The sequence below is a fragment of the Comamonas sp. A23 genome (assembly GCF_004522605.1).
GTDB classification, from domain to species: Bacteria; Pseudomonadota; Gammaproteobacteria; order Burkholderiales; family Burkholderiaceae_C; genus Comamonas; species Comamonas thiooxydans.
Genome location: NZ_RSDT01000008.1, coordinates 111,827 through 168,787, shown reverse-complemented (window position 1 = coordinate 168,787; position 56,961 = coordinate 111,827). Strand labels below are relative to the sequence as shown.

The following is a 56,961-nucleotide window of genomic DNA, read 5'->3' as shown; positions in this document are numbered from 1 at the left end:
AGTGTTGCTGAGACCAGCATGCGCCGTGATTGCAGGTGTCAACGGTTGCGAAATGGCTGCAAAACAGGTGTTTGGAGATTTCTTTTTGTGGAAAACGAAAATTAATTGATATTGATTCTCATTTGATGTTACTATCCATCCCAGCTTGCAGCACAGGACTCTGGTGGGGTATCCAGCGCTGCATGGCTCAGTTTCATCGTGGGGCGACTCGTCGGGCCTGTTCAGCCTGCAGTCGTTTTTGCCAGCCAGCGGTTTGCCGGTTAGCCAGGCGTTTTTTCGATGTAAACAGTGGATTATCAAAATTCATAGCTTTTAGCGCATGATGTGCAACGATTCTGCTATGAATTGACTATGTAAGCTTTACCAGAAAAGCGCAGCAAGCTCCTTATTCAGGAGCTTTATTTTTGGCAAATACTGGAGCGTGCAGTACTGCTCATTGCATCCGGGCATGAAAAAAGCAGCCACAGGGGCTGCTTTTGTGAGTGCTGTCTTCGGTGCTCAGACGCCGGCGGCATGGGCCTGCTGGTCGGCGTGGTAGCTCGAGCGCACCATGGCGCCCACGGCGGCGTGGGTGAAGCCCATCTTGTAGGCCTCCTGCTCGAACATCTTGAAGGTATCGGGGTGCACATAGCGGCGCACGGGCAGGTGGCTGTTGGTGGGCGCCAGATACTGGCCGATGGTCAGCATGTCGATGTTGTGGGCGCGCATATCGCGCATCACCTGCAGGATTTCCTCGTCCGTCTCGCCCAGGCCCACCATGATGCCGCTCTTGGTCGGCACATCGGGGTGCAGTTCCTTGAACTTCTTGAGCAGGTTGAGGCTGAACTGGTAGTCGGAGCCGGGGCGTGCTTCCTTGTACAGGCGCGGCGCGGTTTCCAGATTGTGGTTCATCACATCGGGCGGAGCCGACTTGAGGATTTCCAGCGCGCGGTCGTCACGGCCGCGGAAGTCGGGCACCAGGATCTCGATCTGCGTCTCGGGCGAGAGCTCGCGGATGTTCTTGATGCATTCCACAAAGTGGCCCGAGCCGCCGTCGCGCAGGTCGTCGCGGTCCACGCTGGTGATCACCACGTACTTCAGGCGCAGAGCGGCAATGGTGCGCGCCAGATTCAGCGGCTCGTTCACGTCCAGCGGATCGGGGCGGCCATGGCCCACGTCGCAGAAGGGGCAGCGGCGCGTGCACTTGTCGCCCATGATCATGAAGGTGGCCGTGCCCTTGCCAAAGCACTCGCCGATATTCGGGCAACTGGCTTCCTCGCAGACCGTGTGCAGATTGTTCTTGCGCAGAATGTCCTTGATCTCGTAGAAGCGCGTGCTGGGGCTGCCGGCCTTGACGCGTATCCATTCCGGCTTTTTGAGGACTTCGGCCTGCTCCACCTTCACGGGGATGCGTGCCAGCTTGGCGGCAGCCTTCTGCTTGGCCAGCGGGTTGTAGTTTTCGGCGGACTGCGCTTCGCGCACGACTTCATTGGTGCTCATGATCTTGCCTTCAGGGTGAGAGACGCGCCTTCAGCTGGCGGCCCAGCACGGATGCGGCCTCGTCCCAGGTTGTCTGTATGCCGATTGTAGAAAGGTCCACCGTGCTCAGCCCTGCGTATCCGCAAGGGTTGATTCGCAAATAAGGTTCCAAATCCATATCGACATTGAGGGCCACTCCGTGGTAGGTGCTGTGGCGGCTGACCTTGATGCCCAGGGCGGCAATCTTGCCCAGGCCCTCGAAATGCGGCTCGGGCGCCGGGCTGCCCGGTTCGCGATGTTGCGGACGCTGCTCCAGCATGGCATGGCTGCGCGGATCGTCCAGGCGCACATAGATGCCGGGGGCGCCTGCCACGCGGTGGCCGGTGACGCCGAAATGCTCCAGCGTGCGGATCACCGCATCTTCCAGCCGGTACACATACTCTTTGACGAAGTAGCCCATGCGCTGCAGATCCAGCAGCGGATAGGCCACCACCTGACCGGGGCCGTGATAGGTCACCTGGCCGCCGCGATTGGTGGCCACCACGGGAATATCGCCGGGGTTCAGGACATTTTCGGTTTTGCCGGCCAGCCCCTGGGTGAAGTGGGGTGAGTGCTCGCATACCCATACTTCGTCACGTGTGGCCGAGTTGCGTGTGCGCGTGAACTCCTGCATCGCGACCACCGTTGCTTCATAGCCGGTGCGCCCCAGAAAGCGCAGGTCCATGGCTTCGGGGGGCAGCAAGGCGGAAGCAATCGGGTTGTTGCTCACAGCACGACCTTCACCAGGGGGTGAGAGGTCAGTGCGCGGTAGGTATCGTCCAGCTGTTCGCGGCTGGTGGCCGTGATGGTGATGGTCACGCCCAGGTAGTTGCCGCCGGAGCTGGGGCGCAGCTCCACCGTGCTGGCGTCAAAGCTGGGGTCGAATTTTTCGGCGATCTTGGTGATTTCATGCACCAGATGCTCATTCTTGACGCCCATCACCTTGATGGGGAACTGGCTCGGATACTCGATCAGCGAATCCTTGCGCGGGTCTTCTTGCTGGCCGTTCTCGTTGGCGGCAGATGGGTTGGGCGTGTCGCTCATGAAGAGTCCTTGGCTGGAATGAAAAATTGCCGTTGGTGAAACACCCGGTCAATGAGTAAGAAAGATTGTGCGCCACGCCGGGCAGCCCTGCGCGCGTGGGCCTAATCCATGGCCCGGCGAGGCCGGCAAACCGGCAAAGCCCCTGGCAGGCGGCAGACAATTCAGGGTAATCAGGTATTTCAATTAGGGCACACTCGCGCCGCACCAAAGCTGAGGGTGGCAGATGTTGTCACTCAGCGACAACCCTCAGGTCTTGTCAAAGACGTTTTGCGCATGACAGTATCAACCCCTATCTAATGACGGGGGTTTTTACTTATAATCAGAGGCTTTGTAAAAAAGTCTTGCCTGGTCAGCGGTGTGAAAGAAAACATGACAAACATGCCCGCTGATTTTCAGGATGAGGACGAAGTCGAAGACTTCAAGCCCCTGACTGCACAAGAAGCCTCTGCATGGCGTTCGCGCTTTCCGCAGGTTTCTGTCTGGCGCATCGTCATCGTTCAGACGCTGGTCGGCGTTATCGTGGCTTTGCTGTCGTGGTTGATGACGGGGCGTGCAGCCGCAGGCTGGTCGGCGGCGTATGGAGCGCTGGCGGTCGTGTTGCCCGCAGCGCTGTTTGCAAGAGGTGTGGTTCGTCAACGGCCGGGAGGTGCCGGGGCGGCCATGGCGGGGATTTTCGGTTGGGAACTGGTGAAGCTGGTGCTGTGTATCGCCATGTTGGCGGCTGCGCCAAAGCTGGTTCCCGATCTCAGTTGGCTGGCGTTGCTGGCCGGTTTGATTGTTGTGATGAAAACGTATTGGGTTGCACTGCTGGTGCGATCCAGTGTCCGAAAAACTGAAGCTTAAGAAGAGAGTTGACGATGGCCGCTGATGCGCACGCCCCAACTGCAAGTGAATACATCGTTCACCACTTGCAACACCTGCAAAACATCAAGCAGAAGTCCGTCATTGATTTCTCAGTCATCAACTACGACTCGATCGTGGTGGCTGGCGTTCTGGGTCTGCTCGGCATCTTCGTGCTCTGGCTGGCTGCCCGCAAGGCGACTTCCGGCGTGCCCGGCCGCTTCCAGGCCGCCGTGGAAATCCTGGTCGAGATGGTGGACAACCAGGCCAAGGCCAATATCCACAACGCCCAATCGCGCAAATTCATCGCTCCTCTGGCACTGACCGTCTTCGTCTGGATCTTCCTGATGAACGCCATGGACATGCTGCCCGTGGATCTGCTGCCCTATCTGTGGCAAGGCGCTACCGCCGACGAACACGCCTATCTGCGTGTCGTGCCTACCGCCGACCTGTCCACCACGCTGGGCCTGTCCTTCGCCGTGCTGGTCCTGTGCCTGTTCTACAGCGTCAAGATCAAGGGCATGGGCGGCTGGGCGCATGAACTGGTGACTGCACCGTTCGGCACTTCCAAGAATCCCGTCTTCGCCCTGATCCTGGGCGTGGTGAACCTGCTGATGCAGGTGATTGAATACGTTGCCAAGACCGTGTCGCATGGCATGCGACTGTTCGGCAACATGTACGCTGGTGAGTTGGTGTTCATGCTGATTGCCCTGATGGGTGGTGCGGCGGCTATGTCGCTCTCTGGTGTGTTGCTCCCCGTGGGGCACATCATTGCAGGCTCTATCTGGGCAATCTTCCACATCCTGGTGATTACCCTGCAGGCCTTCATTTTCATGATGCTGACGCTGATTTACCTCGGCCAGGCACATGAAGCTCACTGACCTTTCCCTCTTCAACCTTTCTTTCCTTTAATCCCTAGGAGTCATCATGGAAAACGTTCTCGGTCTCGTCGCTCTGGCTTGTGGTCTGATTGTTGGTCTGGGCGCTATCGGCGCTTCGATCGGTATCGCCCTGATGGGTGGCAAGTTCCTGGAATCTTCGGCACGTCAGCCTGAGCTGATCAACGAACTGCAAACCAAGATGTTCATCTTGGCTGGTCTGATCGACGCCGCCTTCCTGATCGGTGTTGCTATCGCCCTGCTGTTCGCTTTCGCCAACCCCTTCCAACTGGTGGCCTAAGCTCCGATCAACGCCCTAAATAGAAAGGTGTTGCCGTGAGTATCAACGCGACCCTGTTCGTTCAGGCCATTGTTTTCCTGATCCTGGTGCTGTTCACGATGAAACTCGTGTGGCCCCCGATTGCGAAGGCACTGGATGAGCGAGCCCAGAAAATCGCCGATGGCCTCGCTGCTGCCGACAAGGCCAAGACCGAACTGACCGCTGTCAACAAGCGTGTCGAACAGGAATTGGCCCAGACGCGCAACGAAACAGCTTCGCGGCTTGCGGACGCCGAACGCCGCGCCCAGGCCATCATTGAAGAAGCCAAGGCCCGCGCGACAGAAGAAGGCAACAAGATTGTTGCTGCTGCCCGCGCTGAAGCTGACCAGCAAGCCATTGCTGCCCGTGAAGCCCTGCGTGAGCAAGTGGCAGCGCTGGCCGTCAAGGGTGCCGAGCAGATCCTGAAGAAGGAAGTCAATGCCGGTATCCACGCTGATCTGCTGAACCGCCTGAAGACAGAGCTGTAAGGAAAGCAAAAAATGGCAGAACTCGCCACCATTGCCCGCCCTTACGCCGAAGCATTGTTCAAAGCCTGCGCCGACAAGGCTGCAGACTTGAACAGCACTGTCGCTTGGGTGGAGGAATTGGCGGCGATTGCCGCCAATCCGCAATTGCGCCAACTGGCCGACAACCCGAACGTGAGCGACGCGCAAGTGTTCGATCTCATCACGGGTGTGGCCAAGTCGGCATTGCCCGAGTCCGCACGCAACTTCCTGCGTGTGGTCCTCGAAAACGGCCGTCTGGACGTGCTGCCTGAAGTGGCAGCCCAGTTCCGCAGCCTCGTGAACAGCAAGAGCGGCTCTTCGGATGCCGTGGTGTACAGCGCTTTCCCGATTGAGGATGCAGCGCTGGCCGAGCTTGGCGCCACGCTGGAAAAGCGCTTTGGCCGCAAGCTGAATCTCACCGTGAAGCTCGATGAATCGCTGATCGGTGGCGTTCGCGTCGTGGTGGGCGACGAGGTGCTGGACACCTCCGTCAAGGCCCGTCTGGAACAAATGAAAGCGGCCCTCACCGCGTAATGCGCTTGAGGTCTCGGCTAACACACAAGAAAGAAGGAAAGAGTCATGCAACTCAATCCCGCAGAAATTTCTGAACTGATCAAGAGCCGCATCGAAGGGCTGGCTGCTAGCACTGACGTCCGTAACCAAGGCACCGTGGTGTCGGTGACTGACGGTATCGTGCGCGTGCACGGCCTGTCGGACGTGATGGCTGGCGAAATGCTGGAATTCCCCGCAGGCGCCGACGGTCAACCCACTTACGGTCTGGCTCTGAACCTGGAGCGCGACTCCGTGGGCGCCGTGATTCTGGGTGCTTACGAGCACATCGCAGAAGGCAACACCGTCAAGTGCACCGGCCGTATCCTGGAAGTGCCCGTGGGCCCCGAGCTGGTCGGCCGCGTGGTGAACGCCCTGGGTCAGCCTATCGACGGCAAGGGCCCCATCAATGCCAAGATGACGGACGTGATCGAGAAGGTCGCTCCTGGCGTGATCGCACGTCAATCCGTGGATCAGCCCCTGCAAACCGGTATCAAGTCCATCGACTCCATGGTTCCCGTGGGCCGTGGTCAGCGTGAACTGATCATTGGTGACCGTCAGACTGGTAAGACGGCTGTCGCTATCGACGCCATCATCAACCAGAAGGGCCAGGGCGTTATCTGTATCTACGTGGCTATTGGTCAGAAGGCTTCTTCGATCAAGAACGTGGTGCGCTCTCTGGAACAAGCCGGCGCGATGGACTACACCATCGTCGTGGCTGCCACCGCCTCTGAATCCGCTGCCATGCAGTACGTGTCGGCCTACGCTGGCTGCACCATGGGCGAATACTTCCGCGACCGCGGCGAAGACGCTCTGATCGTTTATGACGATCTGTCCAAGCAAGCCGTGGCCTACCGTCAAGTTTCGCTGCTGCTGCGTCGTCCCCCCGGACGTGAAGCCTTCCCCGGCGACGTGTTCTATCTCCACAGCCGTCTGCTGGAGCGTGCCGCTCGCGTGAACGCCGACTACGTCGAAGCCTTCACCAAGGGTGAAGTCAAGGGCAAGACCGGTTCTCTGACCGCTCTGCCTATCATCGAAACACAAGCTGGCGACGTGTCCGCTTTCGTTCCCACGAACGTGATTTCGATTACCGACGGCCAGATCTTCCTGGAAACCAGCCTGTTCAACGCCGGTATCCGTCCCGCTATCAACGCCGGTATTTCGGTGTCCCGCGTGGGTGGTTCCGCTCAGACCAAGGTTGTGAAGGGCCTGTCCGGCGGTATCCGTACCGACCTGGCTCAGTACCGTGAACTGGCTGCCTTTGCGCAGTTCGCTTCCGACCTGGACGATGCAACCCGCAAGCAGCTGGACCGCGGTGCCCGCGTGACCGAACTGCTCAAGCAGGCTCAGTACTCTCCTCTGTCGACCGCTCTGATGGCTGCTTCGCTGTTCGCAGTGAACAAGGGCTTCATGGACGACATCGAAGTCAAGCAAGTGCTGCCCTTCGAATCTGGTCTGCACCAGTTCCTGAAGACCAGCCACGGCGCTCTGCTCGACCGTCTGAACGAAAAGCGTGCTTTCGACAAGGAAGGCAAGGACGAAGCTGAACTGACTGCAGCCATTACTGCATTCAAGAAGTCCTTCGCTTAATACCGGCGAGGAGTCATCATGGCAGCAGGTAAGGAAATACGCGGCAAGATCAAATCGGTGGAAAACACCAAGAAGATCACCAAAGCCATGGAAATGGTGGCTGCATCCAAAATGCGCAAGGCGCAGGACCGGATGCTGGCTGCCCGTCCATATAGCGAAAAAATCCGCAACATTGCAGCCCATCTTGGCGAAGCTAACCCTGAATATGTGCATCCGTTCATGCAAGTGAACGATGCCAAGAAGGTCGGCGTCATCGTGGTGACGACCGACAAGGGTTTGTGCGGCGGCATGAACACCAACGTGTTGCGTGTCGTCACCAACAAGTTGCGCGAACTGCAGGATGCGGGTGTTGCGACAGATGCAGTGGCCATTGGCGGCAAGGGACTGGGTTTCCTGAACCGTGTCGGTGCCAAGGTGGTCTCTCACGCTACAGGCTTGGGCGACACGCCTCACCTCGACAAGCTCATCGGGCCTGTCAAGGTGTTGCTGGACCAATATGCTGAAGGCAAGCTGAGCGCGGTGTACCTGGCGTACACCAAGTTCATCAACACCATGAAGCAGGAGTCGGTGGTGGAGCAACTGCTCCCCCTGTCGTCCGAAAAATTGCAAGCCGAGAAGACGGGTGCATCGTGGGAATACATCTACGAACCTGACGCTCAAAGCGTCATCGACGAACTGCTGGTTCGTTACGTGGAGTCCCTCGTGTACCAGGCCGTTGCGGAAAACATGGCGTCCGAGCAATCGGCGCGCATGGTGGCCATGAAGGCCGCTACCGACAACGCCGGCAACGTCATCAGCGAGTTGAAGCTGGTCTACAACAAGACGCGTCAAGCCGCGATTACGACCGAGTTGTCGGAAATCGTGGCAGGCGCAGCCGCTGTGTAAACGGCTTTAACGAACAAACAGATTGGAGCAAAAAATGGCTCAAGTACAAGGCAAGATTGTTCAATGTATCGGCGCCGTGGTGGACGTGGAGTTTGCCCACGGCCAGGTGCCCAAGGTGTATGACGCCTTGAAGCTGGAAGGCTCGGCCCTGACCCTGGAAGTTCAGCAGCAGCTGGGCGACGGCGTGGTGCGTACCATTGCCCTGGGTTCTTCGGACGGCCTGAAGCGTGGCCTGATGGTCACCAACACCGGCAACCCCATCACCGTTCCCGTGGGTAAGGCTACCCTGGGCCGCATCATGGACGTGCTGGGCAACCCCATCGACGAACGTGGTCCCGTGGACCAGACCCTGACCGCCGCCATCCACCGCAAGGCTCCTGCTTACGACGAACTGTCGCCTTCGCAGGAACTGCTGGAAACAGGTATCAAGGTGATCGACTTGGTCTGCCCCTTCGCCAAGGGCGGCAAGGTGGGCCTGTTCGGTGGTGCCGGTGTGGGCAAGACCGTGAACATGATGGAACTCATCAACAACATCGCCAAGGCCCACAGCGGTCTGTCGGTGTTCGCTGGTGTGGGTGAGCGTACCCGTGAAGGTAACGACTTCTATCACGAAATGTCCGACGCTGGCGTTGTGAACCAAGAGAACCTGGGCGAGTCCAAGGTTGCCATGGTTTACGGTCAGATGAACGAGCCCCCAGGAAACCGTCTGCGCGTGGCGCTGACCGGCCTGACCATGGCTGAGTCGTTCCGTGACGAAGGCAAGGACGTGCTGTTCTTCGTGGACAACATCTACCGCTACACACTGGCCGGTACCGAAGTGTCCGCTCTGCTGGGCCGTATGCCTTCCGCCGTGGGCTACCAGCCTACCCTGGCTGAAGAAATGGGTAAGCTGCAAGAGCGTATTACCTCCACCAAGGTTGGTTCGATCACTTCCATCCAGGCCGTTTACGTGCCAGCGGATGACTTGACCGACCCCTCGCCCGCCACCACTTTTGCTCACTTGGACTCCACCGTGGTGCTGTCCCGTGACATCGCTTCGCTGGGTATCTACCCCGCTGTGGATCCTCTGGACTCCACCAGCCGTCAGCTGGACCCCCAAGTGGTTGGCGAAGAGCACTACAAGGTGGCTCGCCAAGTGCAGGGTACGCTGCAGCGCTACAAGGAACTGCGCGACATCATCGCGATTCTGGGCATGGACGAACTGGCTCCCGAAGACAAGCTGACTGTGGCTCGTGCTCGTAAGATCCAGCGTTTCCTGTCTCAGCCTTTCCACGTGGCTGAAGTGTTCACTGGTGCTCCCGGCAAGTACGTTCCCCTGTCTGAAACCATCCGTGGCTTCAAGATGATCGTGAACGGCGAAGCCGACCACCTGCCCGAACAGGCTTTCTACATGGTTGGTACCATCGACGAAGCCTTCGAGAAGGCCAAGAAGCTGGCTGCCTAACTGGCTTGCACCCCCTGAGCGGCTTGCGCCGCTTCCCCCTCTCTTTCAGGAGGGGGACGACGCCCTCGCTGCGGGGCGGCCCTTGCTCGGCGTCTCTGGCTTGGGGTGTGCTTGTTTTAGGACCAGTTTTTACCTTTTCTAGGAGCAAAGATGAACACTATTCACGTTGATGTGGTCAGTGCCGAAGAGTCCATCTTCTCCGGTGAAGCGCGCTTTGTCGCCTTGCCCGGTGAAGCGGGCGAGTTGGGCATCTATCCCCGCCACACACCGCTGATCACCCGCATCAAGCCGGGTTCGGTGCGCATCGAAATGCCTGACGGCAGCGAAGAGTTCGTCTTCGTGGCCGGCGGCATTTTGGAAGTGCAACCCAACTGCGTGACCGTGCTGTCCGACACCGCCATCCGCGGCAAGGATCTGGACGATGAAAAGGCGCAAAAGGCCAAGGCTGCGGCCGAGGAAGCCCTGAAGAACGCCAAGGGCGAACTGGACATCGCTCGTGCACAGTCCGAGCTGGCCGTGATGGCGGCTCAGATTGCTGCTCTGCGCAAGTACCGCCAGAAGCGTTGATGTGCTGTGCCCTGAGCACATGCATCAGCAGCAAAAAGCCACCGCATGCGGTGGCTTTTTTTATGGACTGCTGCTGCGTAAATCGAAGCGCACTGCGCTTGTCCCAAAAGGGATTGATCCCGAAACCAGCAGGATTCTGAACCGCGGCAGCGCGCAAGTGGCTTAGCTGTTGCAGGCGGCCTGATAGCCGTAGACCACGGAGTTGTCCTTGGGGTCCACATGGCGCGATTTGCGCACCACGGCCTTGCTGGGGTCTTCGCAGAGGGCTCGGATCTGGGCTTCGCACTTCTTGGGGTCATCTTCCTTGAGCTTGCAGCTCAGTGCGTAGTCGTATTCAGCCGGTGCTTCGGCGCCTCTGGGGCTGATGGAGGAGCAGGCGCTCAGTGCCAGGACAGAGCTGATGACGGCCAGAGAGAACAGAGATTTCTGCATGCTTGAGTGCTTTCTTAAGAAAATACGGCTGCCCCAAAACTAACACAGCCATGCGGGTAAAAAGGTTTTTTCTGGATAGGGCCCGCCTGCTTTTTGCATCACCGGGCCTGTTCGCGGTGTCAAAAACAACAAAGGACATGGATGCGCTACAGCGGTACCTTGACGCAATGGAATGACGAGCGTGGCTTTGGCTGGATAGAGGCCGATGGCGGTGGCGAGCGCCTGTTTGTCCATATCAGTGCTTTTGAGCCGCGCCCGCCCGCAGAGCAGCGTCCTCGGCCCGGCCTGCGCCTGGAGTTTTCCGTCGGCATGGAGCAGGGCAGAAAACGCGCGCTTCAGGTTGCGTGGCGAGCTGGCGGCCCAGTGCCTCAGGCACGGTCTTCTTCGGTGCGGCACAACAGCCCTTCTGCAGGGCGTTTGCAGTCCTCGCGTGCGGTGCCTCAGGGCTGGCATGCCTCCAGTGGCTTCAGCTATGGCGTGTTGCTGGTCTGGCTGCTGATGATGCTGGCCACTGCCGTGATCTGGGGCATACCGCGCATCCTCTGGCTGATCTATGCAGGCCTGAGCATGCTGACCTTCATGGCCTACTGGCAGGACAAATGGGCCGCCCAGAAGGGGCAGTGGCGCACGCCGGAAAAAACGCTGCAGACCATGGCGCTGGCCGGAGGCTGGCCCGGCGCCCTGCTGGCCCAGCAGTGGCTGCGCCACAAAAGCAGCAAGACCAGCTTTCAGCTGCAGTTCTGGCTCATGGTCCTGATCAATGTGGCGGCCGTGCTCTGGCTGTGTTCGCCATACGGGCGACATGTGCTGGCCTGAGGCTTCTGCGGTCTGCAGCCGGCGCATGCGGCGGCAGAACCGGATCAGCGGCTACGGCTCGGCAGATGCCTTTGGACCACGGGCGTATCGGGCAGGTTTCGCTGTGTGTTGGCCGCGGATTTGCGCGGAAAATGCGCCTGCAGCTGCCGGTTGACACGCTCCAGTGCCGATACCAGACCCACGCTGAAATGCCCGCCCTGGAAGGCGGACTGCATATCGCTGATCAGCGTTTGCCATTGCTCGGCGTTCATGGTGCGGTCCAGGGCGCGGTCGGCCACGATTTCTATGGCGTGGTCGGCCAGCAGCAGGTAGATCAGGGCGCCGTTGTTGTGCTCCGTGTCCCAGACATGGAGCTTGGCGAACTGCGAGAGAGCGCGCTCGCGCGCCGTGGCATCGCGCCATATATAGCTCCAGGGCAGGCCGGCCTCTACGCAAATGCGGACCTGGCCGGTATGGCCCAGCTCGCTTTTGGCGATCAGCAATTCCAGCTCCTTGAGCGTGGCAGGCGGCAAGGCCTTGCGCAGATGCTGTTCGGCCCAGCGGTGTCGTACCAGGCGTGCCAGGCGTTGAAAGACATTGCTCATTTCACCAATCCCCCGAGGCGCCACCGCCACCAAAGCTGCCGCCGCCACCGGAGCTGAAGCCGCCCCCGGAACTGAAACCACCGCCGCCGCCGCTGCTCCAGCCGCCTCCGCCGGTGCTGATGTAGGGGCCGCCTCCGCCACGCGAGAGATTGGAGAGCAGGGTGAAGATCAGGCCAACAACGCCGGCCACGCCTGCAATCAACAGGCTGGTGGTGATCACATAAGCGGCCGCCCCGGCAATGCCGCCAATGAGCAGCGAACCCAGCACGCGGCCGAAGATGGCGCGGGCGATGGCAATCCCGATCGGAAAGCCGAAGAACAGCAGCGGCAGCAGAAAGTCCAGATGTTCGGACCAGGATGGGCCGGACTTGCGAGCCTGGGACTGCGGTGCGGGCAGTTTCTCGCCGTGAATCAGCAGGCTCATCTGCTCGATGGCGGCAGACAGTCCGCCCGCATAGTCGTCGGCGCGGAAGCGCGGCTTCATGGCGCCGTCGATGATGCGTGCGGCCTGGATGTCGGGAATCGCGCCTTCGAGCTTGCGCGCCACCTCGATGCGCATGCGCCTGTCGTTCTTGGCCACGACGATGAGAGAGCCGTCGCCTATGTCCTTGCGCCCCAGCTTCCAACTGCTGGCCACGCGCCAGGCATAGGCAGCAATGTCTTCCGGAGCCGTGGTGGCGACCATGAGCACGGCGACCTGGGCGCCGGTCTCGTCCTCCAGTTTCTTGAGCTGCTCGCTCAGTGCCTGCTGATCGCTCTGGCTCAGCGTGCCGGTCTGGTCGATGACGCGCGCCGTCAGCTCGGGCACAGCTTGCAGCTGAGCGCCTGCGCCACCCTGCGCCAGGGCCGGCAGCGCCGACAGTAGCACCATGCTAGCAAAAACAATAGCTGCAAGCGCTTTGTAAATAAGGGCTTGATGCGATTTTTGCATGGGTTCAAAGAGCGCTGCGCACAATTACTTGCTGCCAGCAGGCGCTGCGGGTGTGGAAAAGTCAACGGCTGGTGGTTGCGAGATCTGGGCTTCGTTTTGTACCGTGAAGGTCGGCTTGACCTTGTAGCTGAATACCTTGGCCGTGATATTGGTGGGGAAGCTGCGCGCCAGCACGTTGTAGGCTTGTACGGTGCCTATGTATTCGTTGCGCGCCACGGTGATGCGATTTTCCGTACCCTCCAGCGTTACGCGCAGATCGCGGAACGCCTGGTTGGCCTTGAGTTCGGGGTATTTTTCCGCCACCACCATCAGGCGCGAGAGCGCGCTGGAAATCTCGCCCTGAGCTTGCTGGAACTTGTTGAAGGCTTCAGGGTTGTTGATCAGCTCGGGCGTGGCCTGAATCGAGGTGGCCTTGGCGCGTGCTTCGATCACCCTGGTCAGGGTCTCCTGCTCGAAGTTGGCCTCGCCCTTGACCGTGGCGACAATGTTCGGGATCAGGTCCGAGCGGCGCTGGTACTGGTTCAGCACCTCGCTCCAGGCGGCCTTGGATTTCTCATCCAGACGCTGAAAGTCGTTATAGCCGCAGCCCGTGAGGGAGAGCATGGAGGCCGCGGTTGCGATTGCCAGAAGCCAGCGTTTCATGGGTGTTTCCATTCACGAGATTGAGACGGAAACCATAGCATAAGCGCTTGCTCGGTTCGTGTGCGTGCAAGGCCTGTCACCTTGTCCGCTGTCCAGCGGCGCTAGCATTGCAATCATGTCCACTGTTTCTCCACTCGATGCCCTGCGTGGCGCACAGCGTCCCGGCCCGAAAACTGCGACCTTGCCGCGCCTGTTGCTGGCCGGGGCCACGGGGCCGCTGGGCAACGAGGTGCTCAGTCGCGTGGTAGGCGCGCAGAACTATGCGCTGGTCCAGGTGCTGGCACGCGAGCCCTATGTCCAGGGCCTGCGTGGCATGGAGTTGCTGACGCAACTGCACGGCGATGTGCAGCAATGGCCTGTGCAGAGCGCCGATGTGGGCCTCATCATGTTTGAGCCTCCGCGTCCCTATTACCAGCGCGAGCGCGCCTTGTGGACGCCCCGGCCCGACCAGCTGCAAGCGGTGGCGCAGTGGATGCAGTGCTGTGGCGTGCATACGCTTGCCGTGGTGCTGCCCCACGATATGGGTAGCCTGCCCCAGGCTTTGAAGCAGGGGCTGGCCAATCTCAATGAGCAAGGCGTAGCTGCGCTGGGCTTCGAGCGCCTGATTTTTGTGCGCTCGGCCAGAGAAGCCCAGAAAATCAATGCAGGCCATTGGCTGCAGCGCACGGCAAAGACCATGCTGTCGGCGCTCAGCTATATGCTGCCGCAGACGGAGCGACCGGTGCGCGCCATGCATGTGGCCCGTCTGGTGGAGGCAGCCTTGCTCAAGGCACCGCCGGGAATTCATGTGGCTCCGCCTGAGCTGGTCTGGCGTGCGGCACAGAAAGACGCTCTGCAGTCAGAGCTGCGGAGCTGGCTGGGTTTCTCATGAATTTCGAACAATTTCGTGCACCTTGGTGGCAGCCCGGAGGTCATGTCCAGACCATTTGGGCTGCACTCTGTGCGAAGGGCGGAGAGTCTCCGGCGTGGCGGCGCGAGCGCTGGGATACGCCCGATGGCGATTTCATCGATATCGATTTTTCAAGCCATATGGCAAGTGCAAGCGCTCCCACACTGGTGCTGTTTCATGGCCTGGAAGGCTCTTCCTCCAGCCACTACGCCAAGGCCCTGGCACAGGTCTGCGCGCAGCGCGGCTGGCATCTGGCCGTGCCGCATTTTCGCGGCTGCAGCGGTGAGCCCAATCACTTGCTACGCGCCTACCACTCCGGCGATGCGGACGAGCTGGACTGGATTTTGCGTCGGCTGCGTCAAGGCGCGGGCGGAGAGTTGCTGGCAATGGGAGTGTCGCTGGGCGGCAATGCCCTGGCGCGCTGGGCCGGGCTGCAGCAGCAGGCGGCCGCAGAACTCGTCAAGGGCGCGGCAGTGATCTGTGCGCCGCTGGACCTGGTGGCCGGAGGCGTCAATCTGGGCCAGGGGCTCAATCGCTGGATCTACACCCCCATGTTCATGCGTACCCTGGTGCCCAAGGCCCTCGCCAAATGGCAGCAGTCGCCGGGGGTGTTCGATAGGGAGCGGCTGCAGCGCGCACGCACCCTGCATGACTTTGACGATGTGTTCACGGCCCCGGTTCATGGCTTCAGGGATGCCGATGATTACTGGCGCCGGGCCTCGGCCAAGCCCCTGCTCAAGCAAGTGGCCGTGCCCTTGTTGCTGCTCAATGCGCGCAACGATCCCTTTGTGCCGGCGCACAGCCTGCCCAGGCCCGATGAGGTCAGTGCCACCGTGCAGCTATGGCAGCCGCCGCACGGCGGACATGTGGGCTTTGCCAGCGGAGCCTGGCCCGCCCATGTGCAGGCCATGCCGCTGGCGGTGACCGAGTGGCTGGAGCAGTGGCTCTGAGCGTTCGCAGAATAATCAGGAGATGAGTGATGGATGACATCGTGAAACAGGCCATGCTCAAGTGGCCCAATGTCCCGGCCTGCAGTGGCTGGCTGGGTCTGGATGCGCGTGGCCAGTGGTGGCTCAGGGACGAGCAGGCCCAGGTCTGCGGTGCGTTTGCCAGCGGCAAACCCGGCTCCAGGGGCAATCTGCTGCGCCACGAAAAGTTGGCCGAATTCATCGGACGCAACTATCTGGTCGAGGCAGATGGTCGCTGGTATTTTCAGAACGGCCCGCAGCGCGTGTATGTGGAACTGGAGAGCGCGCCATGGATATGGCGTCTGCGATACGCGGAGCATGGCTTGCAGTTGCACAGTCATACGGGTCAGGAGCTGGCTGCCGAACAGGTGCAGCAGGTGCTGCTGGACGAGCTGGGGCGGCTGTTTCTGGCCCTGCCGCAAGGCCTGGGCATGGTGCACAGCCTGGACATGCTGGATGCCGCCAATGCGCTGGAGAGTGGTGCGCTGCCCGAGGCGCAGGAGATCGAGAGCGCCTTGCTGCCGTTGCAGTTCGGTTTTGTGCCCAGTCCTGAGGGCTATCAAGTTTGATAGCGGCTTTCGTTTGTGTGCAAAGGGTTTGAGGCCAAAAATAACAAAACCGGCCAAAAGCCGGTTTTTGCGGGGCAGAGGGGCGCCTACTTGGCTGCATCCACCATGTACTGGATGGCGGCCTTGAAGTCTGCATCCGATGCGGTGGAGCCGCCCTTGGGAGGCATGGCGCCCACGCCTTGGGTGGCCTTCTGCACCATATCGTCCATGCCCTTGGCAATGAAAGGTGCCCAGGCAGCCTTGTCGCCAAACTTGGGAGCCCCGGCTACGCCACTGGCGTGGCAGGCCATGCAGGTGGTGTTGTAGAGGTTCTTGCCCACATCGGAGGCCGCGGCAGCTGCGGGAGCCGGGGCGGCTGCAGGTGCTGGCTCGGCGGCTGCAACAGCTGCTGCAGGTGCAGCGGCGACGGGGGCCGCAGGTGCTGCTGCGGGGGCATCACCGGTTGCAGGCTGGGGCTCGGGGAAGTTGGCGCCGGCAGCATTGCTCATATAGACCACGCCACGGGCAATTTCCGTGTCATTGAACTCGCCGCCACCCTGGGCCGCCATCGCACCCTTGCCAGCCAGGGAAGAGTGCACCAGCGTTTCCAGGCCCTGCTTGATGCGCGGGCCCCAGGCTGCTGCATCCTGGAATTTGGGGGCGCCGGCTACGCCGGTTTCATGGCAGGCCGCGCATTGCGACTTGAAGACTTCCGCGCCACCGCGCAGGGGGCGGTTGGCATCACGAATTTCCACCGTACCCACTTTTTGCAGACGCATGGCCTTGGCCATTTCGGCATTGGCCGTACCTGCGCCCGTGGTGTCGGACGAAGTCACGAACTTGACCAGACCGATGATGACGAAGATGGGAACCACAAACGAGAAGAAGACGGCAAGCAACAACTGCTTGGGTTTTTTAATGGGGCCTGTATGGGCTTCTTCGTGGTGTTGCTCGCTCATGAAGTCCTCTGAGATCGTGGGATGGGGATGAACAAACCATTATAGAAGTGAGGGTTAAGAATGCCAGTGCACGACGATCCGGGTTGACGGCTGCTGCATAAAGGAGTTGAGTTGGATCAACTTTGTGCAGCCAATTTGTGGCGTGCATGAAAAAAGGCGTCCGAAGACGCCTTGTGTGAGAGTGCAAAACTTGGCCCGATTACTGGGCTGTAGGGTTGTCGCTGGCGCTTGCCTGCGTCCAGCCGCCGCCCAGCACCTTGTAGAGATTGACCTGGTTTTGCAGCTGCGCCAGGCGGACCTGAACCACGGACTGCTCCAGTGCAAACAGTGAACGCTGCGCATCCAGCAGATCCAGGTAGCTGGCCACGCCGTTGGTGTAGCGCAGGTCCGACAGCTTGTAGCGAACCTGCTCTGCCTCCAGCTGACGCGATTGGGCATCGAGCTGATCCTTGAGTGCTTGGCGATTCACCAAGGTGTCGGACACCTCGCGGAAGGCCGACTGGATGGAGCCTTCGTATTGAGCCACGGCAATCTTCTGGCTGGCTTCTGCAACCTGCAGATTGGCGCGATTGCGGCCTGCATTGAAGATGGGCAGATACAGCGAAGGCGCAATCGTGAACGCCGCAGAGTCCGACTTGAGCAGATCGGAGATGTCGGAGCTTGCGAAACCTGCCGAGGCGGTCAGGGAGATGTTCGGGAAGAACAGCGCACGTGCGGCACCAATGCTGGCATTGGCGGCGATCATGCTTTGCTCTGCCTGGCGGATGTCGGGCCGGCGCAGAAGCAGGTCGGAAGGCAGGCCCGAAGGCACATCGGCCAGGGCTGGCAGATCGCGCAGTTGCTTGCCTTGCATGCTGGTCAGCAGATCGGCAGGTAGGGTCTGACCCACGAGCAGGGTCAGGGCGTTGACGTCGCGCTCGCGCTGACCGGCTTGCTGGGCCAGCGTGGCGCGTGCGCTTTCGGTCAACGACTGAGCTTGGCGGTAGTCCAGCTCGGAAGCGACACCGGAGTCCAGTCGCAGCTTGGTCAGCTTGATGGACTGCTCACGTGTGCCCAGGGTACGACGGGAAATGGCCAGCAACTCCTCGTCAGCCTGCAGGTTCAGCCAGGTGTTGGCGACCGTTGCAATCAAACTGATCTGGGCCGCTTTGCGGCCTTCCTCGGTCGCCAGATACTGGGCTAGAGCTTGCTGCTTGAGGCTGCCGATGCGCCCCCAGAAGTCAATCTCCCAGCTGGGCATGGAAAGGCCCACCATGTACGAGTTGGCATAGCGGCCCGTGGTGGCGCTGGGCTGGCGGCTAGCGCTGCCTGCGACACCGAATTCCGGGAACTGGCCGGCACGCTGGATCTGGTACTGAGCCTGTGCCTTTTCGATGTTGAGCACGGCCACACGCAGGTCGCGGTTGTTTTCCAGCGCGAGCTGGATCACCTGCTGCAGGCGTGGGTCCGTGTAGAACTGCTGCCAGGGGATGTCGGCAGCCGCCGTGGCGCCAGCCTGCTCGTCGGTGGCCGAGTAGTGCTCGGCCACCGGAGCGGCAGGGCGCTCCAGCGTGGGGATGAAGGAGCAGCCGCTGGCCAGCAGCGCGCCGGCCAGTGCTACGGGTAGCAAGGTTTTATTCATGTTGCGAGCCTCCCTGTGCTGCAGAAGTTGCCGCCGGGGGAGTGGCGTTGGAGTCCTGCTTGGACTTCTTGCCAAACAGATTGAACACGGCCACAAAGAACACGGGCACCAGGAACACGGAGATCGGCGTGCCGATCACCATGCCCCAGAACACGCCGGTGCCGATCTCCTTCTGGCTGGCAGCGCTGGCGCCGGAGGCGATGTACAGCGGCACCACGCCCAGAATAAAGGCCAGCGAGGTCATCAGAATGGGACGGAAACGAAGATGACCGGCTTCCAGCGCGGCTTCCAGCGCGCTCTTGCCTTCAGCATGCAGGTCCTTAGCGAACTCCACGATCAGAATGGCGTTCTTGGCCGACAGGCCGATCACCGTGATCAGCGCCACCTGGAAGTAGATGTCGTTGGGCATGCCGCGCATCAGCATGCCGGCCACGGCGCCGAACACGCCCAGAGGCACGACCAGCAGCACGGACAGCGGGATGCTCCAGCTTTCATACAGTGCGGCCAGACACAGGAACACGGCCAGGATGGAGAACGCGTACAGCAGCATGGCCGAGGAGCCCGCCTTTTTCTCGTCCAGAGACTGACCGGTCCACTCGTAGCCGAAGCCGTCGGGCAGTTCCTGGGCCAGCTTTTCCATTTCCTTCATGGCGTCACCGCTGGTGAAGCCGGGTTTGGCCTGACCGGTGATGCTCATGGAGGGGTAGCCGTTGTAGCGTGTCAGCTGCATGGGGCCGCTGATCCACTTGGCGCTGACCATGGTGGAGAGCTCCACCAGCTGGCCTTGCGCGTTGGGCACCGTCAGGCGCATCACGTCCTCGGGCTGCATGCGACGAGCCGCATCGGCCTGGATGGTCACACGTTGCATGAAACCATTGTTGGGGAAGTCCGTGGAGTTGGACGAACCCAGAGCGGTCGCCAGCGTGGTGGCCAGATCGCCCATGCTCACGCGTTGGGCATAGACCGCATCGCGGTTGATATCGACCTGCCATTGAGGGGCGTCATCCACGCCATCAAAGCGCACGCCGGTCAGCACAGAGCTCTGGTTGGCCTTGGCAACCAGCTGATTGCGGGCTTCCAGCAAGGCTGCATGCCCCTTGCTGCCGCGGTCTTGCAGACGGAAGGTGAAACCGTCGCTATTGCCCAGCTCCGAAATGGAGGGGGGGACCAGCGTGAAGATGAAACCATCGCGCAGCGCTGACATGGCGCCCTTGGCTCGGTCAGCGAAGGATTTGGCATCCGAGCCAGCACCTGCGCGCTCGGACCAGTCCTTGAGCGTGGTGAACGCCAGGCCCACGTTCTGGCCCTGGCCCATGAAGCTGAAGCCCAGAATGCTCACGATGTGATCGGTCTCAGGCTGGCTCAGGGCAAACTTCTCCAGCTCAGCCATGGTCTTGCTGGTGCGTTCCAGGCTGGCGCCGGGAGGCAACTGAGCCAGCGAGATGACATAGCCCTGGTCTTCCGTTGGCAGGAAGGCCGTAGGCAGTCGCATAAACATGAAGACCACGCCGGCAATCACCAGCAGATAGACGATAAAGGCTTGAGCGGAGCGCTTGACCACACCGGAGAGTGCGGAAGAGTAGCGCTTCGTGCCTGCGTCAAACTTGCGGTTGAACCAGTTGTAGAAGGGGCCGAGCAAGCCGGTCTTCTTGTCGTGCGCGTGGCCCTTGGGAATGGGCTTGAGCATGGTGGCGCAAAGCGCAGGCGTCAGCGTCAGCGCAAAGAAGCCCGAGAAGAAGATCGAGATGGCCATCACCAGCGAGAACTGGCGATAGATGTTGCCGGTCGCGCCGGAGAACATGGCCAAGGGCAGGAACACCGTCACCAGAATCACGGTGATGCCGACCACGGCGCCCTGGATCTGGCCCATGGCCTTGATGGTGGCTTCCTTGGGGGGGAGGCCTTCCTCGGCCATGATGCGCTCGACGTTTTCCACCACCACGATGGCATCGTCCACCACGATACCGATCACCAGCACCATGGCGAACATGGCCAGAATATTGATGGTCAGGCCGGCCACCAGCATCACGGCAAACGTGCCGAGCAGCGCGATAGGCACCACGATGGTGGGGATCAGGGTGTAGCGGATGTTCTGCAGGAAGATCAGCATCACGATGAACACCAGTACGATGGCTTCAAGCAGCGTGTGCACCACCTTTTCGATGGAAATCTTCACGAACTTGGAGGTGTCGTAGGGCGAGGACCACTTCACACCGGCAGGCAGGAAGGGCTCCATCTCGGCCATCTTGGCCTTGACCAGCTTGGCGGTCGCCATGGCGTTGGCCGTCGAGGTCAGCTGCACGGCCATGGCCACGGCGGGCTTGCCGTCCAGGCGGGACTCGAAGGCATAGCTCTCGATGCCCAGCTCGATGCGGGCCACATCCTTGAGGCGCACGGTGGAGCCGTCGGAGTTGGAGCGCAGCACCACTTCGCCGAATTCCTCGGGCGTCGTCAGCTGGCCGGGCACCACGATCGTGGCGGTGGTGGTGGTGCCGGGTGTGCTGGGCAGGTTGCCCAGGGCGCCACCGGAAATCTGCTGGTTCTGCGCGGCAATCGCTGCGTTGACCGATGCAATCGACAGACCGAAGCCTTGGAGCTTGGCAGGATCCACCCAGACGCGCATGGCACGACCCGATGCGAACAGCTGTGCCTTGCCCACGCCGTCCAGACGCTGGATTTCAGGCACCACATTGCGGTTCACGTAGTCGGCAATGTCGTCACGCGAAGTCTCTCCAGACTCGGCCTGGAAGGCCAGAATCATCAGGAAGTTGCTCATGGACTTATCCACGCGCACGCCCAGGGCCTGAACGACCTGAGGCAGGCGGGGCAGCACGCGGGAGAGGCGGTTTTGCACGTCCACCTGCGCCAGATCGGGGTTGGTGCCCGGAGCAAAGGTGACGGTCAGAGTGCCTTGACCGCCCGCAGGGGCGGAGGCTTCCATATACATCAGACCTTGCGCGCCGTTGATTTCGCGCTCGATCAGTTGCAGAACGGAGTCCGTCATGGTTTGTGACGTGGCGCCCGGGTAGGTCGCTGTCACGTTGATGGTCGGAGGTGCGACCGATGGGAACTGTGCCACCGGTAGCTTGGTGATGGAGATCACGCCCGCAATGATCACGAAAATCGCGATCACCCAGGCAAAGATCGGTCTGTGAATGAAAAACTTTGACATGGATCGTGCCTGTTACTTGGCTGCCTGGCCTTCGCCAGCACCTTCGGCTGGAGTGGCGGCTTTCTCTTGCGCAGGTGCGGCGGGGGGCGCAGCAGAGGGTTGTGCTGGTGTGCCGGCAGCCGCATTGTTGATCTCGACGGGCTTGACCTTCTTGGCCCCCATGCCCACCTTGATCAGACCGTCCACCATGACTTTTTCTCCAGCTTTCAGGCCGGATGTGACGACCCAGTTATTGCCACTGGACTGACTGATCTGAACGGGGCGCGGTGCCACGGAGCCATCCTCGGCCACGATCATGACGAAGTTGCCCTTTTCGTTGCGGGTCACGGCTTGTTGCGGAATCAGCGCGGCGTTCTCGACCTGGGCCTGCTCCAGGTGCACGCGCACATAAGTGCCGGGCAACAGCAGTCCGTCGGGATTGGGCAGCTCCGCGCGCACGCTGACCTGGCCGGTAGTCGGGTCCACGGTCAGGTCGGTGAACAGCAGCTTGCCGGTGTGTGCGTACTCCTTGCCATCGTCCAAATAGACGTGGACGCGCGCGGCGTTGTCACCTACCTTTGCTAACTTGCCGGAACTGAGCGCTTCGCGCATGCGCATGATGTCGGAAGAGGACTGGGTCAGGTTCACGTACAGCGGGTTGACCTGCTGAATGGTCGCCAGCTGCGTGGCTTCGCCCTGGCCGACCAGAGCGCCTTCCGTCACCAGAGCGCGGCCGATGCGTCCGGAGATGGGGGCGGTCACGCTGGCATAGCCCAGGTTGACATTGGCATTGGTGACAGCCGCCTTGCCTGCCGCAACTTGTGCCAGTGCCGCCTTTTCGTTGGCAATGGCGGTGTCGTACTCCTGCTTGCTGATGGCATTGGCTTCCACCAGGGGCTTGTAGCGGCGTGCGGTGGCAGATGCCTGAGCGAGATTGGCTTTGGCCTGTGCCAGGGTCGCCTGAGCGCTCTGCAGGTTGGCCTTGTACGGGGTGTTATCAATCTGGAACAGGGCTTGGCCAGCCTTGACATCCGAGCCTTCCTGGAACAGGCGCTTTTGCACGATGCCGGCAGCGCGCGCGCGAACCTGAGCAATGCGCGATGGCTCCAGGCGACCTGGCAGATCGGAGATCAAAGGCACGTTCTGCATGGATACCGTCACCACACCAACTTCGGGTGGCTGTGCCTGAGCGGCTGCTTGTGCTTTTTGAGCTTCCGCGTTTTTGTCACTGCATGCGACTAGGCCCAGTGCAGCAGCCAAGCTCAGGCCTATGACCATGGAGCGGGTGCCGGATGCGGCTGAATGGGACTGATTGTCGGGAGCCTGGTTTGCTTCATACATCGGGTGCATGAACGTCCTTCCGGTTGACATTGTGAAAACGAGAAAAGAGCGCTGTCCGCGGTGGAGCGCTCATTCGGGTGGAAACCCTAGATGGTTTCCTGCATATCGGTGCTAGGTAAATTATACATACATGCATAAATGTATAATTGCAAACGCTGCGTAAAGCAGCTGAGAAATGGCTTTTCTCGCGGCGAGCTATCGCCGGCGATTGATGAAGAGGGTGAGTGATGGCTCGAAGAACCAAGGCTGAAGCGGATGAGACGCGCACCAAGCTGCTGGATGCGGCTGAAGAGGTGTTTTTCGAGAAAGGTGTATCTCGAACCTCTCTGGGCGATATCGCCCAGCGTGCAGGGGCGACACGCGGAGCGGTGTACTGGCACTTCAAGGACAAGATGGATGTCTTTGTTTCCATGCTTGGGCGCATATGCCTGCCTTTCGAAGAAATCTGTGACGACAGGTATGGTGACCTGTTGCCGCTAGAGCGCATTCGTCACTCCATCTTGTGTGTGTTCGAGAGCTTGGACGAGGATGAGCGCAGACGCAAGGTGTTTGAGACGGCGCTATTCAAAATGGAATACGTGGGCGAACTGGCTGATGTGCGTTTGCAGCATATAGAAAGTTCAGGCTTTGCTCGGGAAAAATTTGCGCATGACCTGGCGGCTGCGGCACAGGGGCAGTCCGTGCAGTTGTCGGTATCCCCGGAAGAGGCCGCCCTTGGTTTGCACTCTCTTTTTGTGGGTCTTATACATGGTTGGGTATTGACGGAAGGGAGTTTCTCATTGGTCAAGGTCGGTTCGATGTCGGTGGATGTCTACTTGTCTGGTTTGGGATTTCAGGTGAATTTGTGATTTGGGTGTCCAAACCCGTGCAATAATTGCGGCTGTTGAATTGTTGTTGGCCGTGCGAGCGGCCTGACGGATTCGCGGCTGTAGCTCAGTGGATAGAGTATTGGCCTCCGAAGCCAAGGGTCGTGGGTTCGATCCCCGCCAGCCGCGCCAGCATCGATCTTCGGCAAGAAAAAAGAAATTTCAAAATTTCTTTTTAAGCTGGAAATAGATGCTACAATTCAAGTCTCTTCGGAGGGGTGGCCGAGTGGTTAAAGGCAGCAGACTGTAAATCTGCCCGCTAACGCGTACACAGGTTCGAATCCTGTCCCCTCCACCAGCAATGGTTGAGAAGAGCGATTGCTAGAAATAGCAGTCACGTGCAGTAGTAAATCTGTGCGGGAGTAGTTCAATGGTAGAACCCTAGCCTTCCAAGCTAATGACGCGGGTTCGATTCCCGTCTCCCGCTCCAGTTTGCGAGCAAAGATTTTAGAAGTTGTTGTTTCAGCTTCTTTGCCCATGTGGCTCAGTGGTAGAGCACTCCCTTGGTAAGGGAGAGGTCGCGGGTCCGATTCCCGCCATGGGCACCATTTTCTGGTGCGCTCGCTTGATAGGGTTGCGCCGAAATCCTCTTGCAGTGAATTAATTTTTTCGGAGTCGGAAAAATGGCAAAAGAAAAATTCGAGCGCACCAAGCCCCACGTGAACGTGGGCACCATCGGTCACGTTGACCACGGCAAGACCACCCTGACTGCTGCTATCGCTACCGTGCTGTCCAAGCACTTCGGCGGTGAAGCCAAGGACTACTCGCAGATCGACAACGCCCCCGAAGAAAAGGCTCGTGGCATCACGATCAACACTTCGCACGTTGAGTACGAAACTGCCAACCGCCACTACGCTCACGTGGACTGCCCCGGCCACGCTGACTATGTGAAGAACATGATCACTGGTGCCGCTCAGATGGACGGCGCTATCCTGGTTTGCTCCGCTGCTGACGGCCCCATGCCCCAGACTCGCGAGCACATCCTGCTGTCGCGTCAGGTGGGCGTGCCCTACATCATCGTGTTCCTGAACAAGGCCGACATGGTGGACGACGAAGAACTGCTGGAACTGGTCGAAATGGAAGTGCGCGAGCTGCTGTCCAAGTACGACTTCCCCGGTGACGACACCCCCATCATCCGCGGCTCTGCCAAGCTGGCCCTGGAAGGTGACCAGTCCGACAAGGGCGAGCCTGCCATCCTGAAGCTGGCCGAAGCTCTGGACACCTACATCCCCACTCCCGAGCGTGCTGTTGACGGCGCCTTCGTGATGCCCGTGGAAGACGTGTTCTCCATCTCCGGTCGTGGTACCGTGGTGACTGGCCGTATCGAGCGCGGTATCGTCAAGGTCGGCGAAGAAATCGAAATCGTCGGTATCAAGGACACCGTCAAGACCACCGTCACCGGCGTGGAAATGTTCCGCAAGCTGCTGGACCAAGGTCAAGCTGGCGACAACGTGGGTCTGCTGCTGCGCGGCACCAAGCGTGAAGACGTGGAACGCGGCCAAGTGCTGTGCAAGCCCGGCTCCATCAAGCCCCACACCAACTTCACTGCTGAAGTTTACGTGCTGTCGAAGGACGAAGGCGGTCGCCACACTCCCTTCTTCAACAACTACCGTCCTCAGTTCTACTTCCGTACAACTGACGTGACCGGCTCCATCGAACTGCCCGAAGGCAAGGAAATGGTGATGCCTGGCGATAACGTGTCGATCACTGTGAAGCTGATCTCCCCCATCGCCATGGAAGAAGGTCTGCGCTTCGCTATCCGCGAAGGTGGTCGTACTGTGGGCGCCGGTGTGGTTGCCACGATCATTGCATAATTGATTTGTAGGGGTATAGCTCAATTGGCAGAGCGTCGGTCTCCAAAACCGAAGGTTGTAGGTTCGATTCCTACTGCCCCTGCCACCTCTTAATGGTGGAATCAACAAGAGCCCGCCTTTGGCGGGCTTTTGTGTCTTGAAATTGCACATTTTTGTGCATTTGAAACAAAATATGGCCACTACTCAGGTTGAAACAGTCAGCTCTGCTGCTGACAAAGCAAAATTAGCCGCTGTTGCGGCTTTAGTTGTTGCTTCTATTGCTGGCTTTTATCTGTTGAGCAAGCAAGGTGCGCTGGTTCAGTGGGCGGCTCTGATTGTCGGCCTGGTGCTGGCTGCTGGCGTGTTTCTGATCTCTGAGCCGGGCAAGCGCTTCGTTGGCTTTGCTCGTGATGCTTGGCGTGAGGTGAAGAAGGTGGTCTGGCCCACCCGCAAGGAAACCATGCAGATGACACTGTATGTCTTTGCGTTTGTGGTGGTGATGGCCTTGTTCTTGTGGTTCACCGATAAGACGCTTGAATGGGTCTTGTACGACTTGATTTTGGGCTGGAGGAAGTAATGGCTGATGCAGTCGAAACAGATGTGAATGGTGGAGCAGCGGGACCCGCCAATCCCGATCTGCGCTGGTATATCGTCCATGCCTATTCGGGTATGGAGAAAGCTGTCGAGCGCAATATTGCGGAGCGTATTGCTCGCTCGGACATGCAGTCCAAGTTTGGCCGCATCCTGGTGCCTTCCGAAGAAGTGGTGGAAATGCGCAACGGCACTCGCCGCACCACAGAGCGCCGCCTGTTCCCCGGTTATGTGTTCGTCGAAATGGTGATGGATGACGATACCTGGCACCTGGTGAAGCACACCAGCAAGGTGACCGGTTTCGTTGGCGGTGCCAAGAACCGTCCTGCCCCCATTTCTGAAGAAGAAGTTCGCAAGATCGTCGACCAGATGCAGGAGGGCACCGAAAAGCCCCGCCACAAGGTCGAGTTCATGGTCGGCGAAATGGTTCGTGTCAAGGAAGGTCCGTTCGCGGACTTCAATGGCTCCGTCGAGGAAGTCAACTACGAAAAGAACCGTCTGCGTGTCTCGGTCACCATCTTTGGCCGCGCGACTCCTGTGGAATTGGAATTCTCTCAAGTTGAGAAAACTTGAGATTCGCAATAGAATCTAGGGCTTCGCATTTTTTGACTCGATGCGAAGCTTTTTTGTAGAGTCAGCAACCTCGGGGAGCTGTTTGCAGATATTGCAAATGGCGCTATACCCGTAAGGAGCTCAACATGGCGAAAAAAATCGTCGGCTTCATCAAGCTGCAAGTGCCAGCTGGTAAGGCCAATCCTTCTCCTCCCATTGGTCCTGCGCTGGGTCAGCGCGGCCTCAACATCATGGAATTCTGCAAGGCGTTCAACGCCCAGACCCAAGGTGTCGAGCCCGGCCTGCCTCTGCCCGTGGTGATCACGGCTTTTGCTGACAAGAGCTTCACGTTCGTCATCAAGACTCCTCCCGCAACCGTTCTGATCAAGAAGGCTGTGAAGCTGGACAAGGGCTCTTCCAATCCTCTGAAGAACAAGGTTGGCAAGATCACACGTGCTCAGCTGGAAGAAATCGCCAAGACCAAGCTGAAGGACATGAACGCCGCTGACGTTGACGCTGCTGTGCGTACGCTGGCTGGTTCTGCCCGTTCGATGGGCGTGATCGTGGAGGGTGTGTAAATGGCCAAGTTGACCAAGAAGCAAAAAGCTCTCCAGGGCAAGGTTGATTCCAACAAGCTGTACTCTTTCGCTGACGCCGTGGCGCTGGTGAAGGAAGCTGCAACTGCCAAGTTCGATGAATCCATCGACGTGGCCGTGCAACTGGGCGTGGATGCCAAGAAGTCGGACCAAGTGGTGCGTGGCGCCGTGGTGCTGCCTCACGGTACCGGCAAGACTGCTCGCGTGGCTGTGTTCGCACAAGGCGCCAAGGCTGAAGAAGCCAAGGCCGCTGGCGCTGACGTGGTCGGCATGGACGACCTGGCTGCTCAAGTCAAGGCCGGCGACATGCCCTTCGACGTGGTGATCGCTGCTCCCGACGCCATGCGCGTTGTGGGCCAGTTGGGTCAGATCCTGGGCCCCCGCGGCCTGATGCCCAACCCCAAGGTTGGCACCGTGACTCCTGACGTCGCTACGGCCGTGAAGAACGCCAAGGCTGGTCAGGTGCAGTTCCGCGTGGACAAGGCTGGTATCGTGCACGGCACGATCGGTCGCCGTTCGTTCGATGCCGACAAGCTGCAGGGCAACCTGGCTGCTCTGATCGATGCACTGAACAAGGCCAAGCCTGCTTCCAGCAAGGGTCTGTACCTGCGCAAGGTGGCTGTTTCGTCGACCATGGGTGTGGGCGTTCGCGTCGATACACAATCCATCTCGGCGTAATTGCTAGAAATCGTCAGATGAGCTTTGCTCATCTGGTGTGGTGGGCTGCGGGAGTTGTTGCTCCTGCAGGTCATCCAAGACCGTTGGTGTGATTTGATCACTTAATCACGAAGGCCAACGCAGATGGCGATCCCGCTGCAGATGGAAATTTTTCCTAAACAGTTGGTCGCTGCAACAAGAGCGTGTATGCAGGGCTTGCCTTGCATATGCATTTGAAGGAGTAGACCTTGAGTCTTAATCGCAGTGAGAAAGAAGCGGTCATCAACGAAGTGACCAGCCTCGCCGCTAAAGCTCAAACGCTTGTGATCGCGGAATACCGTGGCATCACGGTCGCCGACATGACCAAACTGCGTGCCGATGCTCGCAGCAAGGGTGTGAGCCTGAGCGTGTTGAAGAACACCCTGGCCCGCCGTGCTGTTGCCGGTAGCGCGTTTGACGTGGTGGCTGACCAGATGACTGGTCCCCTGATCTATGGCTTCTCTGAAGACGCAGTGGCTGCCGCCAAGGTGGTGGCCGACTTCGCGAAGACCAACGACAAGTTGGTGATTCGCGGTGGCGCGTTCGGAGGCAAGGCCCTGGACATCGACGGCGTTAAGCAACTGGCAAACATCCCCTCCAAGGAAGTACTGCTCGCACAACTGTGCGGCTTGCTCATGTCGCCTATCTCGCGTACAGCCGTTGTGCTGGGCGCTCTGGCGGCCAAGAAGGGCGAAGGCTCTGCCGAAGCGGCAACAGAAACAGCCGCAGCCTGAGTGCTCGGCAAAACCAACCAATTTTAGGAAATCAAAATGGCATTCGATAAAGACGCATTCCTGACCGCCCTGGACAGCATGACTGTTCTGGAACTGAACGACCTGGTCAAGGCTATTGAAGAGAAGTTTGGCGTGTCCGCCGCTGCTATGGCTGCTCCCGCTGCTGGCGGCGCTGCTGGTGGCGCTGCTGCTGCTGAAGAAAAGACCGAGTTCAACGTCGTTCTGACCGACGCTGGCGCTAACAAAGTGTCCGTGATTAAGGCTGTGCGCGAAATCACCGGCCTGGGTCTGAAGGAAGCCAAGGATCTGGTCGATGGCGCTCCCAAGACCGTGAAGGAAGCCGCTCCCAAGGCTGACGCTGAAGCCGCTGTGAAGAAGCTGGTTGAAGCCGGTGCCAAGGCTGAACTGAAGTAATTCAGTGAAATCAAGGGCTGGAGACTCGTAAAAGGGTCTCCAGCCTTTGGCGCTTGTGGAGTGCGCTTAAAGAACACACCAAAAAGCAGGTTTCCTAGGGAGTCTGCTTTTTAGTGTCTTCTGACAATCCGACAGCAGAAGATGCCTTGGTTCGGGCGATGTGCAACGCATCGCCGTCAGCCATGGTTGGTAGTGGCCAACCGCCAAGCCCGCAGGAGAACCCTGTGGGGCAGTCGTCGCAGACCCAGGACTCATGTCTTTGCCCGGAGATCTCATGGCCTATTCTTATACCGAACGCAAGCGAATCCGCAAAAGCTTCGGGAGCCGCGATAGCGTGCTCGAAGTGCCTTATCTGCTGCAGATGCAAAAAGATGCCTATACAGCATTCCTGCAGGCAGATGTAGCCCCCAAAAAACGTACCATTGATGGCCTGCAAGCGGCCTTCAATTCCGCCTTCCCCATCGTCTCCCACAATGGTTTTGTGGAGATGAAGTTTGTCGAGTACAACCTCGCCAAGCCCGCTTTCGACGTGCGTGAATGCCAGACCCGTGGTCTGACCTTCGCCTCCGCTGTCCGCGCCAAGGTCCAGCTGATCATCTATGACCGCGAGTCCTCCACGGCTCAGTCCAAGGTGGTCAAGGAAGTGAAGGAGCAAGAGGTCTACATGGGCGAAGTGCCCTTGATGACCGACAAGGGTTCGTTCATCATCAACGGTACCGAGCGCGTGATCGTGTCTCAGCTGCACCGTTCGCCTGGCGTGTTCTTCGAGCACGACAAGGGCAAGACCCATAGCTCGGGCAAGCTGCTGTTCTCGGCTCGCATCATTCCTTACCGCGGCTCCTGGCTGGACTTCGAGTTCGACCCCAAGGACCTGCTGTACTTCCGCGTCGACCGTCGCCGCAAGATGCCTGTGTCGATCCTGCTGAAGGCCATCGGCATGACGCCCGAGACCATCCTGGCAACGTTCTTCGTGAACGACAACTTCCGCCTGATGGACAGCGGTGCGCAGATGGAATTCGTGGCCGATCGCCTGAAGGGCGAAGTCGCGCGTTTCGACATCACCGACAAGTCCGGCAAGGTCGTGGTCGCCAAGGACAAGCGCATCACCGCTCGCCACACCCGCGAGCTGGAGCAGTCCGGCACCAAGTTCGTCAGCGTGCCCGAAGACTTCCTGCTGGGTCGTGTGCTGGCCAAGAACATCGTTGATCCCGATACCGGCGAAATCATCGCCAAGGCCAACGAAGAACTGACCGAAGCTCTGCTCAAGAAGCTGCGCAGCGCCGGCGTGCAGGACGTTCAGTGCATCTACACCAACGAACTGGACCAGGGCGCCTACATCTCGCAGACCCTGCGCACCGATGAAACCGTGGACGAGTTCGCTGCCCGCGTTGCCATCTACCGCATGATGCGTCCTGGCGAGCCTCCTACCGAGGACGCCGTGCAGGCCCTGTTCCAGCGCCTGTTCTACAACGCCGACACTTATGATCTGTCGCGCGTGGGCCGCATGAAGTTCAACGCCAAGATCGGCCGCGAAGGCGCGACCGGTCCCATGGTGCTGTCCAACGAAGACATCCTGGCCGTGGTCAAGATCCTGGTGGACCTGCGCAATGGCCGTGGCGAAGTCGACGATATCGACCACCTGGGCAACCGCCGCGTGCGTTGCGTGGGCGAACTGGCCGAAAACCAGTACCGCACCGGTCTGGCGCGTATCGAAAAGGCTGTGAAGGAGCGTCTGGGTCAGGCCGAGCAAGAGCCTCTCATGCCCCACGACCTGATCAACTCCAAGCCCATCTCTGCGGCCCTGAAGGAGTTCTTCGGTGCCTCGCAGCTGTCGCAGTTCATGGACCAGACCAACCCTCTGGCAGAAATCACGCACAAGCGTCGTGTTTCCGCCCAGGGCCCAGGCGGTCTGACCCGCGAACGTGCAGGCTTTGAAGTGCGTGACGTGCACGTGACCCACTATGGTCGCGTCTGCCCTATCGAAACGCCTGAAGGTCCCAACATTGGTCTGATCAACTCGCTGGCTCTGTACGCCCGCCTGAACGAGTACGGTTTCATCGAAACCCCGTACCGTCGCGTGGTGGACGGCAAGGTGACGATGGACATCGACTATCTGTCGGCCATCGAAGAAGGTAAGTACGTGATCGCCCAGGCCAACGCCGATCTGGATGCCGAAGGCAATCTGGTGGGCGAGCTGGTGTCGGCCCGTGAAGCCGGTGAATCGACCCTGGTGTCGGCCGAGCGCGTGCAATACATGGACGTGTCGCCTGCGCAGATCGTGTCCGTGGCCGCCTCGCTGATTCCCTTCCTGGAACACGACGATGCGAACCGTGCCTTGATGGGCGCCAACATGTCGCGTCAGGCCGTGCCTGTGCTGCGTCCTGAAAAGCCCATGGTCGGTACCGGTATCGAGCGCGTTGCTGCCGTGGACTCCGGCACCGTGGTCACTGCCAAGCGCGGCGGTATCGTGGACTATGTCGATGCCACCCGCATCGTGATCCGTGTGAACGACGACGAAGCCGTGGCCGGTGAAGTCGGCGTGGACATCTACAACCTGATCAAGTATCAGCGTTCCAACCAGAACACCAACATCCACCAGCGCCCCATCGTCAGCCGTGGCGACAAGCTGGCCAAGGGTGATGTGCTGGCGGACGGCGCTTCGACCGACCTGGGCGAAATCGCCATCGGCCAGAACATGCTGATCGCGTTCATGCCCTGGAACGGCTACAACTACGAAGACTCGGTGATGATCAACGAGCGCATCGTGGCTGACGATCGCTACACCTCGATCCACATCGAAGAGCTGGTGGTGATGGCTCGCGACACCAAGCTGGGTGCCGAAGAAATCACACGCGACATCCCCAACCTGTCCGAGCAGCAACTGAACCGCCTGGACGAGTCCGGCATCATCTACGTGGGCGCCGAAGTGCAACCCGGCGATGTGCTGGTGGGTAAGGTCACACCCAAGGGCGAGACCACGCTGACGCCTGAAGAGAAGCTGCTGCGCGCCATCTTCGGCGAGAAGGCTTCCGACGTGAAGGACACTTCTCTGCGTGTGGATCAGGGCTCGCAAGGTACCGTGATCGACGTGCAGGTGTTCACGCGTGAAGGCATCCAGCGCGACAAGCGTGCCCAGCAGATCATCGACGATGAACTCAAGCGCTTCCGCCTGGACCTGAACGACCAGCTGCGCATTGTGGAAGCCGACGCTTTCGACCGTATCGAGAAGCTGCTGACCGGCCGCGTGGCCAACGGCGGTCCTCAGAAGTTGTCCAAGGGCGCCAAGATCGACAAGGCCTATCTGGACGGCGTGGAGAAGTTCCACTGGTTCGACATTCGCCCTGCCGAAGACGATGTGGCCGCTCAGCTGGAGTCCATCAAGAACTCCATCGAGCAGCAGCGTCACACCTTCGACCTGGCGTTCGAGGAAAAGCGCAAGAAGCTCACGCAAGGCGACGAGCTGCCTGCCGGCGTGCTCAAGATGGTCAAGGTCTACCTGGCCGTCAAGCGTCGTCTGCAGCCCGGCGACAAGATGGCCGGCCGTCACGGCAACAAGGGTGTGGTCTCCAAGATCACTCCCGTGGAAGACATGCCTTTCCTGGCCGACGGCACCACTGCCGACATCGTGCTGAACCCGCTGGGCGTGCCTTCGCGTATGAACATCGGTCAGGTGCTGGAAGTGCACTTGGGCTGGGCCGGCAAGGGCCTGGGCCAGCGCATCGGCGACATGCTGCAAAAGGAAGCCCGCGCTGCTGAAGTGCGTGCCTTCCTGGAAGAGATCTACAACCGCAGCGGCCGCAAGGAAGAGCTGTCTCAGCTGGACGACGGCGAAGTCATGTCCATGGCCAAGGAGCTGACCACGGGCGTGCCGTTCGCAACGCCAGTGTTCGACGGTGCTTCCGAAGCCGAAATCAAGGACATGCTGAAGCTGGCCTACCCTGACGACATCGCTGCCGCCAAGGGTCTGACCGAGACACGCACTCAGGCTTATCTGTATGACGGCCGCACCGGCGAGCGCTTCGAGCGTCCGACCACCGTGGGCTATATGCACTACCTGAAGCTGCACCACTTGGTCGACGACAAGATGCATGCCCGCTCCACCGGTCCTTACTCGCTGGTGACGCAACAGCCTCTGGGCGGTAAGGCCCAGTTCGGTGGTCAGCGTTTCGGTGAAATGGAAGTGTGGGCGCTGGAAGCTTACGGCGCCGCCTATGTGCTGCAGGAAATGCTGACTGTGAAGTCCGACGACGTGGTCGGTCGTACCAAGGTGTACGAGTCCATCGTCAAGGGCGAGCACTCGATCGAAGCGGGCATGCCCGAATCGTTCAACGTGCTGGTCAAGGAAATCCGCTCTCTGGGCTTGGACATCGAGCTCGAACGTTCTTAAGCCCTATTAAACAGAGAGCTGCAACCGCTTTAAAACAAAGGATTTGCGCTTGGTTCGTTGCTGAAACCAAGGCAAATCCAGCGGTGGCTGCAATGATTTTTGACGAAAAGGAAAGAGTTACATGAAATCGCTACTCGACCTGTTCAAGCAATTTACGCCTGATGAGCATTTCGATGCCATCAAGATCGGCCTGGCCTCGCCCGAGAAGATCCGTTCCTGGTCTTTCGGCGAAGTGAAGAAGCCTGAAACGATCAACTACCGTACTTTCAAGCCCGAGCGTGATGGTCTGTTCTGCGCCAAGATCTTTGGCCCGATCAAGGACTACGAATGCCTGTGCGGCAAGTACAAGCGCCTCAAGCACCGCGGTGTGATCTGCGAGAAGTGCGGCGTTGAAGTCACACAGACCAAGGTGCGTCGCGAACGCATGGGTCACATCGACCTGGCCGCGCCCTGCGCTCACATCTGGTTCCTGAAGTCCCTGCCTTCGCGCCTGGGCCTGGTGCTGGACATGACGCTGCGCGACATCGAGCGCGTGCTGTACTTCGAAGCCTATGTGGTGACCGATCCCGGCATGACTCCGCTGAAGAAGTTCAGCATCATGACCGAGGACGACTACGACGCCAAGCAACTCGAGTACGGCTACGATGAGTTCACCGCCAAGATGGGCGCTGAAGGCATCAAGGACCTGCTCGAAGGCATCGACATCGACGTCGAGATTGAGCGCCTGCGCAACGATCTGACCGGCTCCGAAGTCAAGGTCAAGAAGAACGCCAAGCGCCTGAAGCTGCTCGAAGCGTTCAAGAAGTCCGGCATCAAGCCCGAGTGGATGGTGATGGAAGTGCTGCCCGTGCTGCCTCCCGATCTGCGTCCTCTGGTGCCTCTGGACGGTGGCCGTTTCGCCACTTCCGACCTGAACGACCTGTACCGCCGCGTCATCAACCGCAACTCGCGTCTGCGTCGTCTGCTCGAGCTCAAGGCTCCTGAAATCATTGCGCGCAACGAAAAGCGCATGCTGCAGGAAGCGGTGGACTCGCTGCTGGACAACGGCCGTCGCGGCAAGGCCATGACGGGCGCCAACAAGCGTGCCCTGAAGTCTCTGGCCGACATGATCAAGGGCAAGAGCGGTCGTTTCCGTCAGAACTTGCTGGGCAAGCGCGTGGACTACTCCGGTCGTTCCGTGATTACCGTGGGTCCTTACCTCAAGCTGCACCAGTGCGGTCTGCCCAAGCTGATGGCGCTGGAGCTGTTCAAGCCCTTCATCTTCGCGCAGCTCGAGCAGCGCGGCATCGCCACGACCATCAAGGCTGCCAAGAAGGAAGTGGAAGCCGGTACGCCCGTGGTGTGGGACATCCTTGAAGAAGTCATCAAGGAACACCCCATCATGCTCAACCGTGCGCCTACGCTGCACCGTCTGGGTATCCAGGCTTTCGAGCCCATCCTGATCGAAGGCAAGGCCCTGCAACTGCACCCGCTGGTCTGCGCGGCCTTCAACGCCGACTTCGACGGTGACCAGATGGCTGTTCACGTGCCCCTGTCTGTGGAAGCGCAGATGGAAGCCCGCGTGCTGATGCTGGCCTCGAACAACGTGCTGTTCCCCGCTTCGGGCGAACCCTCCATCGTTCCTTCTCAGGACGTGGTGCTGGGTCTGTATCACGCCACGCGTGAAAAGATCAACGGCAAGGGCGAAGGCATGGTGTTTGCCGACCTGATGGAGCTGCAACGCGCTCTGGATGCTGGCGAGACCGAACTGCACGCCAAGATCAGCGTGCGCCTGACCGAGTGGAACAAGAACAAGGAAACTGGCGAATTCGAGCCCGTGACCTCGCTCGTGGAAACCACCGTGGGCCGTGCCCTGTTGTCTGAAATCCTGCCCAAGGGCCTGGCTTTCAGCAACATGAACAAGGCGCTGAAGAAGAAGGAAATCTCCAAGCTGATCAACGCCTCCTTCCGCAAGTGCGGTCTGAAGGCCACGGTCGTGTTTGCCGACAAGCTGCTGCAAAACGGTTTCCGTCTGTCCACGCACGCCGGTATCTCGATCTCCATCGACGACATGCTGGTGCCTCCGCAAAAGGCCGACATCCTGGCCCGCGCAGAGTCCGAAGTGAAGGAGATCGAGCAGCAGTACGTCTCGGGTCTGGTGACCTCGGGCGAGCGCTACAACAAGGTGGTGGACATCTGGGGCAAGGCCGGCGACGACGTGTCCAAGGTGATGATGGACCAGCTCAAGGTCCAGAAGACCACCGACCGTCACGGCAACGAAGTCGATCAGGAATCGTTCAACGCGATTTACATGATGGCCGACTCCGGCGCCCGTGGCTCCGCAGCGCAGATTCGTCAGCTGGCCGGTATGCGTGGTCTGATGGCCAAGCCTGACGGCTCCATTATTGAGACGCCTATCACCGCGAACTTCCGCGAAGGCCTCAACGTGCTGCAGTACTTCATCTCGACCCACGGTGCTCGTAAGGGTCTGGCCGACACGGCGCTGAAGACGGCTAACTCCGGTTACCTGACTCGTCGTCTGGTGGACGTGACGCAGGATCTGGTCGTGAACGAACAGGATTGCGGTACCTCCAACGGCTATCTGATGCGCGCCATCGTCGAAGGTGGTGAAGTGATCGAATCCCTGCGCGACCGTGTGCTGGGCCGTTCGACCGCCGAAGAAGTGCTGCACCCCGAAACCCGTGCCGTGCTGGTGCCTGCCGGCACCTTGCTCAACGAAGACACCATCGAAGAGCTGGAAGCCCAGGGCGTGGACGAAATCAAGGTGCGTACGGCTCTGACCTGCGAAACCCGTTTCGGTCTGTGCGCAACCTGCTACGGTCGCGACCTGGGTCGTGGCGGCCTGATCAACCTCGGCGAAGCCGTGGGTGTGATCGCTGCCCAGTCCATCGGTGAACCCGGCACGCAGCTGACCATGCGTACCTTCCACATCGGTGGTGCCGCTTCGCGCGCTGCCATCGCCTCGAGCGTGGAAGCCAAGTCCAATGGCGTGATCGGCTTCAACAGCACGATGCGCTATGTGTCCAACACCAAGGGCGAGCTGGTGGTGATTTCGCGTTCCGGCGAGATCGTGATCAGCGAAAACGGCCGCGAGCGCGAGCGTCACAAGGTGCCTTATGGCGCCGTGCTGACCATCAAGCCCGACGAAGCCATCAAGGCCGGCAAGATCCTGGCGAACTGGGACCCGCTGACTCGACCCATCATTACCGAATACGCCGGTCAAGTGCGTTTCGAGAATGTGGAAGAAGGTCTGACGGTGGCCAAGCAGGTCGACGAAGTGACCGGTCTGTCCACTCTGGTGGTGATCGACCCCAAGCGTCGTGGCTCTGCCAAGGTGGTGCGTCCCCAGGTCAAGCTGATCGACGCCAACAACCAGGAAGTCAAGATCCCTGGTACCGACCACGCCGTGACGATCGGCTTCCAGGTCGGCGCCCTGATTCAGGTGCGCGACGGCCAGGACGTGGGCCCCGGCGAAGTGCTGGCCCGTATCCCTGTGGAAGGCCAGAAGACCCGCGACATTACCGGTGGTCTGCCCCGTGTGGCCGAGCTGTTCGAAGCCCGTACGCCCAAGGACAAGGGCACGCTGGCCGAGATGACCGGTACCGTGTCCTTCGGCAAGGAAACCAAGGGCAAGATCCGCCTGCAGATCACCGATCTGGAAGGCAAGGTCTGGGAAGAGCTGGTGCCCAAGGAGCGCAACATTCTGGTCCACGAAGGCCAGGTGGTGAACAAGGGCGAGTCCATCGTTGACGGTCCTGCCGATCCTCAAGACATCCTGCGTCTGCTGGGTATCGAAGAGCTGTCGCGCTACATCGTGGACGAGGTGCAGGACGTTTACCGCCTGCAGGGTGTGAAGATCAACGACAAGCACATCGAAGTGATCGTGCGTCAGATGCTGCGTCGCGTGATCATCGAGAACTCCGGCGATACCACCTACATCCAGGGTGAACAGGTCGAGCGTTCCGAGGTGCTCAACACCAACGAACAGATGCAGAAGGAAGGCAAGCTGCCTGCCACGTACTCCAACGTGCTGCTGGGCATCACCAAGGCTTCGCTGTCGACCGACTCGTTCATCTCTGCGGCTTCCTTCCAGGAAACCACCCGTGTTCTGACCGAAGCTGCCATCATGGGCAAGCGCGACGAGCTGCGTGGCCTGAAGGAAAACGTGATCGTGGGTCGTCTGATCCCCGCCGGTACCGGTCTGGCCTATCACCAGGCTCGCAAGGCCAAGGACGAAATGGACGATGCCGAGCGTCGTGCCATCGCCGAAGCCGAAGAAGCCGAGCTGGCCGGTGTGCTGGCTGATGACGTCGAAGCACCTGCTGGCGACGCCTCTGCCGACTAAGCATGGCACTGGGCCGCGGCCGGCAACGGCTGCGGTTCGCTGCTGATGCACCGCGCTCCCGCTCTGCCTTGTGCAGACGGGAGCGTTTTTCATTGATCAAGACACGATTTGCGCAAGCTCGGATCAGACATGGTGTTTTCTCGATAGAAATGCCCGCTGTGCATCCTGGTCTGCGTCAGTTCTACAAGATTTTCAGGTCTGCTCTTCATGACTTCCAAGCCTTCCCAACCCAAGAACGCCGCTGCAGGTGCTGCCGTGCCCAACGCTCCTGCCCTGTGGCAACAGCTGGATGCGGTGGCCAAGGCCTTGCACGGCATCCTGGGTGGTCAGTCCAGCAAGGCTGTGCTGGCACAGGTGCCGCAGCGCTTGCGTCCGGGAGTGCAGGCCTTGCTGTTCCAGGTGCTGCGCAATCTGGGGCGTGCCCAGGCGCTGCAAAAGCAGCTGGCGCCGCGCCCACCGGCACCCAAGGTCAGTGCCTTGCTGAGCACTGCGTTGGCACTGGCCTGGGATGAGACCCAAGCCCCATATCCGCCCTTCACCCTGGTCAACCAGGCCGTGGAAGCCGCCAAGAACGGCGCGGCACGCGCGCAGTCCGGCTTCATCAACGCCTGCCTGCGCCGCTTTCTGCGCGAGCGCGATGCCCTGGTGAGCGCGACCGACAACGATCCCGTGGCCGTCTGGAATCACCCTGCATGGTGGATTGCCCGGCTCAAAAAAGACCATCCCCAGGACTGGCAGACCATTTTGGCGGCCAACAACGCCCAGCCGCCCATGACGCTGCGGGTGAATGCACAGAAAAGCACTCCAGCCCAGTATCAGAATGCGCTGCAGGCGATGAACCTGAAGTCGACAGCTGTCGCCGAGTGCGGCCTGCAACTCGAGCAGGCCGTGCCTGTGCAGGAGCTGCCGCAGTTTGAAGAGGGATGGGCCTCGGTGCAGGACGGCGCGGCGCAGGCCGCAGCACCGCTGCTGCTGGCCGGTTTGCCCGAGCCCCAGGGCCGCCCGCTGCGCGTGCTGGATGCCTGTGCTGCGCCCGGCGGCAAGACTGCCCATCTGCTTGAGCGCGCTGCGCCCGGCGGCATCGAAGTCACGGCCCTGGAGATCGACCCCGAGCGGGCTCGCCGCATCGGTGAAACCTTGTCGCGCCTGGGCCTGAAGGCCAAGGTGCTGGTGGCCGATGCGTCCGCGCCCCAGGCGTGGTTCGAATCGCAATGTGGCGGTCAGTTCTTCGATGCGATCTTGCTCGATGCGCCTTGCACGGCATCTGGCATTGTGCGTCGCCAGCCCGATGTGCGCTGGCTGCGCCGTGAGAGCGATGTGGCCCAGCTGGCAGACATCCAGTCCAGGCTGCTCGATACCCTGTGGCCGCTGCTGCAGCCCGGCGGCCGCATGGTCTATTGCACCTGCTCGGTCTTCAAGGCCGAGGGCGATGCCCAGATGCAAGCGTTTCTTGCGCGCAACACTACGGCGGCCAGCTTGCCTGCTCCGGGTCATTTAATTCCCGGCAAAGCTGCCAAACACGATTCCGTGGCAGACAATCCCCTGGGTGACCACGACGGCTTTTTTTACGCTCTGCTGGAAAAATTGCGCTAACGCTGTAGCGGGGGCCTTGCGGCGTGCGACCCGTGCAGCTTCGCTGGTGCTGGCGCTGTCCCTGGTTTTCGTGCTGGCCCGGGCCGATACCGTGCCGCCGGATATCAGCTCCATGCAGGTCACGCGTACCGACGAGGGGGTGTTTCTCTCGGCCAATCTGCAGTTCGAGCTGCCCGGTCAGGTTGAAGATGCCCTGCGCCAGGGCATTCCCATGTATTTCATTGCCGAGGCTCAGGTGCAGCGCGAGCGCTGGTACTGGTCCGATCAGCAATTGGGCGTCGCCACCCGCTATTACCGCATTACGCACCAGCCGCTGACCAGGCGCTGGCGTTTGCATATCTCCAATTCCGCCTTCACCGGCGGCAGCGGTACCGGACTGGCACTGGGCCAGTCCTACGAGCAGCTGGAGGATGCCATCGCAGCCATTCAACGCATTTACCGCTGGAAGATTCTGGACTCCGGCCAGCTCGGCTCCACCTCCGGCGTCTCGGTGCAACTGCGCTTTCGCGTAGATCTGTCGTCCCTGCCCAGACCTTTACAGATTGGGGCTCTGGGGCGCTCGGGCTGGAATCTGCAACTGTCGCGCACCCAGACGCTGGAGGCTGCTCCCTGATGGCTGACATCAAGCTCCCGGACGGCGAAGCCGGCGGCTCCTCTGCCGCGCGCTGGTCGCGCGCCACGCGCTGGGCCGTTGGCACGGGCGTGGCGTTGATGGTGGTGGTGGGGGTGCTGCTGCTGTTCCTGCTGACCCTGGCCACGAATAACCGGCTGGCCTATGAGCGCAACTACAACTGGCTGTTTGCCGCCAATGTCGTTGTGGCCGGATTGCTGCTGCTGGTGCTGTTCTGGGGCGGCTTGCGCCTGGCTCTGAGGCTCAGGCGCGGGCGTTTTGGCAGCAAGCTGCTGCTCAAGCTGGCGGGCATCTTCACCCTGGTGGGCTTGCTGCCGGGCTTGTTGATCTATGTGGTGTCCTACCAGTTCGTCTCACGCTCCATCGAGAGCTGGTTCGACGTCAAGGTCGAAGGGGCGCTGTCCGCCGGCGTGAGCCTGGCCAGTGCCACGCTGGATACCGTGGCCAATGACATGGCCAACAACACGCGCACGGCAGGCCTTCAGCTCTCTCAGACTTCGGATGCAGGGGCGGCACTGATGCTGGAGCGCATCCGAGATCAGATCGGTGCCTCCGATGTAGTGCTCTGGAATGCATCGGGCAAGGCCATTGCCAGTGCCGGTCAGTCTCAATTCAGCCTGGCGCCGGAGCGGCCCAACACCCAGCTGCTGCGCAGCTTGAAGGAGCAGGGCGGTCAGCGTGCCGTGGCCAGCATCGAAGGCCTGGATGATGCCGGCGACGTGCCTGCCGATCAGGCCGCGGCCAACGCCAAGGTGCGCACACTGGCGCTGGTGCCCAGCTCGGCAGTGAATCTGTTGGAGGAGGCGCGTTATCTGCAGGCCACGATTCCCTTGCCGCAAGCCCTGGTCAGCAATGCCCTGGCCGTGCAGGAGGCCAATCGCGAGTATCAGGAGCGAGCACTTGCTCGCGGTGGATTGCAGCGCATGTATATCGGTACTCTGACGCTGGCGCTCTTTCTGGCCGTGTTTGGGGCCGTGGTGCTGGCCGTGGTGCTGGGCAACCAACTGGCCAAGCCCTTGTTGTTGCTGGCCCAGGGCATGCGCGATGTGGCGCGTGGCGATTTGCGCCCCAAGCCTGCGCTGCAGAGCAAGGACGAGATTGGCGGGCTGACGCGCTCTTTTGCCGTCATGACCCAGCAACTGGCCGACGCACGCTCCGACGCCAACCGCAATCTGCTGCAACTCGATGCGGCGCGCAGCAATCTGCAGACCATTCTGGACAACCTTACTTCGGGCGTCATCGTGCTCGATCGCTCCGGACGCATCGTGCTCAGCAATCCCGGTGCAACACGCATTCTGCGCGCGCCCATGGCGGTGTTCCAGGGCAAGCGCCTGCGCGATGTCTCGGGTTTGCAGGACTTTGCGCGCGTGGTGCAGGAGCAGTTCGAGATCTTTCTCGGCGATGCTTCGGCCGAGCAGGGGCGCGACCGCTGGCAGCAGGTCTATGAGCTGGACGCGGGCAACGGCAACGGCGATGTGGTGCACAACACCACCAGCCTGGTCATGCGCGGCGCGGAGTTGCCCGACGACCAGCGTCTGCTGGTGTTTGACGACATCTCGGAGATCGTCTCTGCCCAGCGCGCACAGGCCTGGGGCGAGGTGGCGCGCCGCGTGGCGCATGAGATCAAGAATCCGCTGACGCCGATTCAGCTGTCTGCCGAGCGTCTGGCGATGAAGCTGACCGACAAGCTGCAGCCTGCGGAGCAGGCGCTGCTGGCCAAATCCGTGAAGACCATCGTCGATCAGGTGGGGGCCATGAAGCGTCTGGTCGATGAGTTTCGTGAATATGCACGTTTGCCGGCTGCCAATCTGCAAGCGCTGGATCTGAATGCACTGGTCGCTGAGGTGCTGCAGCTCTATGGCGAAGAGAATGCGGCGGTGCGTGTGGAGGCATCGCTCGACGAAGCCTGTCCGCTGATTCAGGGCGATAGCCAGCAATTGCGTCAGGTCATCCACAATCTTTTGCAAAATGCGCAAGATTCCACGGCGCAAAGAGCGCAGGAAACAGGGCAGACTCCAGGATCCGTCACCATCGAAACCCGCTGGATGGACACGGCCCAGCGTGTGCGCCTGAGCATCAGCGACAGTGGCACAGGTTTTGCTCCCAATATTCTTCAAAGAGCCTTCGAGCCCTATGTGACCACCAAGTCTCGCGGCACAGGCCTGGGTTTGGCCGTGGTCAAAAAAATCGCCGACGAGCATGGCGCAAGAGTGGACCTGGGTAATCGAGAGGAAGACGGGGTAGTGCAAGGCGCGCGAGTGTCGCTATCATTTGTACCTAACGACCGTGCGGGGGCGGCTTGATCCCGTTCCGCACAAGGCATAGCAACAGGCTTTAGACACATGGCAAACATACTAGTGGTCGACGACGAACTGGGGATCCGGGATTTGTTGTCGGAAATCCTCAACGACGAAGGTCATAGTGTGGACGTGGCGGAGAACGCCACGCAGGCACGCGTATCCAGGGCAACCCACAACTACGATCTGGTGCTGCTGGACATCTGGATGCCGGACACCGACGGCGTCACCCTGCTCAAGGAATGGGCCACGGCCGGTCAGCTCACCATGCCCGTCATCATGATGAGCGGTCATGCGACCATCGAAACGGCCGTTGAGGCAACGCGTATCGGTGCGCTGTCATTCCTCGAAAAGCCCATCACCATGCAGAAGCTGCTCAAGGCGGTGGAGCAGGGGCTGGCGCGAAGCACGGCCAGCCAGGGCTCGGAAACTGCAGCGCATGCCAGCAACGGCACGGCTCCATCGGCCGTGGTCAGCATCACGGCCCAGGCGGCGGAAGACAATCTGCCCAATTCGCACCAAGGCTTCGATCTCGACCGCCCTTTGCGCGAGGCGCGCGACGGCTTTGAAAAAGCCTATTTCGAATTCCACCTGGCACGCGAAGGCGGCTCCATGACGCGCGTGGCCGAGAAGACCGGCCTTGAGCGTACCCACCTGTATCGCAAGCTGCGCCAACTGGGCGTGGACCTTGGACGCAATCGCCGCGGATAATTTCCAAAAAATTCGCAGTTTTCGATTTGGGCTCCAAAAGTGTGCCTATAATCGTGGCTTCAGCACTCAAGGGTGCCGAAGAAAAGGCCCGGTAGCTCAGTCGGTAGAGCAGAGGATTGAAAATCCTTGTGTCGGCGGTTCGATTCCGTCCCAGGCCACCAGATTCAAAGCCCTGGATCAGCAATGATTCAGGGCTTTTCTGCATCCGGACCTGCTTTTTCGGTGGCATAGCAGGCCGGCGAATGCTTGGGGCTGGAATGCCCAGGCGGGGCAGGATGCAGAAAAATATGCCTATAATCGCCGCTTCAGCAAATTCAAGTTGCTGGACAGCACAGGCCCGGTAGCTCAGTCGGTAGAGCAGAGGATTGAAAATCCTTGTGTCGGCGGTTCGATTCCGTCCCAGGCCACCAAATTTAAAGCCCCGGATCAGCAATGATCCGGGGCTTTTCTCATTGCAGCCTCGGAATGTCCGCGATGGGCTGTTGGTAATAAAAGTAGAGCGGCTTGCGCTTTTCTTTGCTTGATTTCAAGGCGTTTCAGCTCTAGTTTGCTTTATGGATAAGCGCAACCAGCTTTTCATTTGATAGCGCCTGCATGCTGCCGTTAAGCTTGCAGCTTTCATCGTGCACAGACAGGCACAGGAGCGCGTGTGACAGCAGAGCAGCAATCAAGGGCGTCGCAACCGGCAGCTAACTGGCAGCCGGGCCTGATCGCCATTCACGGCAACCAGACCGAGGCGCTGGCCGATACCGTGCTGGCCTGGCTGGCGGCGCATCCCTTGCAGGCGCTGGAGCCCGAGATCGTGCTGGTGCAAAGCAACGGCATGGCCGAGTGGTTCAAGATGCGCATGGCCGAGCAGCAGGGCGTGTGCGCCGCTGCACAGGTCGAACTGCCGGCGCGCTTTGTCTGGCGCAGCTACCGGCAGATTCTGGGCAGGCATGAGGTGCCGCGTGAATCGCCGCTGGACAAGACGCCCATGATCTGGCGCCTGATGCGTCTGCTGCCGCAATGCCTGGGCGAGCCTGCGTTCGCACCGATTGCCAACTTTCTGCGCCCTGGCGAGCCGCAGCGTCTGCTGCAGCTGGCCGAAAAGCTGGCCGACCTGTTCGATCAGTACCAGATCTACCGCGCCGACTGGCTGGCCGCCTGGGAGCAGGGCGAGGATGTGCTGCGTACAGCGGGCCGCCCCGACGAGCCAGTGCCCGAAGGGCAGCTCTGGCAGCCCCAGCTGTGGCACAAGGTGCTGGCCGAACTCGATGAGCAGGAGCGTGCCGCCACCCGCCCGGCCCTGCTGGCGCGGATTCTGGACGCGCTGCAAAGCGGTCAGCCGCCCGTCACGCCGCTGGCGCGCCGCGTGGTGGTGTTCGGCATGAGCCAGATGCCGCTGTCTTTGATGCAGTTTTTGAGCGGCATTGCCCAGCACAGCCAGGTGCTGATTGCCGTGCCCAACCCCTGCCGCTTTCACTGGGCCGATGCCATCGACGGGCGCGAGCTGCTGCGCCAGAAGCGCCGCCGCCATGCCGACAAGGGCGGCAAGGATCTGGCGCAGATTCCGCTGGCGGCCATGCACGCCCATGCCCATCCGCTGCTGGCGGCATGGGGGCGGCAGAGCCGCGACTATGTGCGCCAGCTCGATGCCTTCGACACCACGGGCGACACGGCCGTGCAATGGGGCTGGCCGCGTGTGGATGTGTATGACGAGGCCGACGCGAGCGAGCTGATCGACGCACCGCTGCTGGTCCAGGTGCAGCAGCGCATTCGCGATCTGGTGCCCATGTCGGAGCACCCTGCGGTCGAGATCGCGGCGGCCGACCAGTCCATCGTCTTTCACAAGGCCCATGGCCTGGTGCGCGAGCTCGAAGTGCTGCACGACCAACTGCTGCAATGGCTGGCCGAGCCTGCCGCTGCGGGCCGCGCTGTGCTGGCGCCGCGCGAGGTGGTGGTCATGCTGCCGTCGATCGAAGAGGCTGCGCCCGCCATCCGCGCCGTGTTCGGCCAGTACGGTCGCCACGATGCGCGCCATATTCCGTTTGATATCGCCGACGTGGGCGCGCGTGCCAGCAGTCCGCTGGTGACGGCGCTGCAATGGCTGCTCAAGCTGCCGCAGCAGCGTTGCCGTCTGAGCGAGTTGTGCGACCTGCTCGATGTGCCCGCCGTGGCGGCGCGCGTGGGTCTGGCGGCCGACGATCTGCCCCAGCTCACGCACTGGATGGCCGGTGCGGGCATTCGCTGGGGGCTCAACCATGCGCAGCGAGCACAGTTGGGCCTGGCGGCCTGTGGTGATCCCAACAGCGCCTGGTTCGGCCTGCGCCGCATGCTGCTGGGCTATGCCAGCGGGCCGGCGCTGGAGGCCGCCTTCGACGAGGCACAGGTGTTTGCCGGCATGGAGCCCTATGACGAAGTGGGCGGCCTGACGGCCGAGCTGGCCGGATCGCTGGCCAGCTTGCTGGGGCGCATGCTGCAGTGGTGGCAAACGGCTGCTACGGCTGCGGCTCCCGAGGTCTGGGCCCAGCGTTTTCGAAGTCTGATGGACGACTTCTTTGTCGCGCAGGGCGATGAAGACCAGGCCTTGTGCGCCGCACTCGACACGGCCCTGGTCGGCTGGCAGGCTGCCTGCGAGCAAGCGGGTTTTGAGGCCCTCATTCCGCTGGAAGTGGCACAGGAGGCCTGGTTGCAGGCCCTGTCCGAGCCCGCGCTCAACCAGCGTTTTCGCTCCGGCGGCGTGACTTTCTGCACGCTGATGCCGATGCGTGCCATCCCCTTCGAAGTGGTGTGTCTGCTGGGCATGAACGATGGCGACTACCCGCGCCGCGCCACGCGCGTGGACTTCGATCTGATGGCCTTGCCCGGGCAGCAGCGCCCCGGTGATCGCGCGCGCCGCGATGATGACCGCCAGCTGATGCTGGATGCCTTGCTGTCGGCCCGCAGCAAGCTCTATATCAGCTGGGCCGGCCGCCATGTGCGCGACAACAGCGAGCAGCCCCCCTCGGTGCTGGTCTCGCAGCTGCGCGACTATCTGAGCCAGGGCTGGCAGGGTGAAGGCAGCGCAGGACTTTCCGCCCGCGAGCGAGGGGATCTGCTGCTGGCCCAGCGTACCCGCCAGCATCCTTTGCAGCCCTTCAGCCGCCGCTATTTCGAACAGGCTTCGGGCCTGTCGACTTTCGCACGCGAATGGTATGGCGTGCATGAAGAGCGGGCAGCGCAGGTGCTGCCGGTCGTGGCTGCCTTCGAGCCCGACCCCGAGGTGCCGCTGACGCTGGCGCGACTGACGGAATTTCTGCGCCATCCCGCACGCAGCTTTCTGCGCAATCGCTTGCAGGTGCGCTTTGAACAGGACGAGGAGCTGCTGGAGGACGACGAGCTTTTCAGCGTCGATGGCCTGACCGCCTACGGTCTGATTCAGCAGCTGCAGCAAAGCGTGCGCACGCAGCTGGCGCATGATGCGGCGCTGGACGTGGGCCTGCAGGTGCAACGCCAGGTGCAGCGCCTGGGGCGTGCCGGCGTGTTGCCGCTGGCAGGTCTTGGCAGGCGCGAGGCCGATGCCTTGCAGGCCCAGGCCACGCCGTCGTTGCTGGCCTGGCAGCAGCAGATGCGGCTATGGCCCCATGCGGCGCCGCGCGAGCGGCTGTTGCTGCACTCCGGTGCGGTCACGCTGGACGACTGGATGGATGGCTTGCAGGAGCGCGAAGAGCCGTCTTCGGATGCGGGCCACAGCCGCTGCTGGTTCGCGCTGGAGCCGCGCACGCTGCTGAACAAGAAAGGGGAGCTTCAGGCCTACAAGCTGCTGCCCATTTATGTGCGCAGTCTGGCGCTTTCAAGCACGGGCAGCGACACGCTGATGTGCGTGATCGCACGCGACACCCTGGTCTGGGTGCAGCCGCTGGAGCCGGAGGCGGCCACGCAGCGCTTGCAAGCCTTGATGCAGCTGTGGCTGGCGGGCCAGAACGAGCCCTTGCCGCTGCCTCTCAAAAGCGCCATCGCAGCCGGCCTGGACGATTTGAGCGTCGCAGCACAGGCCTACGAGGGCGGCTACATGCTGGGCGGCGAATGCGAAGACCCCAGCTGGGCGCGCTGCTACCCCGACTGGGAGGCACTGACGGCCGATCTGCGCTTCCACGTCCTGGCCAAGCAGGTCTATGGCCCGCTGCATGACTGGCTGGCTGCGCAGGTGCAGACCGAGGATCTGCCCTTGTTGCATCGCGCAGACCAGGACGAACAACCAGGAGAGCCGGCATGAGCACGCCCGCCAACCCCATGAAGCCCGGCAGCCAGGCGCTGCAGCCCCTGCATTTCCCGCTCTGGGGTTCGCGCCTGATCGAAGCCAGTGCGGGCACAGGCAAGACCTGGACCATTGCCGCACTCTATCTGCGGCTGGTATTGGGCCATGGCGCAGAGAACGGCTTTGCCCGAGCCTTGATGCCGCCCGATATTCTGGTCATGACCTTCACGCGGGCCGCCACGCGCGAGCTGTCGGACCGCATCCGTGCCCGCTTGATCGAGGCCGTGCAATGCTTTCGCGGCGAGGCCGAACCGGCGGCGCACGACAGCTTCTTGCGCGACCTGCGCGATGCCTATGCCGAAGGCGAGCTGCGCGACACAGCTGCCTGGCGGCTGGACATGGCTGCGCAGTGCATGGACGATGCCGCCATCCACACCATAGACGCCTGGTGCCAGCGCATGCTGCGCGAGCATGCGTTTGACAGCGGCAATCTGTTTGATGAAACGCTGGAGGCCGATGAAAGCCAGCGTCAGACCGAGGCTGCACAGGATTACTGGCGCCAGCAGTGTTATCCGCTTTCGGGCGAGGTGCTGGAGGCGGCGCTGCAGGTCTGGCCCGATGTGCAGGCCCTGGTCAAGGATATGCAGTCGCTGCTGCGTGAAAACATAGCCGCCACGGCGGGCGCCGGAACCTTGGGTGAATGCATTACGCAGACAAATGCAGAGCGTGCGCAGCGACTGCAAGCGCTGGCCGATGGCTGGGAAGCCAAGGCCGAGCGCATGTTGCGCTGGATTGAGGGTGAGCTAGACGGCCGCGCCGCGCTGTGGGACAAGCGAAAGCTGCAGGCTCGCTACTACACAGGCTGGTTTACGGCGCTGACCGTTTGGGCGCAAGACCCGTTGAACCGGTCGCTGGAACTCAGCGATTCCGCACGCAAGCGCCTCAGCCCAGAGGGTATGGCCGAGGCCTTCAAGGGCTCGACCATGGACTTGCTGCTGCCCACTGAATTTTCCGAGCTGGAGCAATTGCTGAAAGCGTTGACCGAGCTGCCGTCCATCAAAGTGGCGCTGCGCCTGCATGCGGCAGTCCACGTGCAGCAGCGCCTGCTGTGGCTCAAGCGCCAGGCCGGCACTTTCGGTTTTGCCGATATGCAGCAGCGCCTGGATGCGGCTCTGGCTGGCGATAACGGCCCCGCGCTGCAAGCCGGCATCCTGGCCCAGTACCCGGTGGCGCTGATTGACGAGTTCCAGGACACCTCGCCGCTGCAATACCGGCTGTTCGACCAGATCTACCGCACGGCAGACAACAGCGCGGGCAGCGCACTGCTGCTGATCGGCGACCCCAAGCAGTCCATCTACGGCTTTCGTGGTGCGGACATCTACAGCTATCTGCAGGCCAGGCAGGCGACCGAGGGCCGCCACTATGTGCTGGACACCAACTTCCGCTCCACCGAGGCGCTGGTCGATGCGGTCAACCAATGGTTTGTGCAGGCTGAAGTGCGCGAAGGCGAGGGTGCGTTCATGTTCCGCGCCGGGCAGAGCAATCCGCTGCCGTTCGAGAGCGTCAAGGCCAATGGCCGCAAGGAGCTGCTGATGCAGGGCAGCCAGCGCATGGCCGCGCTGACCATTGCCTGGGATGGCAGCAGCGATGAGCCGCTGAGCAATGACGACATCCGCCGCCGTGGTGCGGAGTTCTGCGCCAGCCAGATCGTGCAGTGGCTGATGGACGGTGCCACGGGCTTTGCCGAAGCCGGCCAGCCGCTGCAGCGCCTGCGTCCGGCCGATATCGCGGTGCTGGTGCGCACTGGCAAGGAGGCCGCTGCCGTGCGCCGCGCACTGGCGCGGCGCAATGTGGCCTCGGTCTATCTCTCCGATCAGGACTCGGTCTTCGCCAGCGGCGAGGCGCAGGATCTGCTGCTGTGGCTGCGTGCCGTGGCCGCGCCTCTGGACGGACTGGCCGTGCGTGCCGGTCTGGCCACGCCCATGATGGGTCTGTCGTTTGACGAGCTGGCCTGGCTGGCCAGCGATGACGAGGCCTTCGATGCGCGCAGCGAGCTGCTCAAGGAACTGCACAGTCTCTGGCAGCGCCTGGGCGTGCTGGCCATGCTGCGCCAGACGCTGTACCGCTTTGAATTGCCGGCGCGCTGGCTGAAGGACATGGGCGGCGAGCGCCGTCTGACCAACTATCTGCACCTGGCCGAGCTGCTGCAAGGCGCGAGTGCCCAGCTGGAGGGCGAGCAGGCGCTGATCCGCTGGCTGGCCACCCAGATCGAGAGCCCGGGCGCGGCCGGCGATGCACAGATCGTGCGGCTGGAGTCGGATGCTGATCTGGTCAAGGTCGTCACCGTGCACAAGAGCAAGGGGCTGGAGTACCCACTGGTCTGCCTGCCGTTCGGCGGCAGCTTCCGGCCTGTGGACGGCAAGGCGGCCTATCTTTCGCTGCCCGTGCAGATCGATGGCGCACCCGCGCGCGAGCTGGTGCTGGACTACGACGATGCACAGCTGGCGCAGGCCGACAAGGAACGCCTGCGCGAGGATCTGCGCCTTCTCTATGTGGCGCTGACCCGCCCGCGCCATGCACTGTGGATGGGGTTAGCCCCCATGAAACGCGGCAACAGCAAAAACTGTGTGAACGAACAGGGTGCGGCAGGCTATCTGCTGGCCGGAGATGTTTCTCAGGCCGCAGCCAGCTGGCGCGCCAGCATACAGGCCCTGAGCGAGCGTTGCACGCAGATCGCCGTGGTGGATCTGCCGGCCGAACTGCCCGTGGCCTCGCGCTATGTGGCCGCGCAGGCCTTGCCCGCCCTGGCCGCCGCGCCCGTGTACGAGGCGCAGTTCGACCGCCGCTGGGGCATTGGCAGCTTTTCGTCGCTGACCCGCGCCATGGCCGCACCCAGCCTGCCAGTCCTGCCGGTGGCCGCACAAAGTCCCGCCGAGGACGAGCGTGCGCTGCAGGCCCAGGAAGCGGGTGAAGCTGCGCTGGACCTGGGCGTCATCAACGACGTCATGACTGCCCTGCCCAACTTGACCAGATTCGCCGCCGGTGCGCGCAGCGATGCTGCGGTGTGGCACCGCTTCATGCGCGGCCCGGTGGTGGGCAATTTCCTGCACGACCAGCTGGAATGGCTGGCCGCAGAGGACTTTGCGCTGCTGCCCGAGGATGATCCTGGCAACAGTGAACCCCTGGCGGCCCGACTGCTGCGCCGCTGCGAGCGCGCGGGCCGCAAGGAGCAGGCCGCCGATGTGCTGCAGTGGCTGCGCGCCGTGGTGCACCAGCCGCTGGCGCCGCTCGGCGTCTCGCTGGCGCAATTGGGCGAAGGTGATGCGCTATTGCCCGAGATGGAGTTCTGGCTGCCGGCGCGGCGCCTGTCGGCACCTGGTATCGACGCGCTGTGCCGCCGGCACATCCTTGCCGGCCAGCCGCGCCCGGTGCTGCCCGAGCGCGAGCTGCACGGCATGCTGATGGGCTTTGCCGATCTGGTGTTTCACCATGGCGGCCGTTACTGGGTGCTGGATTACAAGACCAACCACCTGGGCCAGGACGGCGCGGCCTACGCCCCTCAGGCGCTGGAGCAGGCCATGCTTGAGCACCGTTATGACGTGCAGGCTGCGCTGTATCTGCTGGCTCTGCACCGCCTGCTGCAAAGCCGGCTGGGCGCGGCTTACGACCCCCGGGAACAACTGGGCGGCGCGCTCTATTTCTTCCTGCGCGGTCTTGATGGCGAGGCCGCCGGCATGCATGTGCTGAAGCCGCCGCTGGCGCTGCTGGACGGGCTGGAGGCCCTTCTCGGAGATAACGAAAAGGAATTGAAGGAGGAGCAGCCATGAAGGGCCGCCGCAAAGCCGATCTGCAGACGCTGGACCTGTTTGCAGCCCCCGCGGATGGCGACACGATTGCATTAGGCACGACGGACTGGCTGGCCGCGCTGGAGCGACTGGCCGACGCGGGCCTGCTGCGCCGCCTGGACAGCGCCCTAGCGGCCTTTGTCGCCGCGCAGGACGCAGAGGCCGGACCTGAACTGCTGGTGGCCACCGCCGTGCTGGCGCAGATGGAGGGGCGCGGTCACAGCTGCCTGCCCTTGAAGGCGCTGGCTGGCGATCCCAATCAGATTCTTGCCTGGCCCAAAGAGGCAGAGCGCTTGCAGCAATCGCTATGGGAGCAATTGCCCGGCCGGCTGGCTGACTGGCTGCAGGCCCTGCGCCGCAGCCCCGTGGTGCGTGTCGTGCAGCCGGGAACGGTAGTGGCAGACCGAGGTCAGCCGCTGGTGCTGCTGGACGGCGCTGCGCCCTTGCTGTATCTGCGCCGCTACTGGGACTATGAGCGCAGCGTGGCCACCCATATGGCGCAGCGTACGGCGGCCGATGCGGTGGTGCTTGACGAGCCCAGGGTGCGCGAATGGCTGGGGCGGCTTTTCAGCTCGTCCGCAGCTGCCGCAAATGCGGTGGACTGGCAAAAGCTGGCTTGCGCGCTGGCGCTGCGGGGGCATATGTCCGTCATCACCGGCGGGCCGGGCACGGGCAAGACCTATACCGCGGCCCGCCTACTGGCGCTGCTGTTTGCTACGGCGCCGGATGCCGCGCAGCTGCGCGTCGCGCTGGCTGCGCCAACCGGCAAGGCGGCGGCGCGGCTCAAGCAGTCCATCGATAGCTCGCTGCTGGAGCTCAAGGAGGCCGTGGGCCGCGAGCTGGATCTGGAAGCGCTGGTCAAACGCATGGGGGCGGCACGCACCCTGCATTCGCTGCTGGGGGCCAGGCCTGACACGCGGCGCTTTGCCCACCATGCAGGCAATCCGCTGGATGTGGATGTGCTCATTGTCGATGAGGCCTCCATGATCCACCTCGAGATGATGGCCGCACTGCTGCAGGCCCTGCCGCCTACGGCGCGCCTGATTCTGCTGGGCGACAAGGATCAGCTCGCCTCGGTGGAGGCTGGTGCCGTGTTGGGCGATCTGTGCCGCGATGCGCAGCGGGGCAATTACGCGCCGGACACCGCGACCTATGTCGAGCGCGTGACGGGCCAGTCCCTGCCTGCACAGTACCTGGCGCCGGCCAGGGCCTTGCCGCTGGCTCAGCACACCGTCATGCTGCGCGAGAGCCGTCGCTTTGGCGGCCCTATCGGTCTGCTGGCACAGGCCGTGAATGCCGGCGATGCACCTTCTGCCATGGCGCTGCTGCGCACGCAGACCCAGGCCGGCCCGCATGCCGAACTCTGGGCGCGCGAAGGCGGTGAGGTCGAGGCCGTGGTGCGCAGCGCCGTGCAAGGCCGTGGCGGCATGGCCAGCTATGCCGCCTATGCCGAGGTGCTGGCACAACATGGGCAGGGCAAGGGACGCGGCTTTGCCACCGAGGCCGAGCACCAGCAATGGGTGAGGGAGGTGCTGGCCGCCTTCGACCGCTACCGCCTGCTGTGCGCCGTGCGCGACGGCAACTGGGGCGTGGCGGGCCTGAACCGCGCGGTGGAGCAGGCCTTGCAGGCCATGGGCGCCATACGCAAGGAAGGCGAGTGGTATATGGGTCGTCCGGTAATGGTCACGCGCAACGATGCGCAGCTGGGCGTGTTCAACGGCGATATCGGCATGGCCCTGCCCAGCTTTGCCGACCCGGCGCGGCTGCGCGTGTACTTCATGCAGGGCGAGCAGCTGCACCATGTCAGCACGGCGCGCCTGGCCCATGTGGAGACCGCATTTGCCATGACGGTGCACAAGAGCCAGGGCTCGGAGTTCGAGCACACGGCGCTGGTGCTGGCCGCGCAGGGCGGCAATGTGCTCAGCCGCGAGCTGGTCTATACCGGCATCACGCGGGCGCGCAAGGCGTTTTCGCTGTGGACCGAAGTGCCCGGCCTGCTGGTGTCGGCGATGGGCAGTCCCACGCAGCGCAGCAGCGGTTTGCTGGGATTCATGGAACGTGCGTAGTAGCCTAGGGGTGAGGCTCTGCTTTGATAGCAGTGACCGCAATCCAGGTAACACTGGAGGCCGATTTCGCTCAACCTATAAAGGTTTCCCATCCGGCTTTGCTCGAAGTGATGAGCCAGTGACACTGGCGCAGTCCAAGCGCGAGACGGCCAGCTAGGGCCGCCCCGCAGCCAAGGTCGTCGTCCCCCTTTGGGGGAAGACGCGAAGCGGCTCAGAGGGGATCAGTGTTCGTAAACCGCGTCCCAGTTGGCAAATCCCTTGACCTCGATCGGATTGCCGCAGGGGTCGGTGAAGAACATGGTCCACTGCTCTCCGGGCTCGCCTTCAAAGCGCACCTGCGGCTCCAGAATGAAGGTGGTGCCGGCGGCTTTGAGGCGTTCGGCCAGGGCCAGCCAGTCGGGCTTGAGCAGGATCACGCCCAGATGGGGCATGGGCACCATATGGTTGCCGACCTTGCCGGTGTTGCTCACGGCAAAGGGCTGACCCAGATGCAGGGAGATCTGGTGGCCAAAGAAGTCGAAATCGACCCAGGTGTCGGTGCTGCGACCCTCGCGACAGCCGAGCACGCCGCCGTAGAAACGGCGGGCCTGGTCGAGATCGGTCACGTGGTAGGCAAGATGAAAAGCGCTTTGCATGATGGGCCCAAGCGTAGCATCACCGGGCCCGTACCCGGCACGCTTCAGCGCGCAGCCTTGGCCTGCATGCGTGCCATCAGCTCCTCGGTGTTTCGCTTGCGGTCGGCGTTGACCTTCTGCACCGTGGGACGCTCGCTCATGCGCGCCAGATAGTCGCGCACCGGCAGCTCGGCCAGCAGATCGCTGCCGCCCAGGATCTTGCTGGCGCTGCTGACCAGCGGCAGATGCACGATGGCGCTGCAGTCGGCCAGCGTGAAGCTGTCGCCCGCGATGAACGGGGTATCGAAGCGGGCCAGCTTGGCAAAGGCTGCGATGTTCTTTTTCAACTGCTCCAGCGTCTTGTCGCGTGTGCCATCACTGATCTTGCCGCCGAAGAAGGCCTGGGGATAGAGGTTGCGCGCCACCAGCTCCAGGTGCAGGTTCAGATAGACGCAAAGCTCACGCACCTTGGCGGCAGCAAAGGGGTCTGCGGGCAGCAGCGGCACCTTGCTGGACAGTGTTTCCACATATTCGATGATGGCGTCGGACTCGCTGATGGCGCCATGCTGGGTGCGCAGATACGGCACCTTGCCCAGCGGAGATTCCTCGGGGTTGGTGCTGCCCAGCCAGGCCAGCTCCTCGGCGAAGGGAATCTGCTTTTCCATCAAGGCCAGCTTGACCTTGTTGTAGTAGTTGCTGGCCGAAAATCCGCACAAAGTCAGCATGCTTGTCTCCTGATCGGTGGTTGTGAATAGGTATACGTGGCCAGTTATCGTAGAGGCAAGTGGCGCAAGCCCTGCGTCGCCAACCGGATAGCGGGCCGGCTTCTACAATCGCTCCATGCATTGGCGCGCACACCCTCCTCGGCACAAACCGGCAGCCCTTCTGGTTCGCAGGGTGCTGGGTGCGTGGTTCTGCGTGCTGCTGGTCAGCATGCTCACGCCCTGGGCGCGCGCCACGCCGCCTGCCGGCTGGGAGGCTGTGTGCACGGCCAGCGGCAGCACACACTGGGTGCCCAGCCCCGCCAGCGACGATGCCGCCACCCCACATGGACTGGATTGCGCGCTGTGCCTGCCGCTGCTGGCGCCGCCGCCAGCGCAGCAGCCAGATCCTGGCAGTCACCGCGCCGTTGTCGATGCCCGGCCCTGGGCCGATGTCGCTCACAGAGCTTTTATCTCCACCCTGCCGCCCGTACGTGCGCCGCCCTTTGAAACCCTGAAAAACATAGCTGAGGGCGCTTGATGGTCAAGCGTCTCAGATCGATTTGAGATTGACACGACTTATGCAAATCGGGCTCAAGCAAGGGCTTGGTTTCAAGGGGACCATCTTGATGCACTCTTGTTTGCGTAAGTCCAGACTGAATTTGAATGGAGATGGTTTCATGAATACGCGTCGTTTTACCGTGATGGCCCTGGGTTCGCTGGTCGCTTCGCTGCTGGTTTCGGGGGCCGCCTGGGCCCATGCCGATGCGGCCCATGTCAAGGTCGAGAACGCCTGGGCCCGCGCCAGCGTGGCGGGTCAGCAGGCTTCGGGGGCCTTTATGCGCCTGACGGCCCAGGAGCCGCTCAAGCTCGTGGGTGTGGAAACTACGGCCGCCGCCGTGGCCGAGGTGCACGAGATGAAGATGGAGGGCGATGTGATGCGCATGCGCGCCATCGAGGCCCTGGATCTGCCTCAGGGCGTGGCCGTGGATCTCAAGCCCGGCGGCTATCACCTGATGCTGCAGCAGCTCAAGGCCCCGCTGGTCAAGGACAGCCAGGTGCCCGTGACCCTGGTGTTCAAGGATGCCAAGGGCGCAGTGTCGCGCCTGAGCCTGCAACTGCCGGTGCGCGTGGCCGCCCCTGCGGCGGCCGGTGCTGGGCACCAGCATATGGGTCATGGTGCTCATCAGCATTGATGGCTTGAGCCAGGCGCGCGACCTGCTCCCTTGTTTGCAGCAAACATCGCAAGTGCAGTAAGCTAGTTCCGCGTCCGGTCTTGTCCGGATGCGGATTCTGGTATCCATCCCTGCAGTGGAGAGCACTATGAGCGGCGACGCATCGGCATTTGGTTTCGGCAAGTTCATTCCCGGCTTTGATTTTCTGCAGGGGCTGGCGCAAAGCGCTGGCGCTGCGGCCAATCCCATGGGCCGCGTGCCGCAATGGGTGGCTCCCACCGTAAGCGTGGAAGAGGTTGACAAGCGCATTGCCGAGCTGAAGGCCGTGCAGTTCTGGCTGGAGCAAAACAGCCGCGCCCTGGCTGCCACCATCCAGGCGCTGGAAGTGCAGCGCATGACGCTGTCCACGCTCAAGGACATGAATGTCAGCATGAGCGAGCTGGCCAAGTCCTTTCCTTTCCCCGGTGCAGCGCCGGCAGAGCCCGCAGCGACCGGCAATGCCGGCTGGCCCATGGGAAGTGCCACGGCCACGGCCAAGGCTGCGGTTGCAGAGCCGCTGGCAAACCCTGCGCCCGAGCCTGAAGCACAGGCTGCGGCGCAAGAGGAGCAGAACCATGCCAAGGCTCAGGCAGAGCCGCCTTCTCAGGCTGCCTTGAACCAGGCCATGCAATGGTGGGGAGCGCTGACCCAGCAGTTCCAGCAGATTGCGGCCAAGGCCATGGCAGAGCCCGTTCCGCCCGAGACGCTGGCCGCTGCCCAGCGCGCCACCGAGATGGCCAGCGGTTTTGCCAAGTCCACCATGGAAAAGGTGATGGCACAGGCAGGCGGTTTTGGCGCTGCAGCTGCGGCAAAAACTGCGGCGACAGGTGCGGCAAAGAGCGCCGCGGCAGCCGAGCCCAGGCCTGCACGCAAGGCGGCGGCCAAGACCGGTCAACCCAAAACGGCAGCCAGCAAAACGGCAGCCGCTAAAAAAACTGCTGCCAAGCAGCCTGCCGCCAAAAAGACTGCAGCCAAAACCTCTGCTACCTCGCGCAAGCCCTGAGCAATCCCTTCCCGCTAAGGTGGAAAATCGTGGTTGCAAGGCATCCACGCTCCAGCAAGAACAGGAGGGCTTATGTCACTGTTTCCCGTCGC

Annotated in this window: 48 protein-coding genes and 7 tRNA genes (2 of these 55 only partly in view); 42 read left to right on the top strand and 13 right to left on the bottom strand. The window is 61.5% G+C overall.

Features of this window, described 5'->3' with window-relative positions; genetic code table 11:
* Positions 1-2: a 2-nt sliver of a YwqG family protein gene (locus tag EIC84_RS18135; RefSeq protein ID WP_003065412.1), read on the top strand. 1,039 nt of this gene lie to the left of the window's left edge; only 2 of the gene's 1,041 nt are visible here; the start codon falls outside the window, past its left edge; the stop codon is cut by the window's left edge — 2 of its three bases fall inside, at positions 1-2.
* Between the two features lie 496 nt (positions 3-498).
* On the opposite strand, the gene lipA is transcribed toward EIC84_RS18135, so the two are convergent.
* The 3 genes from lipA to EIC84_RS18120 are packed head-to-tail and all read right to left on the bottom strand — an operon-like array spanning position 499 to position 2,541.
* Positions 499-1,479, bottom strand: coding sequence for a lipoyl synthase (lipA, locus tag EIC84_RS18130; RefSeq protein ID WP_003059385.1), 981 nt, complete (start codon positions 1,477-1,479; stop codon positions 499-501).
* Between the two features lie 10 nt (positions 1,480-1,489).
* Positions 1,490-2,182 (bottom strand): lipoyl(octanoyl) transferase LipB, encoded by a 693-nt coding sequence (gene lipB, locus EIC84_RS18125; protein ID WP_034362077.1) that lies wholly within the window; start codon positions 2,180-2,182, stop codon positions 1,490-1,492.
* Between the two features lie 41 nt (positions 2,183-2,223).
* Positions 2,224-2,541 carry a YbeD family protein gene (locus EIC84_RS18120; protein ID WP_003065410.1) on the bottom strand — a complete coding sequence of 106 codons (318 nt, stop codon included), beginning with the start codon at positions 2,539-2,541 and terminating at the stop codon, positions 2,224-2,226.
* A 378-nt stretch (positions 2,542-2,919) separates the two neighbouring features.
* On the opposite strand from EIC84_RS18120, the gene EIC84_RS18115 reads away from it, so the two are divergent.
* From EIC84_RS18115 to EIC84_RS18075, 9 genes are all read left to right on the top strand, one after another.
* Complete coding sequence (locus tag EIC84_RS18115; RefSeq protein ID WP_003065409.1) at positions 2,920-3,384, top strand: ATP synthase subunit I; 465 nt, start codon at positions 2,920-2,922, stop codon at positions 3,382-3,384.
* A 14-nt stretch (positions 3,385-3,398) separates the two neighbouring features.
* Positions 3,399-4,262 (top strand): F0F1 ATP synthase subunit A, encoded by an 864-nt coding sequence (gene atpB, locus EIC84_RS18110; RefSeq protein ID WP_003065408.1) that lies wholly within the window; start codon positions 3,399-3,401, stop codon positions 4,260-4,262.
* Positions 4,263-4,308: 46 nt separating this feature from the next.
* Complete coding sequence (gene atpE / locus EIC84_RS18105; protein ID WP_003059376.1) at positions 4,309-4,560, top strand: F0F1 ATP synthase subunit C; 252 nt, start codon at positions 4,309-4,311, stop codon at positions 4,558-4,560.
* 35 nt (positions 4,561-4,595) lie between these two features.
* Positions 4,596-5,066 carry a F0F1 ATP synthase subunit B gene (locus EIC84_RS18100; RefSeq protein WP_003065405.1) on the top strand — a complete coding sequence of 157 codons (471 nt, stop codon included), beginning with the start codon at positions 4,596-4,598 and terminating at the stop codon, positions 5,064-5,066.
* A gap of 12 nt (positions 5,067-5,078) precedes the next feature.
* Positions 5,079-5,618 (top strand): F0F1 ATP synthase subunit delta, encoded by a 540-nt coding sequence (locus tag EIC84_RS18095; protein WP_003065404.1) that lies wholly within the window; start codon positions 5,079-5,081, stop codon positions 5,616-5,618.
* A gap of 45 nt (positions 5,619-5,663) precedes the next feature.
* On the top strand, positions 5,664-7,223 hold the full coding sequence (gene atpA, locus EIC84_RS18090) for a F0F1 ATP synthase subunit alpha (protein WP_003065402.1): 1,560 nt from the start codon (positions 5,664-5,666) through the stop codon (positions 7,221-7,223).
* 18 nt (positions 7,224-7,241) lie between these two features.
* Positions 7,242-8,108 (top strand): F0F1 ATP synthase subunit gamma, encoded by an 867-nt coding sequence (gene atpG, locus EIC84_RS18085; protein ID WP_003065400.1) that lies wholly within the window; start codon positions 7,242-7,244, stop codon positions 8,106-8,108.
* Between the two features lie 34 nt (positions 8,109-8,142).
* Positions 8,143-9,552: a F0F1 ATP synthase subunit beta gene (gene atpD, locus EIC84_RS18080; protein ID WP_003065399.1), complete on the top strand. Its 1,410-nt coding sequence runs from the start codon at positions 8,143-8,145 to the stop codon at positions 9,550-9,552.
* Positions 9,553-9,702: 150 nt separating this feature from the next.
* Positions 9,703-10,119 carry a F0F1 ATP synthase subunit epsilon gene (locus EIC84_RS18075; RefSeq protein WP_003059364.1) on the top strand — a complete coding sequence of 139 codons (417 nt, stop codon included), beginning with the start codon at positions 9,703-9,705 and terminating at the stop codon, positions 10,117-10,119.
* 162 nt (positions 10,120-10,281) lie between these two features.
* On the opposite strand, the gene EIC84_RS18070 is transcribed toward EIC84_RS18075, so the two are convergent.
* Positions 10,282-10,551: a hypothetical protein gene (locus EIC84_RS18070; protein WP_003065394.1), complete on the bottom strand. Its 270-nt coding sequence runs from the start codon at positions 10,549-10,551 to the stop codon at positions 10,282-10,284.
* Positions 10,552-10,692: 141 nt separating this feature from the next.
* On the opposite strand from EIC84_RS18070, the gene EIC84_RS18065 reads away from it, so the two are divergent.
* Positions 10,693-11,367, top strand: a complete 675-nt coding sequence (locus EIC84_RS18065; protein ID WP_003065392.1) for a cold shock and DUF1294 domain-containing protein — start codon at positions 10,693-10,695, stop codon at positions 11,365-11,367.
* 44 nt (positions 11,368-11,411) lie between these two features.
* Here the strand turns inward: EIC84_RS18065 and EIC84_RS18060 are convergent, their stop codons facing one another.
* The 3 genes from EIC84_RS18060 to EIC84_RS18050 form a co-directional block, all read right to left on the bottom strand.
* On the bottom strand, positions 11,412-11,951 hold the full coding sequence (locus tag EIC84_RS18060) for a TPM domain-containing protein (RefSeq protein ID WP_003065390.1): 540 nt from the start codon (positions 11,949-11,951) through the stop codon (positions 11,412-11,414).
* A 1-nt stretch (position 11,952) separates the two neighbouring features.
* Complete coding sequence (locus EIC84_RS18055; protein WP_003065387.1) at positions 11,953-12,822, bottom strand: YgcG family protein; 870 nt, start codon at positions 12,820-12,822, stop codon at positions 11,953-11,955.
* Between the two features lie 84 nt (positions 12,823-12,906).
* Entirely contained in the window at positions 12,907-13,524 is a 618-nt protein-coding gene (locus EIC84_RS18050; RefSeq protein ID WP_003065385.1) for a LemA family protein, read from the bottom strand.
* A 115-nt stretch (positions 13,525-13,639) separates the two neighbouring features.
* On the opposite strand from EIC84_RS18050, the gene EIC84_RS18045 reads away from it, so the two are divergent.
* From EIC84_RS18045 to EIC84_RS18035, 3 genes are read left to right on the top strand one after another with little or no spacing between them, the layout of a single operon-like run.
* The gene (locus tag EIC84_RS18045; RefSeq protein ID WP_034362074.1) at positions 13,640-14,395 is read left to right on the top strand and encodes a hypothetical protein; all 756 of its coding nucleotides are present in this window, start codon (positions 13,640-13,642) and stop codon (positions 14,393-14,395) included.
* A complete protein-coding gene (locus EIC84_RS18040; protein ID WP_003065380.1) occupies positions 14,392-15,363 on the top strand; it encodes a YheT family hydrolase in 972 nt (323 codons plus the stop codon). Before EIC84_RS18045 ends, EIC84_RS18040 begins: the two co-directional genes overlap by 4 nt.
* 29 nt (positions 15,364-15,392) lie before the next feature.
* Positions 15,393-15,950, top strand: coding sequence for a DUF2946 family protein (locus EIC84_RS18035; protein ID WP_003065376.1), 558 nt, complete (start codon positions 15,393-15,395; stop codon positions 15,948-15,950).
* Positions 15,951-16,036: 86 nt separating this feature from the next.
* Here EIC84_RS18035 and EIC84_RS18030 read toward each other — a convergent pair whose 3' ends face one another.
* The 4 genes from EIC84_RS18030 to EIC84_RS18015 form a co-directional block, all read right to left on the bottom strand.
* Positions 16,037-16,888: a cytochrome c5 family protein gene (locus EIC84_RS18030; protein WP_003065373.1), complete on the bottom strand. Its 852-nt coding sequence runs from the start codon at positions 16,886-16,888 to the stop codon at positions 16,037-16,039.
* A 199-nt stretch (positions 16,889-17,087) separates the two neighbouring features.
* Entirely contained in the window at positions 17,088-18,509 is a 1,422-nt protein-coding gene (locus EIC84_RS18025) for an efflux transporter outer membrane subunit (protein ID WP_003065370.1), read from the bottom strand.
* Complete coding sequence (locus EIC84_RS18020; RefSeq protein WP_003065367.1) at positions 18,502-21,681, bottom strand: efflux RND transporter permease subunit; 3,180 nt, start codon at positions 21,679-21,681, stop codon at positions 18,502-18,504. The genes EIC84_RS18025 and EIC84_RS18020 overlap by 8 nt, the downstream gene beginning before the upstream one ends.
* Before the next feature lie 12 nt (positions 21,682-21,693).
* Positions 21,694-23,001, bottom strand: a complete 1,308-nt coding sequence (locus EIC84_RS18015; protein ID WP_003065364.1) for an efflux RND transporter periplasmic adaptor subunit — start codon at positions 22,999-23,001, stop codon at positions 21,694-21,696.
* A gap of 227 nt (positions 23,002-23,228) precedes the next feature.
* Between EIC84_RS18015 and EIC84_RS18010 the strand changes: the two genes are divergently transcribed.
* From EIC84_RS18010 to recD, 24 genes are all read left to right on the top strand, one after another.
* Positions 23,229-23,849 carry a TetR family transcriptional regulator gene (locus EIC84_RS18010; RefSeq protein WP_003065361.1) on the top strand — a complete coding sequence of 207 codons (621 nt, stop codon included), beginning with the start codon at positions 23,229-23,231 and terminating at the stop codon, positions 23,847-23,849.
* A gap of 74 nt (positions 23,850-23,923) precedes the next feature.
* Positions 23,924-23,999, top strand: a tRNA-Arg gene (locus EIC84_RS18005).
* Positions 24,000-24,079: 80 nt separating this feature from the next.
* Positions 24,080-24,165 (top strand) — tRNA-Tyr (locus tag EIC84_RS18000).
* A gap of 58 nt (positions 24,166-24,223) precedes the next feature.
* A tRNA-Gly gene (locus tag EIC84_RS17995) sits at positions 24,224-24,297 on the top strand.
* Between the two features lie 43 nt (positions 24,298-24,340).
* Positions 24,341-24,415: transfer RNA gene (locus EIC84_RS17990), tRNA-Thr, on the top strand.
* A gap of 75 nt (positions 24,416-24,490) precedes the next feature.
* Complete coding sequence (gene tuf, locus EIC84_RS17985; RefSeq protein ID WP_012836789.1) at positions 24,491-25,681, top strand: elongation factor Tu; 1,191 nt, start codon at positions 24,491-24,493, stop codon at positions 25,679-25,681.
* Positions 25,682-25,690: 9 nt separating this feature from the next.
* Positions 25,691-25,766: transfer RNA gene (locus EIC84_RS17980), tRNA-Trp, on the top strand.
* Positions 25,767-25,853: 87 nt separating this feature from the next.
* Entirely contained in the window at positions 25,854-26,237 is a 384-nt protein-coding gene (gene secE / locus EIC84_RS17975; RefSeq protein ID WP_034362104.1) for a preprotein translocase subunit SecE, read from the top strand.
* Positions 26,237-26,824, top strand: a complete 588-nt coding sequence (gene nusG, locus EIC84_RS17970) for a transcription termination/antitermination protein NusG (RefSeq protein ID WP_003065695.1) — start codon at positions 26,237-26,239, stop codon at positions 26,822-26,824. Before secE ends, nusG begins: the two co-directional genes overlap by 1 nt.
* Positions 26,825-26,949: 125 nt before the next feature.
* Positions 26,950-27,381, top strand: a complete 432-nt coding sequence (gene rplK / locus EIC84_RS17965) for a 50S ribosomal protein L11 (protein WP_003059339.1) — start codon at positions 26,950-26,952, stop codon at positions 27,379-27,381.
* Positions 27,382-28,077 carry a 50S ribosomal protein L1 gene (gene rplA / locus EIC84_RS17960; RefSeq protein WP_003065693.1) on the top strand — a complete coding sequence of 232 codons (696 nt, stop codon included), beginning with the start codon at positions 27,382-27,384 and terminating at the stop codon, positions 28,075-28,077.
* 227 nt (positions 28,078-28,304) lie between these two features.
* Entirely contained in the window at positions 28,305-28,829 is a 525-nt protein-coding gene (gene rplJ, locus EIC84_RS17955) for a 50S ribosomal protein L10 (protein ID WP_003065692.1), read from the top strand.
* 36 nt (positions 28,830-28,865) lie between these two features.
* A complete protein-coding gene (gene rplL, locus EIC84_RS17950; protein ID WP_003065690.1) occupies positions 28,866-29,243 on the top strand; it encodes a 50S ribosomal protein L7/L12 in 378 nt (125 codons plus the stop codon).
* 274 nt (positions 29,244-29,517) lie between these two features.
* On the top strand, positions 29,518-33,630 hold the full coding sequence (gene rpoB / locus EIC84_RS17945) for a DNA-directed RNA polymerase subunit beta (protein ID WP_134737335.1): 4,113 nt from the start codon (positions 29,518-29,520) through the stop codon (positions 33,628-33,630).
* A 121-nt stretch (positions 33,631-33,751) separates the two neighbouring features.
* Complete coding sequence (rpoC, locus tag EIC84_RS17940; protein WP_003065685.1) at positions 33,752-37,975, top strand: DNA-directed RNA polymerase subunit beta'; 4,224 nt, start codon at positions 33,752-33,754, stop codon at positions 37,973-37,975.
* Between the two features lie 207 nt (positions 37,976-38,182).
* Positions 38,183-39,568, top strand: coding sequence for a 16S rRNA (cytosine(967)-C(5))-methyltransferase RsmB (rsmB, locus tag EIC84_RS17935; protein WP_003065680.1), 1,386 nt, complete (start codon positions 38,183-38,185; stop codon positions 39,566-39,568).
* A 43-nt stretch (positions 39,569-39,611) separates the two neighbouring features.
* Positions 39,612-40,181 carry a DUF4390 domain-containing protein gene (locus EIC84_RS17930; RefSeq protein WP_034362111.1) on the top strand — a complete coding sequence of 190 codons (570 nt, stop codon included), beginning with the start codon at positions 39,612-39,614 and terminating at the stop codon, positions 40,179-40,181.
* Positions 40,181-42,502: an ATP-binding protein gene (locus tag EIC84_RS17925; RefSeq protein ID WP_003065675.1), complete on the top strand. Its 2,322-nt coding sequence runs from the start codon at positions 40,181-40,183 to the stop codon at positions 42,500-42,502. Before EIC84_RS17930 ends, EIC84_RS17925 begins: the two co-directional genes overlap by 1 nt.
* Before the next feature lie 39 nt (positions 42,503-42,541).
* On the top strand, positions 42,542-43,207 hold the full coding sequence (locus EIC84_RS17920) for a response regulator (protein ID WP_003065673.1): 666 nt from the start codon (positions 42,542-42,544) through the stop codon (positions 43,205-43,207).
* Between the two features lie 85 nt (positions 43,208-43,292).
* Positions 43,293-43,368 (top strand) — tRNA-Phe (locus tag EIC84_RS17915).
* Positions 43,369-43,541: 173 nt separating this feature from the next.
* Positions 43,542-43,617: transfer RNA gene (locus tag EIC84_RS17910), tRNA-Phe, on the top strand.
* Positions 43,618-43,856: 239 nt separating this feature from the next.
* Positions 43,857-47,444: an exodeoxyribonuclease V subunit gamma gene (recC, locus tag EIC84_RS17905; protein ID WP_003065671.1), complete on the top strand. Its 3,588-nt coding sequence runs from the start codon at positions 43,857-43,859 to the stop codon at positions 47,442-47,444.
* Positions 47,441-51,253: an exodeoxyribonuclease V subunit beta gene (recB, locus tag EIC84_RS17900; RefSeq protein ID WP_003065668.1), complete on the top strand. Its 3,813-nt coding sequence runs from the start codon at positions 47,441-47,443 to the stop codon at positions 51,251-51,253. The genes recC and recB overlap by 4 nt, the downstream gene beginning before the upstream one ends.
* The gene (gene recD, locus EIC84_RS17895; protein ID WP_003065666.1) at positions 51,250-53,337 is read left to right on the top strand and encodes an exodeoxyribonuclease V subunit alpha; all 2,088 of its coding nucleotides are present in this window, start codon (positions 51,250-51,252) and stop codon (positions 53,335-53,337) included. Before recB ends, recD begins: the two co-directional genes overlap by 4 nt.
* Positions 53,338-53,558: 221 nt before the next feature.
* Here recD and EIC84_RS17890 read toward each other — a convergent pair whose 3' ends face one another.
* Together EIC84_RS17890 and EIC84_RS17885 are read right to left on the bottom strand one after the other, a co-directional pair.
* A complete protein-coding gene (locus tag EIC84_RS17890) occupies positions 53,559-53,972 on the bottom strand; it encodes a VOC family protein (protein ID WP_003065663.1) in 414 nt (137 codons plus the stop codon).
* Positions 53,973-54,016: 44 nt separating this feature from the next.
* Positions 54,017-54,676: a glutathione S-transferase gene (locus EIC84_RS17885; protein WP_003065661.1), complete on the bottom strand. Its 660-nt coding sequence runs from the start codon at positions 54,674-54,676 to the stop codon at positions 54,017-54,019.
* 115 nt (positions 54,677-54,791) lie between these two features.
* Between EIC84_RS17885 and EIC84_RS17880 the strand changes: the two genes are divergently transcribed.
* From EIC84_RS17880 to EIC84_RS17865, 4 genes are all read left to right on the top strand, one after another.
* The gene (locus tag EIC84_RS17880; protein WP_080554142.1) at positions 54,792-55,193 is read left to right on the top strand and encodes a hypothetical protein; all 402 of its coding nucleotides are present in this window, start codon (positions 54,792-54,794) and stop codon (positions 55,191-55,193) included.
* Between the two features lie 139 nt (positions 55,194-55,332).
* The gene (locus tag EIC84_RS17875) at positions 55,333-55,848 is read left to right on the top strand and encodes a copper chaperone PCu(A)C (protein WP_003065656.1); all 516 of its coding nucleotides are present in this window, start codon (positions 55,333-55,335) and stop codon (positions 55,846-55,848) included.
* Between the two features lie 127 nt (positions 55,849-55,975).
* Positions 55,976-56,869 carry a PhaM family polyhydroxyalkanoate granule multifunctional regulatory protein gene (locus EIC84_RS17870; protein WP_003065654.1) on the top strand — a complete coding sequence of 298 codons (894 nt, stop codon included), beginning with the start codon at positions 55,976-55,978 and terminating at the stop codon, positions 56,867-56,869.
* A 72-nt stretch (positions 56,870-56,941) separates the two neighbouring features.
* On the top strand, positions 56,942-56,961 hold the beginning of the coding sequence (locus EIC84_RS17865) for an FIST N-terminal domain-containing protein (RefSeq protein ID WP_003065653.1). It continues 1,231 nt past the right edge of the window; 20 of the gene's 1,251 nt are visible here — the first part of the coding sequence; its start codon is at positions 56,942-56,944; the stop codon falls past the right edge of the window.

What these genes read in the sequence shown, in the direction of transcription:
- lipA (WP_003059385.1), bottom strand. Translation starts at nt 1,479, where the DNA reads ATGAGCACCAATGAAGTCGTGCGCGAAGCGCAGTCCGCCGAAAACTAC.
- lipB (WP_034362077.1), bottom strand. Translation starts at nt 2,182, where the DNA reads ATGGACCTGCGCTTTCTGGGGCGCACCGGCTATGAAGCAACGGTGGTC.
- EIC84_RS18120 (WP_003065410.1), bottom strand. Translation starts at nt 2,541, where the DNA reads ATGAGCGACACGCCCAACCCATCTGCCGCCAACGAGAACGGCCAGCAA.
- EIC84_RS18115 (WP_003065409.1), top strand. Translation starts at nt 2,920, where the DNA reads ATGCCCGCTGATTTTCAGGATGAGGACGAAGTCGAAGACTTCAAGCCC.
- atpB (WP_003065408.1), top strand. Translation starts at nt 3,399, where the DNA reads ATGGCCGCTGATGCGCACGCCCCAACTGCAAGTGAATACATCGTTCAC.
- atpE (WP_003059376.1), top strand. Translation starts at nt 4,309, where the DNA reads ATGGAAAACGTTCTCGGTCTCGTCGCTCTGGCTTGTGGTCTGATTGTT.
- EIC84_RS18095 (WP_003065404.1), top strand. Translation starts at nt 5,079, where the DNA reads ATGGCAGAACTCGCCACCATTGCCCGCCCTTACGCCGAAGCATTGTTC.
- atpA (WP_003065402.1), top strand. Translation starts at nt 5,664, where the DNA reads ATGCAACTCAATCCCGCAGAAATTTCTGAACTGATCAAGAGCCGCATC.
- atpG (WP_003065400.1), top strand. Translation starts at nt 7,242, where the DNA reads ATGGCAGCAGGTAAGGAAATACGCGGCAAGATCAAATCGGTGGAAAAC.
- atpD (WP_003065399.1), top strand. Translation starts at nt 8,143, where the DNA reads ATGGCTCAAGTACAAGGCAAGATTGTTCAATGTATCGGCGCCGTGGTG.
- EIC84_RS18075 (WP_003059364.1), top strand. Translation starts at nt 9,703, where the DNA reads ATGAACACTATTCACGTTGATGTGGTCAGTGCCGAAGAGTCCATCTTC.
- EIC84_RS18070 (WP_003065394.1), bottom strand. Translation starts at nt 10,551, where the DNA reads ATGCAGAAATCTCTGTTCTCTCTGGCCGTCATCAGCTCTGTCCTGGCA.
- EIC84_RS18065 (WP_003065392.1), top strand. Translation starts at nt 10,693, where the DNA reads ATGCGCTACAGCGGTACCTTGACGCAATGGAATGACGAGCGTGGCTTT.
- EIC84_RS18060 (WP_003065390.1), bottom strand. Translation starts at nt 11,951, where the DNA reads ATGAGCAATGTCTTTCAACGCCTGGCACGCCTGGTACGACACCGCTGG.
- EIC84_RS18055 (WP_003065387.1), bottom strand. Translation starts at nt 12,822, where the DNA reads ATGGTGCTACTGTCGGCGCTGCCGGCCCTGGCGCAGGGTGGCGCAGGC.
- EIC84_RS18050 (WP_003065385.1), bottom strand. Translation starts at nt 13,524, where the DNA reads ATGAAACGCTGGCTTCTGGCAATCGCAACCGCGGCCTCCATGCTCTCC.
- EIC84_RS18045 (WP_034362074.1), top strand. Translation starts at nt 13,640, where the DNA reads ATGTCCACTGTTTCTCCACTCGATGCCCTGCGTGGCGCACAGCGTCCC.
- EIC84_RS18040 (WP_003065380.1), top strand. Translation starts at nt 14,392, where the DNA reads ATGAATTTCGAACAATTTCGTGCACCTTGGTGGCAGCCCGGAGGTCAT.
- EIC84_RS18035 (WP_003065376.1), top strand. Translation starts at nt 15,393, where the DNA reads ATGGATGACATCGTGAAACAGGCCATGCTCAAGTGGCCCAATGTCCCG.
- EIC84_RS18030 (WP_003065373.1), bottom strand. Translation starts at nt 16,888, where the DNA reads ATGAGCGAGCAACACCACGAAGAAGCCCATACAGGCCCCATTAAAAAA.
- EIC84_RS18025 (WP_003065370.1), bottom strand. Translation starts at nt 18,509, where the DNA reads ATGAATAAAACCTTGCTACCCGTAGCACTGGCCGGCGCGCTGCTGGCC.
- EIC84_RS18020 (WP_003065367.1), bottom strand. Translation starts at nt 21,681, where the DNA reads ATGTCAAAGTTTTTCATTCACAGACCGATCTTTGCCTGGGTGATCGCG.
- EIC84_RS18015 (WP_003065364.1), bottom strand. Translation starts at nt 23,001, where the DNA reads ATGTATGAAGCAAACCAGGCTCCCGACAATCAGTCCCATTCAGCCGCA.
- EIC84_RS18010 (WP_003065361.1), top strand. Translation starts at nt 23,229, where the DNA reads ATGGCTCGAAGAACCAAGGCTGAAGCGGATGAGACGCGCACCAAGCTG.
- tuf (WP_012836789.1), top strand. Translation starts at nt 24,491, where the DNA reads ATGGCAAAAGAAAAATTCGAGCGCACCAAGCCCCACGTGAACGTGGGC.
- secE (WP_034362104.1), top strand. Translation starts at nt 25,854, where the DNA reads ATGGCCACTACTCAGGTTGAAACAGTCAGCTCTGCTGCTGACAAAGCA.
- nusG (WP_003065695.1), top strand. Translation starts at nt 26,237, where the DNA reads ATGGCTGATGCAGTCGAAACAGATGTGAATGGTGGAGCAGCGGGACCC.
- rplK (WP_003059339.1), top strand. Translation starts at nt 26,950, where the DNA reads ATGGCGAAAAAAATCGTCGGCTTCATCAAGCTGCAAGTGCCAGCTGGT.
- rplA (WP_003065693.1), top strand. Translation starts at nt 27,382, where the DNA reads ATGGCCAAGTTGACCAAGAAGCAAAAAGCTCTCCAGGGCAAGGTTGAT.
- rplL (WP_003065690.1), top strand. Translation starts at nt 28,866, where the DNA reads ATGGCATTCGATAAAGACGCATTCCTGACCGCCCTGGACAGCATGACT.
- rpoB (WP_134737335.1), top strand. Translation starts at nt 29,518, where the DNA reads ATGGCCTATTCTTATACCGAACGCAAGCGAATCCGCAAAAGCTTCGGG.
- rpoC (WP_003065685.1), top strand. Translation starts at nt 33,752, where the DNA reads ATGAAATCGCTACTCGACCTGTTCAAGCAATTTACGCCTGATGAGCAT.
- rsmB (WP_003065680.1), top strand. Translation starts at nt 38,183, where the DNA reads ATGACTTCCAAGCCTTCCCAACCCAAGAACGCCGCTGCAGGTGCTGCC.
- EIC84_RS17925 (WP_003065675.1), top strand. Translation starts at nt 40,181, where the DNA reads ATGGCTGACATCAAGCTCCCGGACGGCGAAGCCGGCGGCTCCTCTGCC.
- EIC84_RS17920 (WP_003065673.1), top strand. Translation starts at nt 42,542, where the DNA reads ATGGCAAACATACTAGTGGTCGACGACGAACTGGGGATCCGGGATTTG.
- recB (WP_003065668.1), top strand. Translation starts at nt 47,441, where the DNA reads ATGAGCACGCCCGCCAACCCCATGAAGCCCGGCAGCCAGGCGCTGCAG.
- recD (WP_003065666.1), top strand. Translation starts at nt 51,250, where the DNA reads ATGAAGGGCCGCCGCAAAGCCGATCTGCAGACGCTGGACCTGTTTGCA.
- EIC84_RS17890 (WP_003065663.1), bottom strand. Translation starts at nt 53,972, where the DNA reads ATGCAAAGCGCTTTTCATCTTGCCTACCACGTGACCGATCTCGACCAG.
- EIC84_RS17885 (WP_003065661.1), bottom strand. Translation starts at nt 54,676, where the DNA reads ATGCTGACTTTGTGCGGATTTTCGGCCAGCAACTACTACAACAAGGTC.
- EIC84_RS17880 (WP_080554142.1), top strand. Translation starts at nt 54,792, where the DNA reads ATGCATTGGCGCGCACACCCTCCTCGGCACAAACCGGCAGCCCTTCTG.
- EIC84_RS17875 (WP_003065656.1), top strand. Translation starts at nt 55,333, where the DNA reads ATGAATACGCGTCGTTTTACCGTGATGGCCCTGGGTTCGCTGGTCGCT.
- EIC84_RS17870 (WP_003065654.1), top strand. Translation starts at nt 55,976, where the DNA reads ATGAGCGGCGACGCATCGGCATTTGGTTTCGGCAAGTTCATTCCCGGC.